This is a genomic window from Streptomyces sp. ISL-12, from assembly GCF_018614415.1.
GTDB lineage: Bacteria > Actinomycetota > Actinomycetes > Streptomycetales > Streptomycetaceae > Streptomyces.
In genome coordinates this window covers 1-56,084 of the sequence record NZ_JAGGOO010000097.1, presented here as the reverse complement: position 1 = coordinate 56,084, position 56,084 = coordinate 1, and the positions used below count along the sequence as shown (strand labels likewise).

53 protein-coding genes and 3 tRNA genes (1 of these 56 running past the window's edge) are annotated in these 56,084 nt (G+C 71.2%); 36 read left to right on the top strand and 20 right to left on the bottom strand.

Annotated features, from left to right (window positions below; genetic code table 11):
• From dnaA to J7I94_RS25485, 10 genes are all read left to right on the top strand, one after another.
• A protein-coding gene (gene dnaA, locus J7I94_RS25530) for a chromosomal replication initiator protein DnaA (protein ID WP_215170426.1) crosses the window boundary here: on the top strand, positions 1–1,493 show its 3' portion. Its footprint begins 472 nt before the window's first position; 1,493 of the gene's 1,965 nt are visible here — the last part of the coding sequence; its start codon lies beyond the left edge, outside the window; its stop codon occupies positions 1,491–1,493.
• Positions 1,494–2,429: 936 nt separating this feature from the next.
• Positions 2,430–3,560, top strand: a complete 1,131-nt coding sequence (gene dnaN, locus J7I94_RS25525; protein WP_215170424.1) for a DNA polymerase III subunit beta — start codon at positions 2,430–2,432, stop codon at positions 3,558–3,560.
• 178 nt (positions 3,561–3,738) lie between these two features.
• Positions 3,739–4,614: a phosphogluconate dehydrogenase (NAD(+)-dependent, decarboxylating) gene (gene gnd / locus J7I94_RS25520; RefSeq protein WP_215170422.1), complete on the top strand. Its 876-nt coding sequence runs from the start codon at positions 3,739–3,741 to the stop codon at positions 4,612–4,614.
• Between the two features lie 34 nt (positions 4,615–4,648).
• The gene (recF, locus tag J7I94_RS25515) at positions 4,649–5,770 is read left to right on the top strand and encodes a DNA replication/repair protein RecF (protein WP_215170420.1); all 1,122 of its coding nucleotides are present in this window, start codon (positions 4,649–4,651) and stop codon (positions 5,768–5,770) included.
• Positions 5,767–6,336 (top strand): DUF721 domain-containing protein, encoded by a 570-nt coding sequence (locus J7I94_RS25510; RefSeq protein ID WP_374198417.1) that lies wholly within the window; start codon positions 5,767–5,769, stop codon positions 6,334–6,336. Before recF ends, J7I94_RS25510 begins: the two co-directional genes overlap by 4 nt.
• 430 nt (positions 6,337–6,766) lie before the next feature.
• The gene (gene gyrB / locus J7I94_RS25505) at positions 6,767–8,818 is read left to right on the top strand and encodes a DNA topoisomerase (ATP-hydrolyzing) subunit B (protein ID WP_215170418.1); all 2,052 of its coding nucleotides are present in this window, start codon (positions 6,767–6,769) and stop codon (positions 8,816–8,818) included.
• A gap of 42 nt (positions 8,819–8,860) precedes the next feature.
• Positions 8,861–11,455, top strand: a complete 2,595-nt coding sequence (gene gyrA / locus J7I94_RS25500) for a DNA gyrase subunit A (protein WP_215170416.1) — start codon at positions 8,861–8,863, stop codon at positions 11,453–11,455.
• 18 nt (positions 11,456–11,473) lie between these two features.
• Complete coding sequence (locus J7I94_RS25495; RefSeq protein ID WP_215170414.1) at positions 11,474–12,238, top strand: DUF3566 domain-containing protein; 765 nt, start codon at positions 11,474–11,476, stop codon at positions 12,236–12,238.
• 88 nt (positions 12,239–12,326) lie between these two features.
• Positions 12,327–12,400 (top strand) — tRNA-Ile (locus tag J7I94_RS25490).
• A 285-nt stretch (positions 12,401–12,685) separates the two neighbouring features.
• Positions 12,686–12,868, top strand: a complete 183-nt coding sequence (locus J7I94_RS25485) for a GntR family transcriptional regulator (protein WP_215170412.1) — start codon at positions 12,686–12,688, stop codon at positions 12,866–12,868.
• Between the two features lie 114 nt (positions 12,869–12,982).
• Here J7I94_RS25485 and J7I94_RS25480 read toward each other — a convergent pair whose 3' ends face one another.
• Together J7I94_RS25480 and J7I94_RS25475 are read right to left on the bottom strand one after the other, a co-directional pair.
• A complete protein-coding gene (locus tag J7I94_RS25480; protein WP_215170410.1) occupies positions 12,983–13,330 on the bottom strand; it encodes a DUF1330 domain-containing protein in 348 nt (115 codons plus the stop codon).
• A 179-nt stretch (positions 13,331–13,509) separates the two neighbouring features.
• Complete coding sequence (locus J7I94_RS25475) at positions 13,510–17,607, bottom strand: WD40 repeat domain-containing protein (RefSeq protein ID WP_215170408.1); 4,098 nt, start codon at positions 17,605–17,607, stop codon at positions 13,510–13,512.
• Positions 17,608–17,931: 324 nt separating this feature from the next.
• Here J7I94_RS25475 and J7I94_RS25470 point away from each other — a divergent pair, with 324 nt between their 5' ends.
• The gene (locus tag J7I94_RS25470) at positions 17,932–18,879 is read left to right on the top strand and encodes an FkbM family methyltransferase (protein ID WP_215170406.1); all 948 of its coding nucleotides are present in this window, start codon (positions 17,932–17,934) and stop codon (positions 18,877–18,879) included.
• Positions 18,880–18,883: 4 nt separating this feature from the next.
• On the opposite strand, the gene J7I94_RS25465 is transcribed toward J7I94_RS25470, so the two are convergent.
• Positions 18,884–19,645: a glycosyltransferase family 2 protein gene (locus tag J7I94_RS25465; protein ID WP_215170404.1), complete on the bottom strand. Its 762-nt coding sequence runs from the start codon at positions 19,643–19,645 to the stop codon at positions 18,884–18,886.
• Positions 19,646–19,773: 128 nt separating this feature from the next.
• On the opposite strand from J7I94_RS25465, the gene J7I94_RS25460 reads away from it, so the two are divergent.
• Positions 19,774–19,968, top strand: coding sequence for a ferredoxin (locus tag J7I94_RS25460; protein WP_215170402.1), 195 nt, complete (start codon positions 19,774–19,776; stop codon positions 19,966–19,968).
• An 80-nt stretch (positions 19,969–20,048) separates the two neighbouring features.
• On the opposite strand, the gene J7I94_RS25455 is transcribed toward J7I94_RS25460, so the two are convergent.
• Positions 20,049–20,423, bottom strand: a complete 375-nt coding sequence (locus tag J7I94_RS25455) for a DUF6344 domain-containing protein (protein WP_215170400.1) — start codon at positions 20,421–20,423, stop codon at positions 20,049–20,051.
• A 337-nt stretch (positions 20,424–20,760) separates the two neighbouring features.
• Here J7I94_RS25455 and J7I94_RS25450 point away from each other — a divergent pair, with 337 nt between their 5' ends.
• Both J7I94_RS25450 and J7I94_RS25445 read left to right on the top strand, forming a co-directional pair.
• Entirely contained in the window at positions 20,761–20,889 is a 129-nt protein-coding gene (locus J7I94_RS25450) for a DLW-39 family protein (RefSeq protein WP_003999697.1), read from the top strand.
• A gap of 273 nt (positions 20,890–21,162) precedes the next feature.
• Entirely contained in the window at positions 21,163–22,563 is a 1,401-nt protein-coding gene (locus J7I94_RS25445; RefSeq protein WP_251075714.1) for a hypothetical protein, read from the top strand.
• Positions 22,564–22,593: 30 nt separating this feature from the next.
• Here J7I94_RS25445 and J7I94_RS25440 read toward each other — a convergent pair whose 3' ends face one another.
• Both J7I94_RS25440 and J7I94_RS25435 read right to left on the bottom strand, forming a co-directional pair.
• Positions 22,594–23,922, bottom strand: a complete 1,329-nt coding sequence (locus tag J7I94_RS25440) for a serine/threonine-protein kinase (RefSeq protein ID WP_215170396.1) — start codon at positions 23,920–23,922, stop codon at positions 22,594–22,596.
• A gap of 99 nt (positions 23,923–24,021) precedes the next feature.
• Positions 24,022–24,570: a DNA-binding protein gene (locus J7I94_RS25435; protein WP_215170393.1), complete on the bottom strand. Its 549-nt coding sequence runs from the start codon at positions 24,568–24,570 to the stop codon at positions 24,022–24,024.
• A 182-nt stretch (positions 24,571–24,752) separates the two neighbouring features.
• Between J7I94_RS25435 and J7I94_RS25430 the strand changes: the two genes are divergently transcribed.
• Positions 24,753–24,825: transfer RNA gene (locus J7I94_RS25430), tRNA-Ala, on the top strand.
• Between the two features lie 253 nt (positions 24,826–25,078).
• On the opposite strand, the gene J7I94_RS25425 is transcribed toward J7I94_RS25430, so the two are convergent.
• Both J7I94_RS25425 and J7I94_RS25420 read right to left on the bottom strand, forming a co-directional pair.
• Positions 25,079–25,255: a hypothetical protein gene (locus J7I94_RS25425; protein WP_215170470.1), complete on the bottom strand. Its 177-nt coding sequence runs from the start codon at positions 25,253–25,255 to the stop codon at positions 25,079–25,081.
• Entirely contained in the window at positions 25,252–25,425 is a 174-nt protein-coding gene (locus J7I94_RS25420) for a hypothetical protein (RefSeq protein ID WP_215170392.1), read from the bottom strand. The genes J7I94_RS25425 and J7I94_RS25420 overlap by 4 nt, the downstream gene beginning before the upstream one ends.
• A 225-nt stretch (positions 25,426–25,650) precedes the next feature.
• On the opposite strand from J7I94_RS25420, the gene J7I94_RS25415 reads away from it, so the two are divergent.
• Genes J7I94_RS25415 through J7I94_RS25405 form a run of 3 tightly spaced genes read left to right on the top strand, consistent with a single transcriptional unit; the run spans position 25,651 to position 27,291 of the window.
• On the top strand, positions 25,651–25,914 hold the full coding sequence (locus J7I94_RS25415) for a hypothetical protein (protein ID WP_215170391.1): 264 nt from the start codon (positions 25,651–25,653) through the stop codon (positions 25,912–25,914).
• Entirely contained in the window at positions 25,883–26,413 is a 531-nt protein-coding gene (locus J7I94_RS25410) for a DUF6879 family protein (RefSeq protein ID WP_215170390.1), read from the top strand. The genes J7I94_RS25415 and J7I94_RS25410 overlap by 32 nt, the downstream gene beginning before the upstream one ends.
• A gap of 23 nt (positions 26,414–26,436) precedes the next feature.
• Positions 26,437–27,291, top strand: coding sequence for a helix-turn-helix transcriptional regulator (locus tag J7I94_RS25405; RefSeq protein WP_215170389.1), 855 nt, complete (start codon positions 26,437–26,439; stop codon positions 27,289–27,291).
• A gap of 61 nt (positions 27,292–27,352) precedes the next feature.
• Here the strand turns inward: J7I94_RS25405 and J7I94_RS25400 are convergent, their stop codons facing one another.
• Both J7I94_RS25400 and J7I94_RS25395 read right to left on the bottom strand, forming a co-directional pair.
• The gene (locus J7I94_RS25400; RefSeq protein ID WP_251075713.1) at positions 27,353–27,742 is read right to left on the bottom strand and encodes a hypothetical protein; all 390 of its coding nucleotides are present in this window, start codon (positions 27,740–27,742) and stop codon (positions 27,353–27,355) included.
• Complete coding sequence (locus J7I94_RS25395) at positions 27,739–28,077, bottom strand: hypothetical protein (RefSeq protein ID WP_215170388.1); 339 nt, start codon at positions 28,075–28,077, stop codon at positions 27,739–27,741. The genes J7I94_RS25400 and J7I94_RS25395 overlap by 4 nt, the downstream gene beginning before the upstream one ends.
• Positions 28,078–28,236: 159 nt before the next feature.
• Here J7I94_RS25395 and J7I94_RS25390 point away from each other — a divergent pair, with 159 nt between their 5' ends.
• Together J7I94_RS25390 and J7I94_RS25385 are read left to right on the top strand one after the other, a co-directional pair.
• Complete coding sequence (locus J7I94_RS25390; RefSeq protein ID WP_251075712.1) at positions 28,237–28,533, top strand: GntR family transcriptional regulator; 297 nt, start codon at positions 28,237–28,239, stop codon at positions 28,531–28,533.
• Between the two features lie 228 nt (positions 28,534–28,761).
• On the top strand, positions 28,762–29,538 hold the full coding sequence (locus J7I94_RS25385) for an isoprenyl transferase (protein WP_215170387.1): 777 nt from the start codon (positions 28,762–28,764) through the stop codon (positions 29,536–29,538).
• Between the two features lie 99 nt (positions 29,539–29,637).
• Here the strand turns inward: J7I94_RS25385 and J7I94_RS25380 are convergent, their stop codons facing one another.
• Positions 29,638–30,336 (bottom strand): DUF5324 family protein, encoded by a 699-nt coding sequence (locus tag J7I94_RS25380; protein ID WP_215170386.1) that lies wholly within the window; start codon positions 30,334–30,336, stop codon positions 29,638–29,640.
• A 360-nt stretch (positions 30,337–30,696) separates the two neighbouring features.
• On the opposite strand from J7I94_RS25380, the gene J7I94_RS25375 reads away from it, so the two are divergent.
• Positions 30,697–31,230: a peptidylprolyl isomerase gene (locus tag J7I94_RS25375; RefSeq protein WP_215170384.1), complete on the top strand. Its 534-nt coding sequence runs from the start codon at positions 30,697–30,699 to the stop codon at positions 31,228–31,230.
• Between the two features lie 113 nt (positions 31,231–31,343).
• Positions 31,344–32,237: a rhomboid family intramembrane serine protease gene (locus J7I94_RS25370; RefSeq protein WP_215170382.1), complete on the top strand. Its 894-nt coding sequence runs from the start codon at positions 31,344–31,346 to the stop codon at positions 32,235–32,237.
• 256 nt (positions 32,238–32,493) lie between these two features.
• Here the strand turns inward: J7I94_RS25370 and crgA are convergent, their stop codons facing one another.
• Entirely contained in the window at positions 32,494–32,748 is a 255-nt protein-coding gene (gene crgA / locus J7I94_RS25365) for a cell division protein CrgA (RefSeq protein ID WP_215170380.1), read from the bottom strand.
• A 101-nt stretch (positions 32,749–32,849) separates the two neighbouring features.
• Between crgA and J7I94_RS25360 the strand changes: the two genes are divergently transcribed.
• The 5 genes from J7I94_RS25360 to J7I94_RS25340 all read left to right on the top strand — a co-directional run bounded on the left by J7I94_RS25360 (position 32,850) and on the right by J7I94_RS25340 (position 36,403).
• Complete coding sequence (locus tag J7I94_RS25360) at positions 32,850–33,629, top strand: DUF881 domain-containing protein (RefSeq protein ID WP_215170378.1); 780 nt, start codon at positions 32,850–32,852, stop codon at positions 33,627–33,629.
• A 96-nt stretch (positions 33,630–33,725) separates the two neighbouring features.
• Positions 33,726–33,887 carry a hypothetical protein gene (locus J7I94_RS25355; RefSeq protein ID WP_215170376.1) on the top strand — a complete coding sequence of 54 codons (162 nt, stop codon included), beginning with the start codon at positions 33,726–33,728 and terminating at the stop codon, positions 33,885–33,887.
• Positions 33,884–34,522: an aminodeoxychorismate/anthranilate synthase component II gene (locus tag J7I94_RS25350; protein ID WP_215170374.1), complete on the top strand. Its 639-nt coding sequence runs from the start codon at positions 33,884–33,886 to the stop codon at positions 34,520–34,522. The genes J7I94_RS25355 and J7I94_RS25350 overlap by 4 nt, the downstream gene beginning before the upstream one ends.
• Positions 34,519–35,634, top strand: coding sequence for a class E sortase (locus J7I94_RS25345; protein WP_374198416.1), 1,116 nt, complete (start codon positions 34,519–34,521; stop codon positions 35,632–35,634). The genes J7I94_RS25350 and J7I94_RS25345 overlap by 4 nt, the downstream gene beginning before the upstream one ends.
• 13 nt (positions 35,635–35,647) lie before the next feature.
• Positions 35,648–36,403 carry a class E sortase gene (locus J7I94_RS25340; RefSeq protein WP_215170370.1) on the top strand — a complete coding sequence of 252 codons (756 nt, stop codon included), beginning with the start codon at positions 35,648–35,650 and terminating at the stop codon, positions 36,401–36,403.
• Between the two features lie 78 nt (positions 36,404–36,481).
• On the opposite strand, the gene pknB is transcribed toward J7I94_RS25340, so the two are convergent.
• From pknB to J7I94_RS25310, 6 genes are all read right to left on the bottom strand, one after another.
• The gene (gene pknB / locus J7I94_RS25335; RefSeq protein ID WP_215170367.1) at positions 36,482–38,500 is read right to left on the bottom strand and encodes a Stk1 family PASTA domain-containing Ser/Thr kinase; all 2,019 of its coding nucleotides are present in this window, start codon (positions 38,498–38,500) and stop codon (positions 36,482–36,484) included.
• A 190-nt stretch (positions 38,501–38,690) separates the two neighbouring features.
• The gene (locus J7I94_RS25330) at positions 38,691–40,163 is read right to left on the bottom strand and encodes a penicillin-binding protein 2 (protein WP_215170366.1); all 1,473 of its coding nucleotides are present in this window, start codon (positions 40,161–40,163) and stop codon (positions 38,691–38,693) included.
• The gene (locus J7I94_RS25325; protein ID WP_215170364.1) at positions 40,160–41,593 is read right to left on the bottom strand and encodes an FtsW/RodA/SpoVE family cell cycle protein; all 1,434 of its coding nucleotides are present in this window, start codon (positions 41,591–41,593) and stop codon (positions 40,160–40,162) included. Before J7I94_RS25325 ends, J7I94_RS25330 begins: the two co-directional genes overlap by 4 nt.
• Positions 41,594–41,620: 27 nt before the next feature.
• Positions 41,621–43,159 (bottom strand): Stp1/IreP family PP2C-type Ser/Thr phosphatase, encoded by a 1,539-nt coding sequence (locus tag J7I94_RS25320; RefSeq protein ID WP_215170460.1) that lies wholly within the window; start codon positions 43,157–43,159, stop codon positions 41,621–41,623.
• A gap of 141 nt (positions 43,160–43,300) precedes the next feature.
• On the bottom strand, positions 43,301–43,813 hold the full coding sequence (locus J7I94_RS25315) for an FHA domain-containing protein (RefSeq protein ID WP_215170362.1): 513 nt from the start codon (positions 43,811–43,813) through the stop codon (positions 43,301–43,303).
• A gap of 10 nt (positions 43,814–43,823) precedes the next feature.
• The gene (locus J7I94_RS25310) at positions 43,824–44,699 is read right to left on the bottom strand and encodes a DUF3662 and FHA domain-containing protein (RefSeq protein ID WP_215170360.1); all 876 of its coding nucleotides are present in this window, start codon (positions 44,697–44,699) and stop codon (positions 43,824–43,826) included.
• A gap of 510 nt (positions 44,700–45,209) precedes the next feature.
• On the opposite strand from J7I94_RS25310, the gene J7I94_RS25305 reads away from it, so the two are divergent.
• The 7 genes from J7I94_RS25305 to J7I94_RS25275 all read left to right on the top strand — a co-directional run bounded on the left by J7I94_RS25305 (position 45,210) and on the right by J7I94_RS25275 (position 51,597).
• A tRNA-Leu gene (locus tag J7I94_RS25305) sits at positions 45,210–45,296 on the top strand.
• Between the two features lie 234 nt (positions 45,297–45,530).
• Positions 45,531–47,030, top strand: coding sequence for a DUF2252 domain-containing protein (locus J7I94_RS25300; protein WP_215170358.1), 1,500 nt, complete (start codon positions 45,531–45,533; stop codon positions 47,028–47,030).
• Between the two features lie 147 nt (positions 47,031–47,177).
• Complete coding sequence (locus tag J7I94_RS25295) at positions 47,178–48,020, top strand: hypothetical protein (RefSeq protein ID WP_215170356.1); 843 nt, start codon at positions 47,178–47,180, stop codon at positions 48,018–48,020.
• Between the two features lie 14 nt (positions 48,021–48,034).
• Complete coding sequence (locus tag J7I94_RS25290) at positions 48,035–48,364, top strand: rhodanese-like domain-containing protein (protein WP_215170458.1); 330 nt, start codon at positions 48,035–48,037, stop codon at positions 48,362–48,364.
• 216 nt (positions 48,365–48,580) lie between these two features.
• Positions 48,581–49,486: a DUF5819 family protein gene (locus J7I94_RS25285; protein ID WP_215170354.1), complete on the top strand. Its 906-nt coding sequence runs from the start codon at positions 48,581–48,583 to the stop codon at positions 49,484–49,486.
• Positions 49,483–50,715: an HTTM domain-containing protein gene (locus J7I94_RS25280; RefSeq protein ID WP_215170352.1), complete on the top strand. Its 1,233-nt coding sequence runs from the start codon at positions 49,483–49,485 to the stop codon at positions 50,713–50,715. Before J7I94_RS25285 ends, J7I94_RS25280 begins: the two co-directional genes overlap by 4 nt.
• A 72-nt stretch (positions 50,716–50,787) precedes the next feature.
• Positions 50,788–51,597 (top strand): RNA methyltransferase, encoded by an 810-nt coding sequence (locus tag J7I94_RS25275; protein WP_215170350.1) that lies wholly within the window; start codon positions 50,788–50,790, stop codon positions 51,595–51,597.
• On the opposite strand, the gene paaN is transcribed toward J7I94_RS25275, so the two are convergent.
• Positions 51,594–53,288 carry a phenylacetic acid degradation protein PaaN gene (paaN, locus tag J7I94_RS25270; protein WP_215170348.1) on the bottom strand — a complete coding sequence of 565 codons (1,695 nt, stop codon included), beginning with the start codon at positions 53,286–53,288 and terminating at the stop codon, positions 51,594–51,596. The genes J7I94_RS25275 and paaN overlap by 4 nt on opposite strands.
• 159 nt (positions 53,289–53,447) lie before the next feature.
• On the opposite strand from paaN, the gene J7I94_RS25265 reads away from it, so the two are divergent.
• Both J7I94_RS25265 and J7I94_RS25260 read left to right on the top strand, forming a co-directional pair.
• Positions 53,448–54,989, top strand: a complete 1,542-nt coding sequence (locus J7I94_RS25265; RefSeq protein WP_215170346.1) for a 3-hydroxyacyl-CoA dehydrogenase — start codon at positions 53,448–53,450, stop codon at positions 54,987–54,989.
• Complete coding sequence (locus J7I94_RS25260) at positions 54,986–55,576, top strand: TetR/AcrR family transcriptional regulator (RefSeq protein ID WP_215170344.1); 591 nt, start codon at positions 54,986–54,988, stop codon at positions 55,574–55,576. Before J7I94_RS25265 ends, J7I94_RS25260 begins: the two co-directional genes overlap by 4 nt.
• Before the next feature lie 15 nt (positions 55,577–55,591).
• Here J7I94_RS25260 and J7I94_RS25255 read toward each other — a convergent pair whose 3' ends face one another.
• The gene (locus J7I94_RS25255; RefSeq protein ID WP_215170456.1) at positions 55,592–56,029 is read right to left on the bottom strand and encodes an Lrp/AsnC family transcriptional regulator; all 438 of its coding nucleotides are present in this window, start codon (positions 56,027–56,029) and stop codon (positions 55,592–55,594) included.
• Between the last annotated feature and the right edge of the window lie 55 nt (positions 56,030–56,084).

The window sequence follows — 56,084 nt, the reverse complement described above, 5'->3', positions numbered from 1 at the left end:
CGCTCCCCACGGCCCGTCCCGCCTACCCGTCCGAGTACCAGCGTCCCGAACCCGGCTCCTGGCCGCGCCCGTCCCAGCAGGACGACTACGGCTGGCAGCAGCAACGCCTCGGCTTCCCCGACCGCGACCCGTACGCCTCGCCGCCGGAATCTCCGTACGGCTACTCCCAGGACTACCGCTCGCAGTCGCCGGACCGCCCGCCGTACGAATCCGAACGCCCGCCGTACGAGTCGCAGCGCCCGGACTACGACCAGTCCCGCCCGGACTACGACCAGTCCGGCCCGGACTACAAGCAGCCGCGCGGCGACTACGACCAGCGCGGCGGCCGGCGTGACGCGCCCGAGCCGCCCCACGGGGCCGGCCACGTCCACCGCGGCGGCCCCGTGGGCCCCGGACCCGCCACCGGCGCCCCCGGGCCCCTGGCCGCACAGCCCGCCCCGGCCACCGGCCCCGGCGAGCCGACCGCGCGCCTCAACCCGAAGTACCTCTTCGACACCTTCGTCATCGGCGCCTCCAACCGCTTCGCGCACGCCGCCGCGGTGGCCGTCGCCGAGGCGCCGGCGAAGGCGTACAACCCGCTCTTCATCTACGGCGAGTCGGGCCTCGGCAAGACCCACCTGCTGCACGCCATCGGGCACTACGCCCGCAGCCTCTACCCGGGCACGCGCGTGCGGTACGTGAGCTCCGAGGAGTTCACCAACGAGTTCATCAACTCCATCCGCGACGGCAAGGGCGACAGCTTCCGCAAGCGCTACCGCGAGATGGACATCCTGCTCGTCGACGACATCCAGTTCCTGGCGGACAAGGAGTCGACGCAGGAGGAGTTCTTCCACACCTTCAACACGCTGCACAACGCCAACAAGCAGATCGTGCTCTCCTCCGACCGGCCGCCCAAGCAGCTGGTGACGCTGGAGGACCGGCTGCGGAACCGTTTCGAGTGGGGCCTGATCACCGACGTCCAGCCGCCCGAGCTGGAGACGCGGATCGCGATCCTGCGCAAGAAGGCGGTGCAGGAGCAGCTCAACGCCCCGCCGGAGGTGCTGGAGTTCATCGCCTCCCGCATCTCGCGCAACATCCGTGAGCTGGAGGGGGCGCTGATCCGGGTGACGGCGTTCGCGTCGCTCAACCGGCAGCCGGTGGACCTGGGCCTGACGGAGATCGTCCTGAAGGACCTGATCCCCGGCGGCGAGGACTCGGCCCCCGAGATCACCTCCACGGCCATCATGAGCGCCACCGCCGACTACTTCGGCCTCACCGTCGAGGACCTGTGCGGCACCTCGCGCGGGCGCGCGCTGGTGACGGCCCGGCAGATCGCCATGTACCTCTGCCGCGAGCTGACGGACCTCTCCCTGCCGAAGATCGGCGCGCTGTTCGGCGGCCGGGACCACACCACCGTGATGCACGCCGACCGCAAGATCCGCAATCTGATGGCCGAGCGGCGCTCCATCTACAACCAGGTGACCGAGCTGACCAACCGCATCAAGAACGGCTGACAGCCCCCGCGCACCGGCTGACGGCCTCCGCACGAGGGCTGAACGGCTGACGGCTGACGGCACCCCTGTACGGCGTTATGGGCGCCCTCCGGAGAGATCCGGAGGGCGCCTTCGTCATGTCCGGGGCCGAGGGCCGCGGACGCGGGCGCACTTGCTGTTCGAATCCGCGCCGGGGTTACGGCCGCCGTCCACAGATTCGGGCACTTTTTTCCGTCCACACCTTGGGGACCGCCAAGTTGTCCCGATCCTGTCCACAGGCCAGGGTCTTGAGAGATCATCGAGCCAGGTCACTCGCCTGTGGATCGGTGGACGAACGATATCCACAGACTGTGGACAACGAATCGGTCCACACCCTGTGCACAAGGTTGTCCACCGTCGACCCACAGGTCAGACCCGGTTGTCCCCAGCGATCAGCGGCTTCTCCACACCGCTGTCCACTGTTCGGCAACCCGACGCGGCCTCTCACCGCTCGGAGTGAAAGGCGTCACACAAAGCTGCCGGGTTGGGCTGTGGGAAAGACGGGTAAACCTGGGGACGACGCTGGGGAGAAGTCGCCTCTCCCTGTGCACGGAGTGTGCAGAACTTTCCGTTCTCCACAGCGGGGCCCACTTGTCCACCGGTCCCGCCCACAGGCCCCGTGGACAAAATTCCTGGGCTGACCTGGGCAAACGTGGTTATCCACGGTATCCACAGGCCCTACTACTACCAACGACTAGAGAGAGCCCGGAACTCGTTTCGAAGCGGGACCTGTGCACAACTCGCCCTCTCGTGCCCGACCGCCCCTCGGCACGACTTGACCCCGATGGGCACCTACTGTCAGTGCGGTGCGTCAGACTGGTCCCGGTGTTCCTGCCCCGCTGCGGGGTGGGCGACACCGAGTCAGACGACTGAGGCGAAGCAGGGCGAGAGCGCCGGCAACAGCAGGAGGCGGCAACGGTGAAGATCCGGGTGGAACGCGACGTACTCGCGGAGGCAGTGGCCTGGGCGGCGCGCAGCCTCCCGGCCCGTCCGCCGGCGCCGGTCCTCGCGGGCCTGCTGCTGAGGGCCGAGGAAGGGCAGCTGAGCCTGTCCAGCTTCGACTACGAGGTCTCCGCGCGGGTGTCGGTCGACGCGGAGGTCGAGGAGGAGGGCACGGTGCTGGTCTCCGGCCGCCTGCTCGCCGACATCTCCCGCGCCCTGCCCAACCGGCCGGTGGAGATTTCCACAGACGGTGTACGGGCGACGGTGGTCTGCGGCTCCTCGCGGTTCACCCTCCACACCCTGCCGGTGGAGGAGTACCCGGCCCTGCCGCAGATGCCGAACGCCACGGGCACGGTCCCCGGCGAGGTCTTCGCCTCCGCCGTGCAGCAGGTCGCCATCGCGGCCGGCCGCGACGACACGCTGCCCGTCCTCACCGGTGTGCGCATCGAGATCGAGGGCGACACGGTGACGCTGGCCTCCACCGACCGCTACCGCTTCGCGGTCCGCGAGTTCCTGTGGAAGCCGGAGAACCCGGACGTCTCCGCGGTCGCCCTGGTGCCCGCCAAGACGCTCCAGGACACCGCCAAGGCGCTGACCAGCGGTGACCAGGTGATCCTGGCGCTGTCCGGCTCGGGTGCGGGCGAGGGCCTGATCGGTTTCGAGGGCGCCGGCCGCCGGACCACGACCCGGCTGCTGGAGGGTGACCTCCCGAAGTACAAGACGCTGTTCCCGACCGAGTTCAACAGCGTCGCCGTGATCGAGACCGCCCCCTTCGTGGAGGCCGTCAAGCGCGTCGCCCTGGTCGCCGAGCGGAACACCCCGGTGCGGCTCAGCTTCGAGCAGGGGGTGCTCATCCTGGAGGCGGGCTCCAGCGACGACGCACAGGCTGTGGAAAGGGTCGACGCCCAACTGGAGGGCGACGACATCTCGATCGCCTTCAACCCGACCTTCCTGCTGGAGGGTCTGAGCGCCATCGGTTCCCCGGTGGCCCAGCTGTCCTTCACGACCTCCACCAAGCCGGCCCTGCTCAGCGGCAGGCCGGCGCTGGACGCGGAGGCGGACGAGGCGTACAAGTACCTGATCATGCCGGTGCGGCTGAGCGGCTGAGCGGCTGAGCGGCCGACTTGTCCACAGCCGGTGGATGAAGCCGCAGGTGGGCGTACGGATGAGCGCGTATGCCCACAGCTGTGCGTGGGCGTCCGGGTTTAGGCTCGGCGCCGGTGCGCATGCGCCTCACACGGCGAAACGCGCCTGACACGCCACAGCGACCTAAGGAACGCAACTGATGGAGCTCGGTCTCGTCGGCCTCGGCAAGATGGGCGGCAACATGCGCGAGCGGATCCGCCGCGCGGGCCACACCGTCGTCGGATACGACCGCAACCCGGACCTCGCCGATGTCCACAGCCTGGAAGAGCTTGTGGGCAAGCTCAGCGGCCCGCGCGTGGTCTGGGTGATGGTCCCGGCCGGCGCGGCCACCCAGTCGACCGTCGACGAGCTGGCCCGGCTCCTGGCCCCCGGCGACGTGGTCGTGGACGGCGGCAACAGCCGCTGGACGGACGACGAGAAGCACGCCGAGGAACTGGCCGCCAAGGGCATCGGCTTCGTCGACTGCGGCGTCTCCGGCGGCGTCTGGGGCCTGGAGAACGGCTACGCGCTGATGTACGGCGGCGACGCGGAGAACGTCGCCAAGGTGCAGCCGATATTCGACGCCCTCAAGCCCGAGGGCGACTTCGGCTCGGTGCACGCCGGCAAGGTCGGCGCGGGCCACTTCGCGAAGATGGTCCACAACGGCATCGAGTACGCGATGATGCAGGCCTACGCCGAGGGCTGGGAGCTCCTGGAGAAGGTCGACTCCGTGACCGACGTCCGGGAGGTGTTCCGTTCCTGGCAGGAGGGCACGGTCATCCGGTCCTGGCTCCTCGACCTCGCCGTGAACGCCCTCGACCAGGACGAGCACCTGGACCGGCTCCGCGGTTTCGCCGCCGACTCCGGTGAGGGACGCTGGACGGTGGAGGCCGCGATCGACAACGCGGTGCCGCTGCCGGCGATCACCGCGTCGCTGTTCGCGCGCTTCTCCTCCCGTCAGGAGGACTCGCCGCAGATGAAGATGATCGCGGCGCTGCGCAACCAGTTCGGCGGCCACGCGGTCGAGAAGAAGTAAGCAGGACCCGAAGGGTGGAGGTCGGCGCACGACCATGCACGTCACGCATCTGTCGCTGGCCGACTTCCGCTCCTACGCCAGGGCCGAGGTCCCGCTGGACCCCGGCGTCACCGTCTTCGTCGGCCCCAACGGCCAGGGCAAGACCAACCTGGTCGAGGCCGTCGGCTACCTCGCCACCCTCGGCAGCCACCGCGTCTCCTCCGACGCCCCCCTGGTCCGCATGGGCGCCGACCGCGCGGTGATCCGCGCCCAGGTCCGGCAGGGCGAGCGCCAGCAGCTGATCGAACTGGAGCTGAACCCGGGCAAGGCCAACCGCGCCCGCGTCAACCGGTCCTCGCAGGTCAGGCCCCGCGACGTACTGGGCATCGTACGGACCGTGCTGTTCGCGCCCGAGGACCTCGCGCTGGTCAAGGGCGACCCCGGGGAGCGGCGCCGTTTCCTCGACGAGCTGATCACCGCCCGGTCGCCGCGCATGGCCGGCGTCCGCTCCGACTACGACCGGGTCCTCAAGCAGCGCAACACCCTGCTGAAGTCGGCGGCGCTGGCCCGCCGGCACGGCGGTCGCACCCTGGACCTGTCCACCCTGGACGTCTGGGACCAGCACCTCGCGCGCGCGGGCGCCGAGCTGCTGGCCCAGCGCCTGGACCTGATCGCCACGCTCCAGCCGCTGGCCGACAAGGCGTACGAGCAGCTCGCCCCCAGCGGCGGGCCGGTCGCCCTGGAGTACAAGTCGTCGGCGCCCGGTGCGGCGCACGCGCGCGAGGAGCTGTTCGAGCAGCTGATCGCCGCGCTCGCCGAGGCCCGCAAGCAGGAGATCGAGCGGGGCGTCACGCTGGTCGGTCCGCACCGGGACGACCTGCTGCTCAAGCTCGGGGAACTGCCCGCCAAGGGGTACGCCTCGCACGGCGAGTCCTGGTCCTACGCGCTGGCGCTGCGGCTGGCCTCCTACGACCTGCTGCGGGCCGAGGGCAACGAGCCGGTGCTGGTCCTGGACGACGTCTTCGCCGAGCTGGACGCGCGCCGCCGGGAGCGGCTGGCCGAGCTGGTGGCGCCCGGCGAGCAGGTGCTGGTGACCGCCGCCGTCGACGACGACGTACCGCGGGTGCTGGCGGGGGCGCGGTTCGCGGTGGCCGACGGGGCGGTGCAGCGCGTATGAGCGCCGACGAGCCGGGCCGGCCGCCCATGAGGGAGTCCGCGAAGCAGGAGCCCGCGCGCAAGGGACCCGAGCCTTCCGGCGTCGACCTCGCGCGCGTGGCGCTGCGCGCGGCGAAGGAGGCGGCACGCGCGCGTGGGGAGGCGGCGCAGCAGAAGAAGCAGGCGCGGCGGGTCGGCCTGCGCTCGGGCGCGCGGGCCGACGGGCGCGATCCGATGGCGCTCGGGTCGGCGATCAACCGGCTGATCACCGAGCGCGGCTGGGAGACGCCGGCCGCGGTGGGCGGGGTGATGGGCCGCTGGCCGCAGATCGTCGGCGAGGACGTGGCCAAGCACTGCGTCCCGGAGCGGTACGACGAGGACGAGCGGGTCCTGGTGGTGCGCTGCGACTCCACGGCGTGGGCGACGAACCTGCGGCTGCTGGCGCCGACCCTGGTGGCCCGGCTCAACGAGGACCTCGGCCACGGCTCGGTCCGTGTGATCAAGGTGCAGGGCCCCGGCGGCTCCCCGCGCCGCTACGGGCCGCTGCGCGCCCCCGGCAGCACGGGGCCCGGCGATACGTACGGGTGAGTACGTCCCGTTTCACGCCGCCCGTCTCAAGAGTGACTGACATCACATCAGGGCCGCTCAACCGCTGGTTCGAGGCGGCGGCGCCCCTCTTGTCGTACAACCGCACACGGTTGCGAATCGCGACCTGACTCCGAAGTAGCCAAGGGTTGACGGCCGGAAGCGCTGAGTGCCTCCGTGAGCCTCTTGGAGCCCCCTTCCGCATATCGGGAGTCGGGAGAGGACGTCTCAGGGCGGCACATGCGGACTCAGGTACCGGCAAACCCCCATCAGTGTCAGTGGTACCGGTAGACTGGAAGACAATCCCGCCCCGGTCGTGGGGAGCCCGGGAAAAGCTGAGCAACGCTGATCAAGGCTTACCAACGCAACATGCCGCAGCCGCTCCGGCAAACGCCGACGAGCCCGGCTCGTGCTGTGCCAGAAAGGGCGCTTCGTGGCCGATTCCGGCAACCCCAACGAGAACATCCCGTCCACCGACACCGAGGCGCCCCCGTCCTCCCCGGGCGAGGGCTCCCCGTCGTACGACGCCAGTGCCATCACCGTGCTCGAGGGCCTGGACGCGGTCCGCAAGCGGCCCGGTATGTACATCGGTTCGACCGGCGAGCGGGGACTGCACCACCTGGTGCAGGAGGTCGTCGACAACTCCGTCGACGAGGCGCTGGCCGGTCACGCGGACACCATCGACGTCACGATCCTGGCCGACGGCGGCGTGCGCGTCGTCGACAACGGCCGCGGCATCCCGGTCGGCATCGTCCCCTCCGAGGGCAAGCCCGCCCTGGAGGTCGTGCTGACCGTGCTGCACGCGGGCGGCAAGTTCGGCGGCGGCGGCTACGCGGTCTCCGGTGGTCTGCACGGCGTGGGCGTCTCCGTCGTCAACGCCCTGTCGACGAGGGTCGCCGTCGAGGTCAAGACCGACGGTCACCGCTGGACGCAGGAGTACAAGCTGGGCGTGCCGACGGCCCCGCTGGCCAAGCACGAGGCGACCGAGGAGACCGGTACGTCGGTCACCTTCTGGGCCGACGGCGACATCTTCGAGACCACCGACTACTCCTTCGAGACGCTGTCGCGGCGCTTCCAGGAGATGGCGTTCCTCAACAAGGGCCTGCGGATCAACCTCACCGACGAGCGCGAGTCGGCGAAGGCCACGGCCGGCGCGGACGAGGCGGGCGAGGACGAGAAGCAGGAGGTCAAGTCCGTCTCGTACCACTACGAGGGCGGCATCGTCGACTTCGTGAAGTACCTCAACTCCCGCAAGGGAGAGGTCGTCCACCCCACGGTGATCGACCTGGAGGCAGAGGACAAGGACAAGCTCCTGTCCCTGGAAGTCGCCATGCAGTGGAACGGCGGCTACACCGAGGGCGTGTACTCGTTCGCCAACATCATCCACACCCATGAGGGCGGTACGCACGAAGAGGGCTTCCGCGCCGCGCTGACCTCGCTGATCAACAAGTACGCGCGCGACAAGAAGCTGCTGCGCGAGAAGGACGACAACCTCACGGGCGACGACATCCGCGAGGGTCTGACGGCCATCATCTCGGTGAAGCTGAGCGAGCCGCAGTTCGAGGGCCAGACCAAGACCAAGCTGGGCAACACCGAGGTGAAGACCTTCGTCCAGAAGGTGGTGTACGAGCACCTCGCCGACTGGCTGGACCGCAACCCCAACGAGGCCGCGGACATCATCCGCAAGGGCATCCAGGCGGCCACCGCGCGCGTGGCGGCCCGCAAGGCGCGCGACCTGACCCGCCGCAAGGGCCTGCTGGAGTCGGCGTCGCTGCCGGGCAAGCTGTCCGACTGCCAGTCGAACGACCCGACCAAGTGCGAGATCTTCATCGTCGAGGGCGACTCCGCCGGCGGCTCCGCCAAGTCCGGCCGGAACCCGCAGTACCAGGCGATCCTCCCGATCCGCGGCAAGATCCTCAACGTCGAGAAGGCGCGCATCGACCGCATCCTGCAGAACCAGGAGATCCAGGCGATGATCTCCGCGTTCGGCACGGGTGTGCACGAGGACTTCGACATCGAGAAGCTCCGCTATCACAAGATCATCCTGATGGCGGACGCCGACGTCGACGGCCAGCACATCAACACCCTGCTGCTGACCTTCCTGTTCCGCTTCATGCGGCCGCTGGTCGAGGCCGGGCACGTCTTCCTGTCCCGTCCGCCGCTCTACAAGATCAAGTGGGGCCGGGACGACTTCGAGTACGCGTACTCCGACCGCGAGCGCGACGCGCTGATCGAGCTGGGCCGCCAGGCCGGCAAGCGCATCCGCGAGGACTCGGTGCAGCGCTTCAAGGGTCTGGGCGAGATGAACGCCGAGGAACTGCGCATCACCACCATGGACCAGGAGCACCGCGTCCTCGGCCAGGTCACCCTCGACGACGCCGCCCAGGCCGACGACCTCTTCTCGGTGCTGATGGGCGAGGACGTCGAGGCGCGGCGCCAGTTCATCCAGCGCAACGCCAAGGACGTCCGCTTCCTCGACATCTGAGTCGGTCGCCGCTGACCGCACCAGGAAGGATCTTCACCAGCAATGACCGACGAGAACACTCCCGTCACCTCCGAAGAGGGCGGCGTCATCGCCCAGCGCGTCGAGCCCGTCGGGCTCGAGACGGAGATGCAGCGCTCGTACCTGGACTACGCGATGTCCGTCATCGTGTCCCGCGCGCTGCCGGACGTCCGCGACGGCCTCAAGCCCGTCCACCGCCGCGTGCTCTACGCCATGTACGACGGCGGCTACCGCCCCGAGCGCGGCTTCTACAAGTGCGCCCGCGTCGTCGGCGACGTCATGGGCAACTACCACCCGCACGGCGACTCCTCCATCTACGACGCGCTGGTCCGCCTCGCCCAGCCGTGGTCGATGCGCATGCCGCTCGTCGACTCCAATGGCAACTTCGGCTCGCCGGGCAACGACCCGGCGGCGGCCATGCGCTACACCGAGTGCAAGATGGCGCCGCTGTCGATGGAGATGGTCCGCGACATCGACGAGGAGACCGTCGACTTCACGGACAACTACGACGGCCGCTCCCAGGAGCCGACCGTCCTGCCCGCCCGCTTCCCGAACCTGCTGATCAACGGCTCGGCCGGTATCGCGGTCGGCATGGCGACCAACATCCCGCCGCACAACCTGCGCGAGGTCGCGGCCGGCGCCCAGTGGTACCTGGAGAACTACGAGGCGTCGCACGAGGAGCTGCTGGACGCCCTCATCGAGCGCATCAAGGGCCCCGACTTCCCGACCGGCGCGCTCGTCGTCGGCCGCCGGGGCATCGAGGAGGCGTACCGCACCGGGCGCGGCTCGATCACCATGCGCGCGGTGGTCGAGGTCGAGGAGATCCAGAACCGCCAGTGCCTGGTGGTCACGGAGCTGCCGTACCAGACCAACCCCGACAACCTCGCGCAGAAGATCGCCGACCTGGTGAAGGACGGCAAGATCGGCGGCATCGCCGACGTGCGCGACGAGACGTCGTCCCGCACCGGCCAGCGCCTGGTCATCGTCCTGAAGCGGGACGCGGTCGCCAAGGTCGTCCTCAACAACCTCTACAAGCACACCGACCTCCAGACCAACTTCGGCGCCAACATGCTGGCCCTGGTCGACGGCGTGCCGCGCACCCTCTCCCTGGACGCGTTCATCCGCCACTGGGTGAACCACCAGATCGAGGTCATCGTCCGCCGGACGAAGTTCCGGCTGCGCAAGGCCGAGGAGCGCGCCCACATCCTGCGCGGTCTGCTCAAGGCCCTGGACGCGATCGACGAGGTCATCGCGCTGATCCGGGGCAGCCAGACGGTCGAGATCGCGCGCGGCGGCCTGATGGACCTCCTGGAGATCGACGAGATCCAGGCCAACGCCATCCTGGAGATGCAGCTGCGCCGGCTGGCCGCCCTGGAGCGCCAGAAGATCGTCCAGGAGCACGACGAACTCCAGGCGAAGATCAACGAGTACAACGCGATCCTCGCCTCCCCCGCCCGCCAGCGGCGGATCGTCAGCGAGGAGCTGACCGCGATCGTCGACAAGTTCGGCGACGACCGCAAGACGAAGCTGATCCCCTACGAGGGCGACATGTCCATCGAGGACCTGATCGCCGAGGAGGACATCGTCGTCACGGTCACCCGGGGCGGCTACATCAAGCGCACCAAGACCGACGACTACCGGGCGCAGAAGCGCGGCGGCAAGGGCGTACGGGGCACGAAGCTCAAGGAAGACGACATCGTCGACCACTTCTTCGTCTCCACCACCCACCACTGGCTGCTGTTCTTCACCAACAAGGGCCGCGTCTACCGCGTCAAGGGCTACGAACTGCCCGACGCCGGCCGCGACGCGCGCGGGCAGCACGTCGCCAACCTGCTGGCCTTCCAGCCGGACGAGGCGATCGCCGAGATCTTCGCGATCCGCGACTACGACGCGGCGCCGTACCTGGTGCTGGCCACCAAGGGCGGCCTGGTCAAGAAGACCTCCCTGAAGGACTACGACTCCCCGCGCTCGGGCGGCGTCATCGCCATCAACCTGCGCGAGCGGGAAGACGGATCGGACGACGAACTGATCGGCGCCGAGCTGGTCTCGGCCGACGACGATCTTCTGCTGATCAGCAAGAAGGCGCAGTCGATCAGGTTCACCGCCTCGGACGACACGCTGCGTCCCATGGGCCGTGCCACCTCGGGCGTCAAGGGCATGAGTTTCCGTGACGGCGACGAACTGCTGTCGATGAATGTTGTTCGAACGGGTACGTTCGTGTTCACTGCCACCGACGGCGGGTACGCGAAGCGGACCTCCGTCGACGAGTACCGCGTCCAGGGTCGTGGCGGCCTCGGCATCAAGGCCGCCAAGATCGTCGAGGACCGTGGAGAGCTCGTCGGAGCCCTGGTGGTCGAGGAGACCGACGAAATCCTCGCCATCACCCTCTCCGGCGGTGTGATTCGCACGCGAGTCAACGAGGTCAGGGAGACGGGCCGTGACACCATGGGCGTCCAACTGATCAATCTTGGCAAGCGCGATGCCGTGGTCGGTATCGCACGCAACGCCGAGGCGGGGCGCGAGGCGGAGGAAGTCGACGGCGACGTGGTCGTCGACGAGACCGCCGAGGATGCCGCGACCGCCGGCACGGACGAGGGCGAGGCGCCCTCGGCCGAGTAGCACGAGGAGAGAGTCATCGTGAGCGGAGCCACGGGCGCCGGATCGGCCGGTACCTCGACGGGTACGGAAACGGACGGCGGCGCCCGTGGCTCCGCCGCGCAGGGAACGGACCGGCGCGAAGACGCGTCCTCATCCTCGTACGAGACTCATGGATCCCAGGGGGGAACTGTGACGGACACCCGAGGTCCGCAGACCCAGCAGTACGCCGCTGGCGCGGGCCCGGCCGCATCCGGCGCCCAGCCCGCTTCCCAGCCGAAGGGCGGCCAGCCGTCGGCCTCCCCGCTGCCGGGCGAACGGCAGCAGCAACAGTCCGGCGGGCCCTACCACCCGCCGCAGGCGTACCAGACCCCGGCGGGCTCCCCGTCGGGCGCGGTACGCCGCCCGCGCACCGGCGCGGGCCACACCGAGCCCCGCGTCCGCAAGGCGCGGCTGCGGGTGGCGAAGGCCGACCCGTGGTCGGTGATGAAGGTGAGCTTCCTGCTCTCCATCGCACTGGGCGTGTGCACGATCGTCGCGGCGACCGTGCTGTGGATGGTCATGGACGCGATGGGCGTCTTCTCGACGGTCGGCGGCACGATCTCGGAGGCGACCGGCTCGAACGAGTCGAACGGCTTCGACCTCCAGTCGTTCCTGTCGCTGCCCAACGTCCTCCTCTTCACGACCATCATCGCGGTCATCGACGTCGTCCTGGCGACGGCCCTGGCCACGCTCGGCGCGTTCATCTACAACCTCTCCGCCGGCTTCGTCGGCGGCGTGGAGCTGACCCTCGCCGAGGACGAGTGAGGTCACGCGGGTAACCGATTTTGGGCCTGCCCCCGTCGTGCGCTAATCTTCAGGAGTCAGCGCGCGGGACACACACCGCAAGCGCGGCGGGGCTATAGCTCAGTTGGTTAGAGCGCATCCCTGATAAGGATGAGGCCACAGGTTCAAATCCTGTTAGCCCCACAGTGAAAAGACCCCCGGTCCGACAGGGCCGGGGGTTTTCGCCTGTCTACGGCCGGCAGCGGTGGTGGCGGTTACGGCTGGTCGGCGTACGGGACCAAGTCGTGTTCCTCGCGGCAGGGGCCGCACGCCGATTGCATGGCTCCGGGCCTGGAAGGCCATGAGCAGTAGCTGTAGGTCGCGCGATCGCGGGGCCCTGCACGTGCAGAGCCGCTGCGGGACAGGTGGTATAGGTCGTCTGGATGTCTCATCTAGCGTGTCCGGGTGAGTCCGCCTAACTTCAGGATCATGAAGTGGGAGCCGGATGTGCCGAGGTGGCGGCAGGTCTTCGCCGTGATGTCGGAGCGGATCATGGACGGCACCTATCCGCCCGAGGGCAGGCTTCCGTCCGCGATGGACATCTGTGACGAGTTCGGAATCAGCCAGGTGACGGCGAAGCGCGTGTTGACGGAGCTGCGCAAGGCGGGGTAGGCGTACATGCAGCCGGGCATCGGGACGTTCGTCACCGAGCTGCCCGAACCGTGACGCAGGCGCAGACAGAAGGGCCCCGGCGGGAACCGGGGCCCGTGGAGCCGGCGTGGGGGATCAGTCGGTGGGGAGGGTCGCGCGCATCGCCTTTGCCGTGGCGGTGGGGTCGTAGTCGTCGGGGACGCCTTCGACCATGATGATGTCGCCCTTGATGTGCCGGGAGCGCAGCGGGGCGATCTCCTGGTAGGCGGGGGAGTCCCACCAGGCCCGTGCCTCGGTGATGCCGGGGAAGCCGATCACCACGACGGCGCCGGGCCAGCTGCCCTCCTTCACCTCGTGCGGTGTGACGTGCACGAGGAAGCGTCCGCCGTAGGGCTCGAAGGTGGTGGGGATGCGCTCGATGTACTCGGCGATGTCCGGGTGCGGGGCGGCGTCCTGCAGGTGAGCTATGACGTAGGCGGGCATGGCGTCCTTCCGGTCGGGCGAACTCCGTACGGCGGGGGCATGGCAACGCAAACGCCCGATCGCTGGCGACGGGGGATGCACCAGCGATCGGGCTGTGGCCAGAGTAACAACACCCCGCGTCCCGTGCGGCCAACTCCCCGTTCCTCGCGGGTCACTGTGACCGGCGTCATGCCGAGGGGTCAGGTGCCGCAGGGCGGGTCGTAGGAGAGGCGGGGCAGGTACTCGTGCCAGCGGGCCGGGGTGAGGACGTCGCGGGTGGCGGAGCAGATGCGGCGTACCGCCTCGTCGACGTCCAGGCTCCACAGCCGCACGGTGTCCACGCCGCTCGACACCCCGAGCATCCTGCTGCGGGGGTTGAAGGAGAGGAAGTTGCCCGTCTTCGCGTTGGGGGACAGGGACTGGCCGATGGGCGTGGCGTCGGACGGGGTGGTGACGTCCCAGAGGCGGACCGTGTTGTCGTTGCCCCCGCTGGCCAGGGTGTGGCTGTCCGGGCTGAAGGTCAGGGACACCACCGCCTCGGTGTGGCCGGTGAGCGCGGCGACCGGCTGCTCCGTGCCGTCGCCGGCGAGTGTCCAGAGGCGGACGGTGCTGTCGTCGCTGCCGCTGGCCAGGGTGTGGCCGTCCGGGCTGAAGGCGAGGGTGTTCACCGGGCCGATGTGCTCGCCGAGGACGCGTCCGGTCCGGCCGCCGGCCGAGACGTTCCAGAGGCGGATGGTGCCGTCGGCGGACCCGCCGGCGAGGGTGTGGCCGTCCGGGCTGAAGACCAGGGAGTTGACGTAACCGGTGGGGCCGGTGAGCGGCGTGCCCAGCGGGCGCAGGCGGGACGGGTCGCGCGCGTCCCACAGCTGGACGGTGCGGTCGTCCCGGGCGGTGGCCAGGGTGTGGCCGTCCGGGCTGAAGGCGAGCGCGCCGGGGCCGGCGAAGCGGGTGCGCAGCCGGACGGGCGGGGCGTGGGCGGCGGGGTGCGCGGTGTCGGCGACGTCCCACAGCTGGACGGCGCGGCTGCCCGTGAGGACGGCGAGGGTGCGGCCGTCCGGGGAGAAGACCACGGAGCGCACGTCGCCCTCCGCGGGCCTGAACGGCTCGCCCAGCGGCCGGGGGCGGTCGGGGTCCGTGACGTCCCACAGCCGTACCTTCCCGTCGCGGGCCGCGGTGGCGAGCACCCGTCCGTCCGGGCGGAAGGCTCCTGTCCGGCCGACCATGTCCGAGGTCGGGATCGACCACAGCCGTACGGTGTTGTCGCCGCTCCCGGTGGCCAGGGTGTGTCCGTCGGGGCTGAAGCCGACGGCGTACATCTCCCCGCTGCTGCCCGCGAGCGGTTCGCCGACCTGCGACGGGTACGCCGGGTTGCGCACGTTCCACAGGGTCGCCGTGGAGTCGGCGCTGCCCGCGGCGAGCATGGTCCCGGCGGAGTTGAAGGCCACGGACCAGACGGGGCCGGTGTGGCCGGTGAGGGGGGTGCCGAGGGCGGTGGGGCGGTGGGGGTCGGTGACGTTCCAGAGGCGGATGGTGTCGTCGGCGCTGCCGCTGGCGAGGGTGCGGCCGTCGGGGCTGAAGGCGACCGAGTGCACGGTGCCCGTGTGGCCCGTCAGCGTCTTGCCGGTACGGTGCGGGCGGCGCGGGTCGGCCGTGTCCCAGAGCATGATCGTGTCGTCGTCGCCGCCCGCGGCGAGGGTACGGCCGTCGGGGCTGAACGCCACCGACCGTACGGCGTCGGTGTGGCCGGTCAGGGTGGCCAGCGGGCGGGCGCGGCCGGGGTCGGTGACGTTCCACAGCCGTACGGTGCGGTCGTTGCCGACGGAGGCGAGGGTGTGGCCGTCCGGGCGGAAGGCGAGCAGGTAGACGGTGCCGGTGTGGCCGGTCAGGGGCGCGCCGAGGGGGCGCGGGCGGGCGGGGTCCCGTACGTCCCACAGGCGGATCGTGCCGTCGTCCGAGGCGCTGGCGAGGGTCGTGCCGTCGGGACTGAAGACCGCGGTGCTCACCCAGCTGGTGTGGCCGGTGAGCGGCTTGCCCAGGGCCTCGGGACGGGCGGGGTCCGCCACGTCCCACAGGCGGACCGTGCGGTCGTAGGCGGCGGTGGCCAGGAGCCGGCCGTCCGGGCTGAACGAGGTGAGGTAGACGGCCCCGGTGTGGCCGGTGAGGGGGGTCGCCAAGGGGGCGTTGACGATGGATATGAGGCGGTTGCGGGTGCTCTCGTCGCCGGGCCGCAGGTCGTGCGCCACCAGGTCGAGCTGGGCGGAGAGGGAGGGGTCGGAGTACTGGAAGCGGTCGGCCTCGGCGGACACCTGCGCGAACACCGCGTCGTCCCGCTGCTGGAAGGCGGTCACCGCCGACGCCGCGGCCACGACCGCCAGCACGATCAGCGCCGCCACCGCGCCGCGGCTGAGCCGGACGGTGCGGCGGCGCAGCCGTACCGACGCGGCCAGGAACTCCGCGGCGCCGCGCGTCAGGAAGACGGCGTCGGCGGACTTCGCCCAGGTGTGGGCCTGTTCCAGCCGCGAGCCCCGGTAGAGCAGGGACGTGTCGCGGCCGGAGTCCTCCCAGGCCCGGCCGTCCTCCTCCAGCCGCTGGCGCAGCAGGTGGCCGCCGCGGTCCTCGTCGATCCAGCCGCGCAGCCGGGGCCAGGCGTGCAGCAGCGCCTCGTGGGTGATCTCCACGGACTCCGCGTCGAGCGTCACCAGCCGGGCGCGGACCAGCGCTTCGAGGGACTCCTCGGTCTTGCCGGGGTCCTTCGACTCCTCGGCCAGTCCGCGGCGCGTCCCCCGTCTGCGGGTGGTCTGGGTGTCCTCGCTCAGCCGGACCAGCCTGAGCAGCAACTGCCGTGCCGCGGTGCGGGCGGCCGGGTCGAGGCCGGCCCAGGCGTGCTCCGCCGTCGTCGCCACGGCCTGCTGGATGCCGCCGGCGGCGCGGTAGCCGGCCAGGGTCAGCCGGCCCGACTTGCGGCGCTGCCAGGTGGCGAGCAGGGCATGGGACAGCAGGGGCAGGACGCCGGCGTGGTGCACGCCGTGCGGGCCGTCGGCGCTGACCTCCCGGACGATCAGCTCCACCAGGCCCGGTTCGATCTCCAGGCCCACGGCCCTGGCCGGGCCGGCCACCGCCTCGCGCAGCTCCGCCGTGGTCAGCGGGCCGAGCACCATGTGGCGGTGCTGGAGGGCGTCGGCGAGCTGGGGGTGGCCGAGGCACTGCTCGTAGAAGTCCGCGCGGACGCCGATGAGGACGCAGGCGGGGGGCGGCTCGCCGGAGTCGGGGCGGGAGCACATCGCGTGCAGGGTCTGGATGAACGCGCGCCGCTCCGCCTCGTCGGGGCAGAGGGCGAAGGTCTCCTCGAACTGGTCGACGATGATCAGCGGGCGGGCGGCGGGTGCGGAGGCTTCGTTTCCGTCGGCCGTCGCCCGGGCGGCGGATACGGAGGCTTCGCTTCCGTCGGCCGCCGCCCACGCGGTGACGGCCTGCCGTACGGCGTGGGCGAAGGCGGGGGTTCCGGTTCCTGGGTCCGCCGTACTCGTGGCCTGTTCCGCCGCGTCCGAGGGCGCCGCGGGCTCCGCCGGGCCGGTGGCGTCCGCCGGGGGCGCCGGTGCCGGGACGACCTCGGCGAGCTGGGGAATCCGGCGGGTCAGCTCCTTGAGGGGCGCACCCCCGGGCACCAGGTACAGCACCCTCCTGGCATCGGCTCCCCCGGTCTGGAAGGCGGGCACCAGGCCCGCGTTCAGCAGGGAGGACTTGCCCGCTCCCGACGCGCCGACGAGCGCGACCATGCCGCCCGTCCGCTCCGCCGCGCGGACCTGGGCGACGAGGTCGTCCCTGCTCCGCTCCCGGCCGAAGAACCACCGGGCGTCCTGCTGCCGGTACGCGGCCAGCCCCCGGTAAGGGCACACACCGCCGATGTCCGCGGTCTCGGCGGGACGGCCGTCCGCCGCCTCGCCCGGGGCCTCGGGGCGGTCGCCGGCCGGATCGGCCAGCGCGTGCTCCCACAGGCGCTGCCACTGGGCCAGGTCGTACAGGCCCTTGGACACCGGGGTGGGCCGTGCGCGCCGGGCCGCGGGGATCAGGACGTGCAGCACGGCCGCGAGCGCGGTGAACTGCGCGGGTACGTTCTTCGCCCGTCGCCAGTCACTGATCCGCTGCGCCGACACGCGCACGGGCCGGCCGCGTTCGTCGACCCGGTGCAACCGGTCGACCGCCTCGGCCACCCGCTTGAGGGGCGGATTGCCGGCTTCCCTGTACAGCAGCGCGAGGCGCTCGGCGAAGGCCGTACGTGTCCCCGAGTCGGAGTTCAAGGTCCCACCCCTTTACCTCCCCCGCCGTCTGGACGTCCGGACCGGAAAACCCACTCTATACGTCTGACCTGCGACGAAGGGGGTAATCCGGATCCGGACCCTCCCCGGCGGAAGCGATCGCTGGCAGGATCGCAGGACCGCGGCGCCGCCCCCCCCCACGGGGATCGCGGCAGCGGCATCTCGCGAACTCGGCCAGACCTCGGCCCATGCCCGTACGGGACGGGCCGATCCCGTTCGCACCGTTCGGTACCGGTCCGCACGAGGGGAGGGACCGGTACCGGACGGCGCGACGCCGATCGCCCCGATGCGCGCGAAGGGGAGCGGATGAGCAGTGAGCGGACGAGCGGTGGCAGCACGGAGGCCCTGGAGACCGCGGTGACCCTCGGACGCCGGTACGTGCGGGACGCCCCGGGTTTCCTCGGCAAGGCGGCGCTGGCCGGCCGCTTCCTCGACCCGTACCTGCGCGAGCACCCCCGGCGGCGCGTCGTCGAGGACCGCTTCGGAGGCCGGTTCGCGGTGGACACCACCGACCTGATCCAGCGGTACCTCTATCTCTTCGGTGTCTGGGAGCCGCACCTGACCGGGTGGCTCCGGCGCCGGCTCGGGCCGGGCGACACGTTCGTCGACGTCGGGGCCAACATCGGCGTCTTCACCGTCCTCGCCTCCCGGCTCGTCGGCGGTACGGGCCGGGTGGTGGCCGTGGAAGCCTCGCCCGCGTTCCACGGGCACCTGCTGCGCAATCTCCGGCTGAACGGCTGCGCCAACGTCCGGGCGGTGAACTCGGCGGTCGCCGACCGGCGCGAGCGGCTCACCTTCGTACTGGCCAGTTCCCACAACATGGGGGCCAACAGCATCGTTCCGTACGACGGTCCGGCCGAGTCGGTCTTCGAGACGGAGGCGGTGCCGCTGACGGAACTGCTGACCGACCGGGAGGTCGCCGGTGCGCGGGTCGTCAAGATCGACGTGGAGGGCGCGGAGGGGAGCGTCGTACGCGGCCTGGCGCCGCTGCTCGGCGCGCTGCGGCCGGATGCCGAGGTCTGTGTCGAGGTGACGCCGGAGCGGATGGCGCGGCTCGGCGACTGTGCCGAGGAACTGATGGGCACGTTCGCCGCGGCGGGTTTCCACGCCTACCGGATGACCAACGGCTACGCGCCCGCCGACTCCCTCAGGGCGCTCCGGGAGGGGCCCGCCGCCCCGGTGCGGTGGCGGGGGCCGCTCGTGGGGGAGACGGAGCTGGTCTTCTCGCGGGTGGACGCCGAGACGCTGCCGTAGCCGATCAGGTGGTGTCTCCCCACCCCAGGCCGGCCAGTGCCCGGGCGCGTGCCTCGATCACCCGCATGCGCGCGTCCCGCTCCGCCGGGTCCACGTGCGCCGCCTGCCCGGTCACCTGCCCCTCCCACTTGCGGTAGAGCAGGCCCGCCTCTTCGGTGAACCACCCGCGGCTGACGGCGTTCAGGGCGAGCAGGAGGCCCGTGTCCTCCGAGGCGGGCAGGGCCATCCAGCCGCCGAGGGCGAGGAGCAGGTCGCGGCGGACGCAGAGGGTCGCCGGGTGGACCGGGGCGCGGAAGCCGTCGGCCTGCCAGGCGGTGAGGAGGGAGTTCCGCTCGATGGGGCCGGGGTCCGGGTCGCCCGGGAAGCCGGCCGTCGAACCGTCGGGCATGAGGTCCAGGACGCGGGAGGTCACCCACCCGATCGTGGCGTCGGCCTCCAGAACCGCCAGGTCACGGGCGAGCGCCCCGGCGGTGAGCCGGTCGTCGGCGTCGAGGATCCTCACGTACTCGCCCTCCGCGCGGGCCAGCGCGATGGTCCGGGCCACACCGGGACCGCCCGCCCGGTCCGCCCGGCCCTGCCGGAACGTCACCCGGGGATCGGCCGGGACACAGCGGCGTACGTCGTCCGTCCGGCCGTCCTCCTGGACGAGCCACTGCCATTCCCAGCCGTCGGGCAACTCCTGGGCGCGCAGGGAGGCGTACGCGTCCTGGAGGAAGGGGGCGGACGGGGCGTGGACGGCCGTGACGACGGTGACGCGGCGGCTCATCCGGCTCACCACCTCTCGTTCAGGTTCGTCGTGCCCGCTCAAGATACGGCTCCCGCGGCTTGTTCCGTCGGCCGTGGGGCCCTACTAGCCTGGTGCGAGGGGTCGTTGACGGGGAGGGAGTCGCGCGTATGAAGGTCACCGTCGATCAGGATCTCTGTTACGGCTCCGCCGACTGTGTGTACCGGGTGGGCTCCGTCTTCACCACGGTGGACGGGTTCGGCGCCGTCATCCCGGGGCGCGAGGACACCGGGGACGACCCGCGCGTGCGGGAGGCGGCCGAACAGTGCCCGTCGCAGGCGATCAGCATCACGGACGGTCAGTAGCGGCAGCACGACGCGAAAAGGCCCGGCGCTCCACGAGCGCCGGGCCTTTTCGCTGTGGGATGCGAGGGTTCGTGGGCCCCTCAGCGTTGTAGCGGCGGGTCGGTCGGAGCCAGAGGTTCCGCTTCCGTCGGTCCGGCCGTGTCGCACAGGGCGGCGGAGTGGGCCGCGGCGACCGCGTCGGTGGCGGGACGGTGGCGGCAGCTGGGGGACGTGCCGTGGGCCTCGGCCCGGATGCGCTGCTTCATCGTGGGCGGCAGGGCGCCGGCCCGTGGCCAGGAACGCGGGGACATCGCCGGGGCCGTCGCCGCGGGGACGTCGCGCTCGCTGTTGCGTGCGGTCTCGCTCTGCGGTACCGCCGCCGCGGCGGTCGTCGTGACGAGTCCGAGCGCCGTGCACAGCGCCAGGAAGGCGGTGACGAAGGCGGTCCATACGCTGAGGACCTTGTTCCGGGCCATGGCCCCTCACTTTCGGGTCGGGCGATTTGCGTACTTTCCTCATGATGTGTATGAGCGCCGCGAAGTGGTGGAGCGACGCCCGTGGCGCGTCGATCTTCAGATCAACATCACACGGATGGGTGCAAGACGGGCGAAAAGTACGTAAGAGGTAAAAGGGGGAGCAAAATTCACCGTCCGTGGGGGTGTGATCACCCTCCGGCCGGAACGGTCCGGCCCTCCTCTACTGGGCTCCGGCGGTGGTGAGTTGACGCCGGGCGCAGGTCACCGATCGATATCGGCCGGTGTGTATAGTCGGGCGGCAGAGGTCCCCTACGTCAAGGAAAGACGAGGTCGCGCGGTGAAGAAGCTTCTCCTGGTCGCACTGGCCGCCATCGGCGGGCTCCTCGTGTACCGCCAGATCCAGGCGGATCGCGCCGAGCAGGATCTGTGGACGGAGGCGACTGACTCCGTGCCCACGGGTTCGTGAGGACGACCGGCAACCGGTCCTGAGAACAGACCCCGGCCGTATCACGGTCGGGGTTTTGTGTTGCCCGGGACCCGGGAACGGCCCGGGAACGACCTGGGAACGACCTGGGAACGGCCCGGGACCGACCCGGGACCGACCCGGGACGACCGGGGACCGTACGGGGACCGACCCGATCCGCGGAACCGGCGGATGGCGGGCGGGGCGGCGGGGCAGGATGGGCCACGGTCGGGTCGGTCCGGGTCCGGGTCCGGTGAGCGGGAGGGGTGGCGGGCGATGAGGTGGCGGCGGCGTACGTCGGGGCCCAGGGGCAGGGGTGGGCGCATACGGGCGTTCCGGCGCCTGGTCACTGTGACCGCTGTGACCGCCGTGGGCTCCGTGACCGCCGTGACTGCCGCGCTCTGTGGGACGGCTGCCGCAGCGGGCGGCGCGGACCTGGCCCTGACGGCCGGTCCGGCGAGCGGCCACGCCTCGGCGGGGTCGGCCGGCGGCTACGCCTTCGCCGAGGGCGCCCGGCGCGTCGACGGAGCCGGCGGCACGGCCGACGCCGCGCGCCTGGCGGCGGGCGTCACCTACCGAAGCTCCCTGGACCGCGACGCCAGGGCCTACTACGCCCTCGAACTCGACGCCGCCTCGGACGCCTACGTCTCCGTCACCGCCGTACCCCGCCCCGGCGAGGAGGTCGTCGCCGTCGACGGCGTCCGGGTCTCCGTGCAGGACGCCGACGGCGGCTCCTGCTCCCTGGACAGCGCCACCTTCGGCGCCGCCCGCAGCCCGCGCCCCGTCACCGCCTGGGGAGCACGCGAGATCACCCGCACCGGGACCCGGTGCCAGGACCCCGGCCGCTACTACGTGGTCGTCGAACGCGTCCGGCCGCAGGACTCGCCGCCGGACGCCTGGGACCTGGAGCTGACCACCGTCTCCGAGCCGGCGGTGAAGGGCACGGCGGCCACGGACGCCCCGCAGACCTGGGACTCGGCCTCGCCCGCCCCTCTCACCGGCGAACCGGAGAACCGCCCGGCCGGCGCGGGTTTCACCGACGCCGCGTCCATCGGCCAGGGCGCCTGGCGTGCCGACGCCGAGCCCGGTCAGACCCTCTATTACAAGGTGCCCCTCGACTGGGGCCGGCAGCTGTACGCCAGCGCCGAGCTCGGCAGCGCCGACGGCCGCTCCGGCTACGCGACCGGGGCCCTGTCGCTGTCCCTCCTCAACCCCGTCCGCGGCCAGGTCGACAGCGCCGGCACCGGCTACACCGGACGTCGGGCCACGGTCGACCTGGGGCCCGTGCCGCCGGTGGCGTACGGCAACCGGTACGCCGTCGCCGAGGAACAGAGCGCGATGCGGTTCGCCGGGTCGTACTACCTGGTCGTGCATCTCGCGGAACAGGTCGCCGACCGCTTCGGCGACGGGCCGTTCGAGGTCGTCCTGCGCCTCCGGCTGACGGGGACGGAGCGGACCGGACCCGACTACGCGGGGGAGCCGGTGCCGCGCCGCGTCTTCGAGGCGACGGAGCCGTTCCGGGCGGCGGCGTCCGACGACGCGGCCGGGAGCCAGGCCGGGGACGGTGCCGGGGACCCGGCGATGAGGGCGGTCGCGGTCGGCGGGATCGGCACGGGGAGTGTGCTGCTGGCCGGGCTCGGGGTGTGGACGCTCGTGGCGCGGCGCAGGGGGGCGTAGCGGAGCGGGGGCGGCTGTGGGGGTCCAGGCTCAGATACGGGTCAGGGCCCAGAACCCCACCGCGTAGCAGACCAGCGCGAGGAACAGCAACGGGAGCGCCACCGCCGCCGGGGGCCCGGGGCGACGGCGCCGGGGGGCGCGGTGCTGTGCGACGGGCGGGGCCGGAGGTTGCCTGGTGTGGGCGCCCTGCGCGGTGTAGGCGGCGGTGGGGGGAGGCGTGTGCGGGTTCTGAAGTTGCGGGGGTTGGGGCTGGGGCGTGTGCTGCGGGTACGGGACGGCCGGGGGTGTGTGAGGCGGCTGTGGCTGCGGTTGCGGCTGGGGCTGACCCAGCAGGGCGACCGTGGAGTGCGGAGGCGGCAGATGGAAGCTGCCGGTGTCCGACATACCGGGCAGCGGGGGCGGGGCGGGCGGGTCCTCCGTACCGGTGGGCGCACCGGTGGGCGCGGCGGAGCGGGGAGACGCGTCGCGGTTCGCGACCGTGACCGGACCGTCGGGGCCGAACCCGGTCGGCAGCGGTCCCACCTGCTCGAATATCTCGATCAGCTCGTCGTCGGGCCCCGGCTCCGGCAGCAGCTCCACCGCTGCGGCCAGTGCCTTGCGCGCCCCCGTGGCCGTACGGAACCGGGCCTGCGGATCCGGTTGCAGCAGCGTCGACACGACCTGCCACAACGGCTCCGGAATGTTCGCCGGCGCCGGCGGCGTCCCGTGCTCGGCGAAGTACTGCACCAGCGCCTTGGTGTCCGGCTTGGCGCCCTCCAGCAGATACAGCGCGACCAGCCCTACGGCGAACAGGTCGGCGGCGAAGTCCGGTTCCGCGCCCATCATCGACTCGGGCGCAAGGTAACCGGGCGTCCCGACCACCAGGTCGGCCTCCGTCAGCCGGGGTTCGCCCAGGCGCATCGCGATCCCGAAGTCCCCCAGCCGCAGCCGGGGACGGGCGGTGCCGGTGGCTTCCAGCAGGATGTTGGCGGGTTTGATGTCCCGGTGGACGACGTCCTCGGCGTGCACCGCGGCCAGCCCGGACAGCAGCTGGTCGAGCAGGGTGCAGACATAGCCGGGCGGCAGCGGACCGTAGTCCCCGACCACATGGACCAGTGAGCCGCCGGTGACCAGGTCCATGGTGAACAGGACCTTGTCGTCGTCGGCCGCCCAGCTGGCCGGGGCCAGCACATGGGGATGGTCGATCCGCAGCGCCTGCTCCCGCACGAACCGCAGCAGGGAGTGGGCGTCGCGCTGCTGGAGCACCTTGGCGGCCACGTACCGTCTGCGGCGGTGGTCCCAGGCGCGCCACACCGCGCCGACTCCTCCGCGCCCGATCGGGTCGACCAGTTCGTACCGTCCGGCGAAGACCTCACCCATCGCCCTGCGCGCCCCTCCCCCTGTCCTTCCCGCCCCGCGTCCACGGCACCTGCGCGGGCCCGGCTGCCGTACCCCCTCGGCGATCGGGCCCGGGCGGGGTCAGCTCTGGTGGGACTGGTAGTGCGCGACCGCGTCCGAGGTGCGGCCGGCGCCGTAGACCCGAAGGAACTCTGCCAGCTCCGGGTGGGTCGGGGCGAGGGTGTCGGCGGCTTCTATGATGTCGCCGGCGGCGGCCACCGAACGCAGCAGGGACTGGATCTCACGGACCACCCGCTTCACCGTGGGCGCACCGGAACTGCTCGTGGTCTGCGTCGTGTTGCTCAGCACCGAACCCCCCTGGGACTTCTTGATCTCGTCCATCCGCTCGGTGGCCTCGGCCGCGCTGACACTGCCGTCCGCGACCTGCCCCGCCAGGTCCTGCAGCAGCTGCACCCGCTGTACCACCGCCGGATTGCCGATCTTCGCCCGCTGACCGCTCATCAGCTGCGACAGCATCGGCGCGGACAGCCCCAGGACCCCCGCGAGACGCGCCTGGTTGAGCCCGAGATCGTCGATCAGCCTGCGGAAGAGCGCCCCCAGTGGCTCCCCGTACCAGTTCCGCTGCAGTTCCCGCGCTCTTGCGGTGGCTTCCTGCTGTGCGGCGTCCATTGCGTCTCCCCATCGCTTCCCCAAAAACCGCAGTTCGCTCCAGCGAACCACGCCGAGCATCTTACGGAGAGTGGTTGTTCACCGGGACCCCCAATCTGTTTGGGAGATAAGGGGGACCACCCGGTACTCTTGTCTGCGGCGCCCGCCGGGACGGAGTTCCCGCCGGCCGGACGCCACGGTCCGGGGCCTTAGCTCAGTTGGTAGAGCGCTGTCTTTGCATGGCAGATGTCAGGGGTTCGACTCCCCTAGGCTCCACAGCGAGTCAGACGCCCTCTGAGAGCAATCTCAGAGGGCGTCTCCATGATCGGAGTCCGCATAGCGTCCACAACCCCACGGACGCCCCCTGCGTATTGCCCTGTCAGGCGCGGGCGGGAGGAGCGGGCGCGCATGCCGGCTGCGCCGGACTGCTGGTAGCGGTCGGCTCAGCGCTGCGCCGTGGTCGGCGAGGACTTCACGATCGATCAGCCGTGAGCCCTGTCACCGTCCGCAACCTCCCGAGACAGAACAGCTAGTCGGCGCCCTCGCGGTGCCGTGGGCAGCGGCACGGCGGCCACGCCGACGTGATCTCGTAGGGGTCCGGCTTGGTGCTGGACGTGATCTCGACCTCTGGCCGTTCCTCGATCACGTGGCCGTCGCGGATAACGGTCACGCGCATCGTCATCAGCCGCATCGGCTCCGCGGTCACCAGGTGCCGCCGTGCGCGTCGCGCTGATGCCGGGCGAGCAGGACGCGCTCGTCGGTCGCGTGGGAGTAGTCGCGCCGTTCCGTGGCCCGCTCGACGGCCACCTGGTGGCGTTCACAGGTGGCGCACTGGGGGGCTGCCGGGGTGGGTGCGGGGGTTCTGCGCTCGTACACGTCGACTCCAGTTCAGTCGGCCGCGCCCCGGGAGGAGACCGCCTCGCAGGGGTGACTCGTGGGTTGTCGACGCTAGGACTGTGATGTGCAGTACCCCAAGCGATGTGCAGTTCTGTGCAACCAAGGCTGCACGCTCGGGTGAAGCAGGAGACATACTCTTGACCGTTCCTCTCCGTTGAGTGACTGTTACGCACAGTCCTGCACATCTGGCTGACGGAGGTTGCCGTGTCGCTACGGTTCATCGGGATCGACCCATCCACCGGAGACCATGAAAGTCCCACGGTCTGGGTCGACGAGCAGAAGCAGGAGCTTGTGTTCCAGGGGTGGAAGCCGGACCCGGAGCTCGAAGCGGAGTGCGCATCGTTCGAGGTATCTGGGCATGCGGTAGGCATCCCCGACACGGAGGCCGTGATCCGTATCCCCGCGAGGATGATCCACATGATCAGGGAGGCGTGCGATGCCCTCGAACGTGCCGCAGTCGTTCGCTGACCTGCTGGCCAGCACTACCCGAACCGCCGTGCACCTGGAAATGCGCGACAGCTACGCCGTCGACTACGAGATCGGCCCGTTCGCCGAGTGGCGCCGCGGCTTCCGGCATGACCCGGACGACCGCCCGTCGTGGTGGCGGCCATGGCTCGACCTCGTGCAGGAGACCGTAGCGCGGGGGGTTGTCGTACGGCGGGCCCGTATCGTCTCCGAACCGGTCAGCGAGTACACCCGCTTCCTCCACGACGGAACTTTCACCAACGTCGCCGCAGGTGAACTGGTGCGTTGGCTGCCCCGGCGGCTGGCGTCCATGATCCCACTGCCCGGTAACGACTTCTGGCTGTTCGATGACCGTGTCGTCCGGTGGAACCATTTCACCGGTGACGGCCAGTCCGCCGGCGGCGAGGTCACCGACGACCCAGCAGCAGCGAAGCTGTGCGCCCAAGCGTTCGAGGAGGTCTGGGACCGGGCCATCCCGCACGACCAGTACACGATCACCTGACCCCGATCCCGACAGGCCAGCTCATGCCCACGTCCCCGTCCTCCTCTGCCCAGGAAGCACGCAGGGTCGTCGCCCGACGACTGCGAGATCTGCGCAAGAGTGCCGGACTCACCGTCAGCGAGCTGGCCTGTCGGTGCGGCTGGCACCACGCCAAGACATCCCGGATCGAGAACGCCCGCACCGCGCCCAACGCCACCGACATCCGGCTCTGGTGTCGCGCGACCGGCACCGAGGACCAGGCCGCTGACCTCATCGCGCAGTCTCTGCACGCCGAGTCCATGTACACGGAGTGGCGCACCCAGGTACGCGCCGGCCTCACAGCCCTCCAGGGCAGCGAACCCCGGCTGTTCGAGGACACCCAGGTCTTCCGTGTCTACTCCTCAACGCTGGTGCCGGGCCTCCTTCAAACTGAGGGATATGCCACCGGTGTTCTCCGCATCAGCGCCAGCTTCCGGGAACTCCCCGTAGACGACAGCGCAGACGCCGCGCGCGCCCGCGTCGGCCGGTCCGCCATCATCCATCGGCCAGGGCATACGTTCGTGCTCGTAGTTGAGGAGGCGGCGCTGCGGCACCATGTCTGTGACTCCAACGGCATGGCGGCCCAGCTCGGTTACCTCCTCACCGCAGGCGCGCTGCCCCAGGTGTCACTGGGCATCATCCCTATGAGCACGCGGCGGCGCACGCAGTGGCCGCGCGAGACCTTCCACATCTACGACGACCGCCTGGTCTCGGTTGAGCTGGTGTCGGCGCGCGTGCGGATCACTCAGCCCTCTGAGATCGCGCTCTACTTCAAGGCGTTTGAGCAGCTGCGAGGCATGGCCGTGTACGGCGCTGACGCGCGGGCCCTGGTCCTCCGGGCGATCGAGGCCCTGCACTGATCCCGGACGCAAGAAGACGGCCCCGCCCTCCTGGAATTCGCAGAGGAGAGCGGGGCCGCGGTCATGAGCTGGTGTTGTGCGGGGACGGGCGGGATGTTTCCGTGGTCCGGGAGTGAGGCGCCGGTGGCGTGGAGTCCGCGTCTCCGGCCGGTCCCGGCAGGCGCAGCCCACGGGACTCGGCCACGCGCAGGGCGTCGGTCAGGCACTCTGCGAGGCGGAGTCCGGCGTAGCGGACCTCGGTGTACGGGGAGGCCGGGTCGTCCAGGACCGGGCGGGTGAGGCTGAGGATGTCCTCGGCGGTGGCGAGCTGCATGGCCTCCATGTCGTCGGCGAGACGGGAGAGGTAGCCGCCGTTCTCGTCCGTGGAGAGGTAGCAGGGCTTGCCGTCCGGGGAGCGCCAGGGCAGCAGACGCAGGGTGCCCGGGGACGTGGGGGCGCGGTGCTCCGTCATGCCGCGGACACCTCCGGAGCGCCGACGAGGTGCCGGTCGAGGTCGATGCCGAAGTCGGCGGCGAGGACGAGGGCGAGGCGACGGCGCTGTTTGAGGGCGGCGTCCTGTTCATGGGCGAGGAGGTAGGGGCGCACGAGGCGGGACACGGTTCCGTCGAGGGGGGTGGGCAGACCGTAGGGGGAGCGGTGGAGGGGGAGGCGCGCGGGCGGTGCCGGGGGCGGGACGAGCGGTACGGCGGTGAGGTGCGGCCGGTGACGGGGACGGCGGTGTCTGCCGGTGCCGGGGGTGAGGAAGAGGCGCAGCCAGAGGGCGAGGCGGCGGATAAGGTCGGGCATGTCGACGCTCCTTGTCAGCGTTGGCCGTGCCCCGGGAGGTCTTGTCCACCTCGCCGGGGCGTCTCGTCTCCTGACCGTATACCGCCATACATCCCTCTGTATACAAGTGCAGACAGATCCATCCGATCGTGCAGGGACCTGTATCTCTACGTTGGACATATGAGCGACAGGGAAGAAGCCGAGTCCACACTGGACCCCATGAGCGCGAGGCCGCTGTACGTACAGTTGGCTGACGTCATCGCCCGCAGGATCAAGTCGGGGGAACTGGCTCCGGACCGCCCTATCCCTTCGGAGCACCGTCTTGCCGACGAATACGGTGTTGCGCGCTTGACCGCCCGGCGAGCCGCGCAGGAGCTGCGCGAACGCGGGCTGATCGTCACTGTGCGGGGCAAAGGGTCTTTCGTGGTCGAACAGCCGCCCGTCGGCGACCCTGAAGTCGGTGAACCGGACCACTGAGGACGCTGCGCCACCCGAACCCACCCGGCGTCAACTTCCCCGGACCCAGCGGGACTTGACGATCATGGGGGTGTCGGAGGACGTACGGTTCAGGCGGAAGACGCCATGTCGGCTCTTGATATCGTCACTCCACAAGGCACCGGCATCCCCACCCCTGCGGGGCGGTGCCACGTGACTCATCGCCGCCGTGGGCCGTCGGCCGCGTCGGCGAGGTGGAAGGGGTAGACCATGCGGGCGAAGGTACGGGCCGCTCTCGACGCGCTCTACATGAAGCGACTCGTCAGGGAGCTGGAGGGACGCCCACGCCCTCAGCACATCGGCATCATGCTCGACGGCAACCGCCGGTGGGCCAAGATGTCGGGCATCAACGACCCGCGTGAGGGCTACCGCGCGGGCGGCGCGAAGGTGCTGGACTTCCTGCGCTGGTGCGACTCGGCCGAGATCGAGCACGTCACCCTCTACATGCTCTCCGACGACAACCTGCACCGGCCCGAGGAAGAGCTGACCCCGCTCATCGACATCATCGCCGAGGTGGTGGAGCGGCTGGCCGCCCCCGGCAACCCCTGGCCCGTCGAGGTCGTCGGGGCCCTGGACCTGCTGCCGGCCGAATCCGCCGGCCGCCTCAAGACCGCCACCGCCGCCACCCAGGGCCGCCAGGGCGGCACCAAGGTCGACGTCGCCGTGGGCTACGGCGGCCGGCGCGAGATCGTCGACGCCGTCCGGTCCGCCCTCACCGAGCACAGCGCCCAGGGCGGGGACATCGACGAGTTCATCGAGTCCTTCACCATGGAGCACATCTCCAAGCACCTGTACTCCAAGGCGCGCTCCGAGTCCGACCTCATCATCCGCACCTCCGGCGAACAGCGGCTCTCCGGATTCCTGCTCTGGCAGTCCGCGTACGCCGAGATGTACTTCTGCGAGACGTACTGGCCGGACTTCCGCGAGATCGACTTCCTGCGCGCCCTGCGCTCGTACTCCTTGCGGGAGCGACGCTACGGACGGTGAGCGCGAGGAAGCGCACGGTTTCACGTGAAACAACGCCGTGGGGCGGGAGAGTCCGGCTCTCCTGCCCCACGGCGCTGTGTCCGGCCCCGGTGCGGGGCGTCAGCGCTGGTCGTCGCCCTTGGCGGCCTCGTCCTCGGCCTGCTTGGCCTCCACCTCGGGGTCGAGCGTCGCCCCGCTGCCGTCCACCGACGACAGCCGGCCCGGCTCCGGGACCTCCGTCGCCTCCGGCGGCTCGACCAGCCAGTCCGGGTTGGCCTGCTTGTCCCACCACTTCCACGCGGCGAAGGCGCCGCCCGCCACGAGACCCAGGACCGCCAGCACCCTGACGGCATGGCCGGCCTTCGCCCGCCGCTCGTGCTTGCGGACCAGCTTCTGGATCTCCTTGGCCGAGACCTGACCGCGCAGCGCCGCCAGCGCCGCGGCACCGCGCAGCGCCGCCTCGTCCCGGACGGGACCGGCCGCCGCCACCGCCTGCTCCAGCTTGGGCCGGGAGTACTCGGCCGCCTGCCGGGCGGCGATACGGGCACGCAGAGCGGCCTCATGGGCGGCCAGGTCCACCTTCGGCGGCATGTGCGAGAGAGCCTGCTCCAGACGCGGCGCGACATACGCGCCGTACTGCAGCCGGGCCTGGTCGGCGGCAAGGGACACCTTGGGCGCCAGCCGTACGCGCGCCTCGTGTGCGTAGTGCGCGGCCCTGTCCTTGGCCGTGTCGGCGTAGGGCGCCACCACTTCCGCGGCGTGCAGCACGCTGTCCTTCGCCGAACCGGTCGCGGCGCGCACGCTGTCGATGCGGGTCACGGGTTCCTCCTCCTCGGTGGCGTACGGTAATTCGACTTTCCACCCTTTTACGGATCATGCCTGCCGGCACACCGTCAGGCATGCGAGGGCGGGCATCCGGGTCATGACGAGCCGTACCGAATGATGATCAATAGGTGATCTACGGGTGATCCACTGGGATAGCGGGTGAATACGGGGCAACGGGAGCTTGGCGTCGACAATGCCACGGATCGACGCGCAGCGCCCCCGGCTCGGGAGTACTCGGCCGGATTTCCGCAAGCGACACGCGCTGAAGAGGGACAACGATCGGCCGCTGGGCGACGTGCGCGGCGGTCCGTGCGAGGATCGGGGAGTCACAAGGAAGACAACGGAAGGCAGATCGTGGCTGAGCAGCTTTACGCCACCCTGAAGACCAACCACGGGGACATCAACGTCCGGCTCCTGCCGAACCACGCCCCCAAGACGGTGAAGAACTTCGTCGAGCTGGCCAAGGGCGAGCGCGAGTGGACCAATCCGGCCACCGGCCAGAAGTCCACGGACAAGCTCTACGACGGGACGGTCTTCCACCGGGTGATCAGCGGGTTCATGCTCCAGGGCGGCGACCCGCTGGGCAACGGCACCGGCGGTCCCGGTTACCAGTTCGAGGACGAGTTCCACCCGGACCTCGCCTTCGACAAGCCCTACCTGCTGGCCATGGCCAACGCCGGTCCGGGCACCAACGGCTCGCAGTTCTTCATCACCGTCGCCCCGACGACGTGGCTGAACCGCAAGCACACCATCTTCGGTGAGGTCGCCGACGAGGCCAGCCAGAAGGTCGTGGACGCCATCGCCACCACGCAGACCAACCCGCGCACCGACCGTCCGGTCCAGGACGTCGTCATCGAGACGGTCGTCGTGGAGACCCGCGAGGGCTGATCCACCCCTGCCGGCACCGGCCGCGGCCGGCCGCCACGGGAACCGAACGCCCCGCTCATCCGTAGGGATGGGCGGGGCGGGTGCATTGCACACGACGATCGAGGGGACACCTCATGGACCAGGCAGCGGGAGGCACGCCACAGGACGCCGGGACCCCGCCGACCTGCTACCGCCATCCGGACCGCGCCACCGGTGTCCGCTGCACCCGCTGCGAACGCCCGGTCTGCCCGGAGTGCATGATCGACGCCTCCGTCGGATTCCAGTGCCCCGAATGCGTCCGCGGCGGTTCCGGCACCGGCCACACCCCCGCCGCGAGCCGGCCCCGCACCCTGGCGGGCGGCACCGTGGTGACCGACCCCCGGCTGCTCACCAAGATCCTGGTCGGCCTCAACGTCGCGTGCTACCTGGTCCAGCTCGCCGTCGGCGACCGCTTCACCGCGCGGTTCGAACTCATCGGCCAGGCCTACGTACCGCTGCTCGGCTCCGTGGAGGGCGTCGCCGACGGCCAGTGGTACCGCCTGCTCACCGCGATGTTCCTGCACGGCAGCCCCATCCACATCATCTTCAACATGCTCAGCCTCTGGTGGATCGGCGGCCCCCTGGAACAGGCGCTCGGCCGGGCCCGCTACCTCGCGCTCTACGTCCTGTCCGGACTGGCCGGCAGCGCCCTCACCTACCTGATCGCCGCGCCCAACCAGCCCTCGCTCGGCGCCTCCGGTGCCGTCTTCGGCCTCTTCGGTGCCACCGCCGTGCTGATGCGCAGGCTGCGGTACGACATGCGGCCGGTCGTCGCCCTGCTGGCGATCAACCTGATCTTCACCTTCAGCCCGGGCTTCAACATCGCCTGGCAGGCCCACGTCGGCGGTCTCGTCGCCGGTGTCGTGATCGGCTACGGCATGGTCCACGCCCCGCGGGAGCGGCGGGCGCTCGTCCAGTACGGGACCTGTGCGCTGGTGTTCGTGATCACTCTCGCGCTGGCCCTGGTGAGGACCGGCCAGCTCACCTGAGCGCCGGTTGTCCACATCGGTGCCGCATCTTGTGCACAGGGCGTGGGAACGCGTGCGCCCCCTGTCACCGACCCGCGTTTCCGCAGGTCAGCCGGGGGCGAACGTATTTTCGGTTACCGGTATGTCTGTCGTACCGGCGTCAACGTCCGGTGAGTTATCCACAGATCGTCGTTTCTTTTCCCCAGCGTGTGGACAAGGGCTGTGGATAACTCAGTGGATAGCCGTGGGCAGAGCTGCGTTCACCAGCGGGTGGGCGCTACTTCCACTGCGTGGAGACGCCGAACCCGGCGGCGATGAAGCCGAAGCCCACCACGATGTTCCAGTTGCCCAGGCTCTCGACCGGCAGCGAGCCGTCGGTCACGTAGAACACCACGATCCACGCGAGGCCGATGAGGAACATGGCCAGCATGACGGGGGCGACCCAGGCACGGCTGTTCAGCTTGATGCTCGTCGACTGCTTCGCCGGCGGCGGCGTGAAATCTGCCTTCTTGCGGATACGTGACTTCGGCACGAGGGTCTCTCCTGTCGATGCGCTGCGTGGCCGCGCAGGGAACTGGGTCCGGGCGTCCGTTAGCGTAGTGCTTCCGTGGCGCCGAAGGAGATAAGGGTACGTTGAGCAATTCTGCCGACTCCCCCCAGGCCGGTTCCAGTGCTGCCCGCCGACGCCGTTTCCGGCCCGTACGGGCCCTGACCGCGGCCGTCTTCGCGCTCGCCGGGCTGATCTTCTTCACCAGCTTCGACACGGCCAGGGGCACCGACATCCGCACCGACGACTCCCTGCTGAAGCTGTCCGACCTCATCCAGGAGCGCAGCCGGGACAACGGCGCGCTGGACGAGACCAACGCCGCCCTGCGCGACGACATCGAGGCCCTCGCCGAACGCGACGACGGCAGCACCGAGGCGGAGGACGACAAGCTCGCCGCCCTGGAGCGGCGCGCTGGCACGCAGGAGCTGAAGGGCGAGGCGCTCACGGTCACCCTGGACGACGCCCCGCCGGACGCCACCGCCAAGCTGCCGGGCTACCCCGAGCCGGAGCCCGACTACCTGGTGATCCACCAGCAGGACCTGCAGGCCGTGGTGAACGCGCTGTGGCAGGGCGGCGCCGAGGGCATCAAGGTCATGGACCAGCGGCTGATATCCACCAGCGCCGTGCGCTGCGTGGGCAACACGCTGATCCTCCAGGGCCGCGTCTACTCACCGCCGTACAAGGTCACGGCGGTCGGCGACCCGGAGAAGCTGAAGGAGGCGCTGTCGGCGTCCCCGGCGATCCAGAACTACATGGTGTACGTCAACGTCTACGGACTCGGCTGGAAGGTCGAGGAGGACGGCGCGGTCACGCTCCCCGGCTACTCGGGCACGGTGGACCTGCACTACGCCGAGCCCGTGGAGTGACCGGCCCCGCGGAGGCCGGGAAACCGGAGGCGTCGCGCCGTTAGTCTGGTGGCGTACGGCGTGATTCTGGTGCCGTGGTGCGACGGAAGGGACGGCATGTACGGCTGGATCTGGCGGCATCTGCCGGGAAACGTATGGGTGAAGGCGCTCCTTTCGCTCGTGCTCGTCGTGGCCGTGGTCTACGTCCTGTTCCAGTACGTCTTCCCGTGGGCCGAGCCGCTGCTTCCCTTCAACGATGTGACGGTGGACAACCAGTGAGTGCGCGGATTCTCGTCGTCGACAACTACGACAGCTTCGTCTTCAACCTGGTCCAGTACCTGTACCAGCTGGGCGCCGAGTGCGAGGTGCTGCGCAACGACGAGGTGTCCACGGCGCACGCCCAGGACGGCTTCGACGGAGTGCTCCTGTCCCCGGGGCCGGGCGCGCCCGAGCAGGCGGGCGTCTGCGTGGACATGGTCCGGCACTGCGCGGCCACCGGCGTCCCCGTCTTCGGCGTCTGCCTCGGCATGCAGTCGATGCAGGTGGCGTACGGCGGCGTCGTGGACCGGGCGCCGGAGCTGCTGCACGGCAAGACCTCGCCGGTCGAGCACGGGGGCAAGGGCGTCTTCGCCGGCCTCCCCTCGCCCTTCACGGCGACCCGCTACCACTCCCTGGCCGCCGAGCCGGGCACGGTGCCGGCGGAGCTGGAGGTGACCGCCCGCACGCCCGACGGGATCGTGATGGGGCTGCGGCACCGGGAACTGCCCGTCGAGGGCGTGCAGTTCCACCCCGAGTCGGTGCTGACCGAGCACGGACACCTGATGCTGGCCAACTGGCTGGCGGAGTGCGGCGACGAAGGCGCGGTGGCGAGGTCCGCGGGGCTCGCCCCGGTGGTGGGCAGGGCCACGGCGTGACCGCGCTGCGCCCCGAGCGGGAGCCCGGCGCCGAGGCGGCCGGGCTGTCCGGGGGGGCGTTCGCGGACGCCCCGGCGCACGGTGACGCCCCGGCGCACGGTGACGCCGGCCCGGCGGGGACCTCGTACGGGCAGGAGCCGTACGGGGACCAGGGCGCGCTCGGGGGCGGCGGCCGGTACGACGACGAGACGGTGGCGCTGCGGGTCGTGGACCCGGCGGCGCGGACGAGCGCCGGACGAAGCGCCTCCGCGCCCGTCCCGGGCGGCCGTGCGGCCCGCAGGAAGGCCGCCAAACGGCGTCAGGGCGGCCGTGGGGCCGCCCGCCGGGCGTCGGGCGCCGCCAAGGCGCCCGCGGGCCCGACGGCGCCGCAGGGGGGCGACGAGGGTCCGAGAGCGCCCCTCACACGGGTCGAGGCGCGGCGGCTGGCCCGGGCGAGCAAGCCGAGCGCGGCGACGGTCGCCAGCCGGGCGATCGGCGAACTGTTCATCACCACCGGTGTGTTGATGCTGCTGTTCGTCACCTACCAGCTGTGGTGGACGAACGTGCGGGCGCAGGCGCAGGCGGACAAGGCGGCGAGCAGCCTCCAGGACGACTGGGCCGACGGCAAGCGCAACCCGGGGACCTTCGAGCCCGGTCAGGGCTTCGCGCTGCTGCACATCCCGAAGCTGGACGTCGTGGTGCCGATCGCCGAGGGCATCAGCAACGAGAAGGTGCTCGACCGGGGCATGGTCGGGCACTACGCCGAGGGAGCGCTGAAGACGGCGATGCCGGACGCCAAGACCGGCAACTTCGGGCTCGCGGGGCATCGCAACACGCACGGCGAGCCGTTCCGGTACATCAACAAGCTCCAGCCGGGCGATCCGATCGTCGTGGAGACGCAGGACGAGTACTTCGTCTACAAGATGGCGTCGATCCTGCCGGTGACGTCGCCGAGCAACACCAGTGTGCTGGACCCGGTCCCGCAGCAGTCGGGGTTCACGGGGCCCGGCCGCTACATCACACTCACCACGTGCACGCCGGAGTTCACCAGCAAGTACCGGATGATCGTGTGGGGCAAGATGGTCGAGGAACGGCCGCGCAGCAAGGGCAAGCCGGACGCACTCGTCGATTAAGGGCAGATGACCAGTGGCAGCGACCACCGACACCGATCACGAAGAGCACACCGGGGCGCCCCGTGCGGAGCCCGCGCCGCGCCCGCGCGGCCGGATCGCGCTGGCCGTCAGTGTCTTCGGTGAACTCCTCATCACGGCGGGCTTGGTGATGGGCCTGTTCGTCGTCTACTCCCTGTGGTGGACGAACGTCATGGCGGACCGCGAGGCCGACAAGCAGGGCGACCAGGTCCGGGACACCTGGGCGCAGGACGGCGGCGGTCCGGACGGCCCCGGGGCGCTGGACACCAAGGCCGGCATCGGCTTCCTGCACGTCCCGACGATGAGCAAGGGCGAGATCCTCGTCGAGAAGGGCACCTCGATGAAGATCCTGAACGACGGGGTCGCCGGCTACTACACCGACCCGGTCAAGGCGGAGCTGCCGACGACCGGCAAGAAGGGCAACTTCTCGCTGGCCGCGCACCGGGACGGGCACGGCGCCAAGTTCCACAACATCGACAAGGTCGAGAAGGGTGACCCGATCGTCTTCGAGACGAAGGACACCTGGTACGTCTACAAGGTCTACGGCATCCTCCCGGAGACCTCGAAGTACAACGTCGACGTCCTCGGGAAGATCCCGAAGGAGTCCGGCAAGAAGAAGGCCGGGCACTACATCACGCTGACGACGTGCACGCCGGTCTACACGAGCCGCTACCGGTACATCGTGTGGGGCGAGCTGGTGCGCACGGAGAAGGTGGACAGCGAGCGGACGGTGCCGAAGGAACTGCGCTGAGCGGCAGCCACGGCAAGAGCCCCGGTCCTCGTCGGAGGACCGGGGCTCTTGCCGTGGTGGGGGTGGGGACGGCGGGCGTCAGTCGCCGAAGCTGTCCCACCAGTTGCTGTTGTTGCCGTTCCCCTTGCCGTTCCCGTTGCCGTTCCCGTTGTTGCCGTCGGTCGCCGGAGTGGCGACCAGGCTGACGCTGTCGCCCTTCTTGACCTGGGTGTTCTCGGTCGGGTTGCTCGCGACGACGGTGGCGTCGTCCTCCTGCGAGCCGGCGATGCCGGAGAGCTGGAGACCGGCCTGGGACAGGACGCTCTTGGCCTCGGCGACCGTCATGCCGGTCACCTTCGGCATCGCGAACGACGTCTCCTCGGCCGGGGCCTTGGCGATCTTCACGGTGACGGTGCTGCCGCGGTCGACGTCGGTGCCCGGGGCGAGGCTCTGCTCGAAGATCTTGCCCTCTTCCTGGGCGCTGGACTCCTCGGTGGTCTGGCTGCCGAGGACCAGGCCCTTGGCCTCCAGGACGGACTTCGCCTCGTCCGGCGTCTTGCCCGTGATGTCGGGCACGGTCACCTGGGCCGTCTCCTTGGCCACGGTCAGGGTGACGGTGGAGCCCTTCGCCTTCGAGGTGCCGCCCGCGGGGTCCTGGGAGATGACCGTGTCCGGCGTCTCGGTGGACTCCTCGGTCTTCTGCTCGACCTCGAAGCCCGCCTCCTCCAGCGCCGCCTCCGCGTCGGAGTAGCTCTGGCCCTCGACGTCGGGGACCTCGACCTTGGGGGCGCCGGTGGAGACCACCAGGTTGATGGTCGTGTCCTTGTCGACGTCGGTGCCGCTCTTGGGGTCCTGGGAGCAGATCTTGCCCTTGGCCTCCTTCTCGCAGGAGTCCTCGGTGAAGGCCACCTTCAGGTCGGCGTTGACGGCCTGCTGCTCGGCGTCCGCCTTGGTCTGGCCGACGAAGTTCGGTGTGCTGATCGTGCCGTCGTCGGAGCCGCCGCTGCTGAAGACCTCCCGGCCGATCAGGATGGCGCCGATCAGGACCAGGATGCCCGCGACGACCAGCACGATCGTGGAGGTGTTGGACTTGCGCTTCTGCTGGCGGCGCCGGTCGGGGCGCTGCTCGTCGTAGCCGTAGCCGCCGTCGTCCGGGTTCATCGGCGGCAGCATCGAGGTGGCGCCGGCGCCGGAGTCGGCGCGCAGGGCCGTGGTCGGCTGGTCGTCGGGGTAGCCGCCGTACCCGACGGCGCCCATCGCGGCGGTGGCGGCGACCGGCTGGCCGTCGAGGCAGGCCTCGATGTCCATGCGCATCTCGTCGGCCGACTGGTACCGGTAGTTCGGGTCCTTGGTCAGCGCCTTCAGCACGATCGCGTCCATCTCGGGCGTGATCTCGGGGTCGAAGACGCTGGGCGGCTGCGGCTCCTCCCGTACGTGCTGGTAGGCGACCGCGACCGGGGAGTCGCCGACGAACGGCGGACGGACGGTCAGCAGCTCGTAGAGGAGGCAGCCGGTGGAGTACAGGTCGGAACGGGCGTCGACCTGCTCACCCTTGGCCTGCTCCGGGGAGAGGTACTGGGCGGTGCCGATGACGGCGGCGGTCTGCGTCATGGTCATGCCGGCGTCGCCCATGGCCCGGGCGATGCCGAAGTCCATGACCTTGACCTGGCCGTTGCGCGTGAGCATGACGTTGGCCGGCTTGATGTCGCGGTGGACGATGCCGGCGCGGTGCGAGTACTCCAGGGCCTGGAGGATGCCGATGGTCATCTCCAGCGTCCGCTCCGGCAGCAGCTTGCGGCCGCTGTGGAGCAGTTCGCGCAGGGTGGAGCCGTCGACGTACTCCATGACGATGTACGGGATGGAGACCCCGTCGATGTAGTCCTCGCCCGTGTCGTAGACCGCCACGATCGCGGGATGGTTGAGCGAGGCGGCCGACTGGGCCTCCCGGCGGAACCGGGCCTGGAAGGACGGGTCGCGTGCCATGTCGGCGCGGAGCGTCTTCACCGCCACCTGGCGACCGAGCCGGGTGTCATGCGCGTGGTAAACCTCCGCCATGCCACCACGGCCGAGCACCGGGCCCAGCTCGTACCGGCCGCCTAGGCGACGCGGCTCTTCCATAGCTACCTACCAGCCCTCTCCGTCGGTCCCGACCGGCATGCTTGTACGGTCGGAGGCTGCCGTCCGGCCTACCGTACCCGGCTCGCTCTGTGCGACCTGGCCAAGCCCGGTAGCCGATACACGACCGGTATCGCAACGTGCACCGATGTGAAGGGGACGTGACAGGAGTCACGTCCCGTTCAGCCGGTGGTCACTTCTTGCTGTCGATGACGGCCTTCATGACGTTCTTCGCGATCGGCGCCGCGAGGCCGCCGCCGGAGATGTCGTCACGGTTGGCGTTCTCGTCCTCGACCACCACGGCGACGGCCACCGGCGAGCTGCCGTCGCTCTGCTTGGCGTAGGAGATGAACCACGCGTACGGATTCTCGCTGTTGTCGACACCGTGCTGGGCGGTACCGGTCTTGCCACCGACGGTGACGCCGTCGATCTGCGCGTTGGTTCCCGTACCGTCCTTGACGACCGTCTCCATGATCGACTGGAGGATCTGGGCGTTGTCCGCGGACAGCGGCTTGCTCATCTCCTTCGGGTCGGTCTTCTCGATGGTGTCGAGGTTGGGGGCCTGCAGCTCGTCGACCATGTACGGCTGCATCAGCGTGCCGTTGTTGGCGATCGCCGAGGTCACCATGGCCATCTGCAGCGGGGTCGCGGCGGTGTTGAACTGGCCGATGGAGGAGAGCGCCACCTGCGAGGGCTCCATGTCGTCGGAGAAGACCGAGGCGCTGGAGCGGACCGGGACGAACTGCTCCTCGGTGAAGCCGAACTTCTTGGCCATCTCCAGCATCTTCTCGTTGCCGAGATCGGAGCCGATCTTGCCGAAGACGGTGTTGCAGGAGACCTTCAGCGCGTTGCGCAGGCTGGCGTTCTTGCAGGGGAGGTCGCCCTCGTTGGGCAGCGGCGTGGTGGTGCCCGGCATGGTCCAGGGCAGTGGCGAGTCGGTCTCTTCGTCGGCGCTCTTGTAGAGGCCGTTCTCCAGGGCCGCCGCGGCGGTGAGCACCTTGAAGGTGGAGCCGGGCGGGTAGACCTCGCGCAGGGCCCGGTTCAGCGTCGGGTCGTCCTCGTTGTTCTCCTTCAGCAGCGACTTCCACGCCTTGGCGTCGGCGTCGCTGCCGCCGGCGAACGACGAGGGGTCGTACGACGGGTAGGAGGCCATCGCCAGGATCTTGCCGGTGGACGGCTCGATGGCGACGACTGCGCCCTTGCCGCCCTGCGCCTTCAGACCGTCGTACGCGGCCTTCTGCGCGGCGGAGCTGAGGGTGGTGACGACGTTGCCGCCCTCCTTCTTCTTCCCCGTGATCATGTCCAGGGTGTTGCGGAAGAAGAGGCGGTCGTCGTTGCCGGTGAGGATGCCGTCGTTGATCGCTTCGAGCTGGGTGGCGCCGTACGCCTGGGAGACGAAGCCGGTGACCGGCGCCCACATGGCGCCGTTCTTGTACGTGCGCTTGTACTCGAAGTCGCCCTCGGTGGTGGCGTGCCCGGTGATGGCCTTGCCGTCGACGATGATGTCGCCGCGCGGGGAGGCGTACCGCTCGATGAGGACGCGGCGGTTCTTGTCGTCGGTCTTGAGCTCGTCGGCCTTGACGTACTGGAGCCAGTTGTCGCGGAGCAGGAGGGTGAGGACCAGGAGGCCGCAGAAGAGCGCGATGCGGCGCAGGGGCTTGTTCACGGTCGGACCACCTGGGTCATCTCGGCGTCGGGGTTGGCGGGGGCGGGGGCCGGACGGCGCGCGGTGTCGCTGATGCGCAGCAGTACGCCGATCAGGGCCCAGTTGGCGATGACGGAGGAGCCGCCGTACGCCAGGAACGGCATCGTCATACCGGTGAGCGGGATGAGGCCCATGACGCCGCCGGCGACGATGAAGACCTGGAGCGCGAAGGCGCCGGAGAGGCCGATGGCCAGCAGCTTGCCGAAGGGGTCGCGGGCGGCGAGGGCGGTGCGCACGCCGCGCTCCACGATGAGCGCGTACAGCAGGAGCAGGGCCATCAGGCCGGCCAGGCCAAGTTCCTCGCCGAAGGTGGCGAGGATGAAGTCGGAGTTGGCGGCGAACCGGATCAGCTCGGAGTGGCCCTGGCCCCAGCCGGTGCCCAGGGTGCCGCCGGAGCCGAACGCCCACAGCGCCTGCATCGCCTGCTCGGAGTGGCCGACGACGCCCTGCTGGGAGAGCGTGTACTCGCGCATCGGGTCGAGCCAGGCGTCCACGCGCTGCTGGATGTGGGGCTCGAAGCTGGCCACGCCGACGGCGCCGACCGCGGACATCAGCAGACCGAAGACGATCCAGCTGGTCCGCTCGGTGGCGACGTACAGCATGATCACGAACATGCCGAAGAACAGCAGCGACGTACCGAGGTCGGTCTCGAAGACCAGGATGAGGATCGAGACGATCCAGACGACCAGGATCGGGCCGAGGTCGCGGCCGCGGGGCAGGTAGATGCCCATGAAGCGGCGGCTGGCCAGGGCGAGGGCGTCGCGCTTCACCATCAGGTAGCCGGCGAAGAAGATCGCCAGGACGATCTTGGCGAACTCACCGGGCTGGATGGAGAAGCTGCCGACCTTGATCCAGATCTTGGCGCCGTAGATGTTCTGGCCGAGGCCCGGCACCAGCGGCAGCAGCAGCAGGATCAGCGCGCCGACCATGGAGATGTAGGTGTAGCGCTGCAGGACGCGGTGGTCCTTGAGGAAGATCAGGACCGCGAGGAAGAGGGCGATGCCCATCGCGGTGTACATCAGCTGCCGGGGCGCGGCGGTGCCGGCCTGCTCGATGGACTGCAGCAGGTCGGACTGGTCCAGGCGCCAGATGGCGACGAGTCCCAGGCCGTTGAGGAGCGTGGCCAGGGGCAGCAGCAGGGGGTCCGCGTACGGGGCGAACTTGCGCACCACCAGGTGGCCCACGGCGGCCAGCAGGCCGAGGCCCAGGCCGTAGCTCAGCAGCCCGGCGGGGACCTCGTCGTTGATGGCGAGGCCCACGTTGGCGTAGGCGAAGACCGGGATGACCACGGCGAAGACCAGCAGCGCCAGCTCGGTGTTGCGCCGGCTCGGCGCTCCGATGGCGCCGATCGTGGACGTGTGGTGCGTCGGCGAGTTGGAAGTACTGCTCATCGTGTGACAGGGCCTCTCACGGCTTGCCTACTGCTCACCGCACCGCGAGACGACCTTCTGCTCTTCCTCCGAGAGGGTGGGGCCGGCATCGGGGGTGGGTGCGGTGGTGGACGGGGACGGATCGGGCGTCTCGGCGGTCCCGGACGAGGCCGACGCGGTGGGCGTCGGGCTCGCCTTGGACGTGAGGGAGACAGGGTCGGTTCCGGTGCCCCCGGCCTCGCCCTCGCCCGTCTTCGCGTTGCTCTCGTTCTGCGTGGTGCGCCGTTCGGCCTGCTTCTGGCAGGCGGAGGCCTGTACGGCCAGTTCGTCGATCTTCCGCCGGGCGTCGCTGAGGTCGCCCTCGGCGATGGTCTCCTCGACCGACTTCAGCTGGTACGGCGGCAGGTACTTGAGTTCGATCTCGGGGTGGTCCTTCTCCACCTTCGACAGCGACACCCAGGCCAGGTCCTGGCTGATGCCCCGGTAGAGGGCGACGTGGTCGTCGTTGGTGCCCACGTAGTACTGGGTCTGGGTCCAGCGGTAGCCGCCGTAGAGTCCGCCGCCGATGACGGCGAGGGCGAGGACGGAGTAGAAGGATCTCTTCAGCCAGCGGCGGTTCTTGCGCGGCTTGGTGAAGTCGTCGTCGCCGTAGTCGAGGCCGTCGGCGGGGATGTAGCCGGTGGTGTCGCCGCTGCCGGGCGGGCCGAACTCGCCGCCGCCCCCGGCTCCTCGGCGGCCGAGCCCGGAGGCCCGTCCCGCCGGGGTCTGCATGATGCCGTTGTCGCCGAACTGCGCCTGGTTCTCGGCGACGGCGCCGACCACGACCGGGGTGTCGGAGAGCTGCCCGGAGAGGGTGTCGCCGGTGTCCAGGTCGAGGACGTCGGCGATGATCACGGTGATGTTGTCGGGGCCGCCGCCGCGCAGGGCGAGCTGGATCAGCTCCTGCACGGTCTCCTGGGGGCCCTGGTAGCTGGCGAGGGTGTCCTCCATCGTCTGGTGGGAGACGACGCCGGAGAGTCCGTCGGAGCAGATCAGGTAGCGGTCGCCGGCCCGCACCTCGCGGATGGACAGGTCGGGTTCGACGTGGTCGCCGCTGCCCAGCGCGCGCATCAGCAGGGAGCGCTGGGGGTGCGTCCCGGCCTCCTCCTCGGTGATGCGGCCCTCGTCGACGAGGCGCTGCACCCAGGTGTGGTCCTGGGTGATCTGGGTCAGGACGCCGTCCCGCAGGAGGTAGGCGCGGGAGTCGCCGACGTGCACCATGCCGAGCCGCTGGCCCGTCCACAGCAGGGCGGTCAGCGTGGTGCCCATGCCTTCGAGGCTGGGGTCCTCCTCGACCATCTGCCGCAGCTGGTCGTTGGCGCGCTGCACGGCGGTGCCGAGCGAGGTGAGGATGTCGGAGCCGGGCACGTCGTCGTCGAGGGCGACGATGGTGGAGATCACCTCGGAGGAGGCGACCTCGCCGGCGGCCTGGCCGCCCATGCCGTCGGCGATGGCGAGCAGGCGCGGCCCGGCGTAACCGGAGTCCTCGTTGCCCTCCCGGATCATGCCCTTGTGCGATCCGGCGGCGAAGCGCAGTGACAGACTCATGCGCACCTCGCCCGTCGGCTCCGGGTACAGCCGGTCGTGTCGAGCCACACTGCCCACCCTCCGGTCGGGAGCGCGCCGGGGCCCGGGGTGCCGGCCGCCGCCGCGTGCTCGCTCCGCTCGCGCTCATTCATTGGTGTAGCACTACTTCCGCAGCTCGATGACGGTCTTGCCGATGCGGATCGGCGCGCCCGGTGCGATGGGCGTGGGCGTCGTCAGCCGGGATCTGTCCAGGTACGTGCCGTTGGTGGAGCCGAGGTCCTCGACGATCCACTGGCCGTCGCGGTCCGGGTAGATCCTGGCATGGCGGCTGGAGGCGTAGTCGTCGTCCAGCACGATCGTCGAGTCGTGTGCCCGGCCGAGCGTGATGGTCTGGCCCTGGAGGGCCACGGTGGTGCCCGCGAGGGTGCCCTCGGTCACCACCAGTTTGGTGGGAGCGTTGCGGCGGCCGCGGCCGCCGCTCGGCTGCTGGCGCTGCGGTGCGGGCGCCTGTCGTGCGGCCTGCTGCCGGTCCCGCCCGGCGTCCCGGCGCGACCCGCGCTGGGTGACGCGCGTACCGAACAGGTCGCTGCGGATGACCTGCACGGCCACGATCACGAACAGCCACAGTACGGCGAGAAAACCCAGCCGCATGACCGTGAGGGTCAGCTCTGACATTGCCCCCGGATCACCCTTCGGCTTGCCTGTAGATAACGGTGGTACTGCCCACGACGATCCGCGAGCCGTCGCGGAGCGTAGCGCGGGTGGTGTGCTGCCCGTCCACCACGATGCCGTTGGTGGAGCCGAGATCCTGGATCACCGAGGGCGTTCCGGTCCGGATCTCGCAGTGCCGCCGGCTCACGCCGGGGTCGTCGATCCGCACGTCGGCCTCGGTGCTGCGGCCCAGCACGAGCGTCGCGCGGGAGATCTGGTGGCGGGCACCGTTGATCTCGATCCAGTGGCGGGTGCGTCCGCCGGGTGCGGGGGCGGGCGCCGGTGCGGCCGGTGGCCGCGGGGCGCTCGCGGGCGGCGGGTAGCCGTAGCCCCCGCCCGCGCCGCGGGCGCCGGGCGGCGGCGCGGCCGGCATCGGCGGGGCCGGTGCCGCGGCGGGCGGGTAGCCGTAGCCGCCGGGGCGGCCGGCCGGGGGTGCGGGGGGTGCGGCGGGGGCGGCGCCCGGTGCCTGCGAGGTGGAGGAGGCGAGGGTGCGGCTGCGGACCCGGTACAGGCCGGTGTCGAGGTCGTCCGCCTTCTCCAGGTTGACCTTGATCGGTCCCATGAAGGTGTAGCGCTGCTGCTTGGCGTAGTCGCGCACCATTCCGGCCAGTTCGTCGCCGAGCTGGCCGGAGTAGGGGCTGAGGCGCTCGAAGTCGGGCGTGCTCAGCTCCACGATGAAGTCATTGGGGACGACCGTGCGGTCGCGGTTCCAGATGGTCGCGTTGTTGTCGCACTCGCGCTGCAGCGCGCCCGCGATCTCCACGGGCTGTACCTCGGACTTGAAGACCTTCGCGAAGGTGCCGTTGACCAGACCTTCGAGACGCTGCTCGAACTTCTTCAGGACTCCCATGGGGCACCTCCTCCGTCGCTGCCGTCCTGTTCACTGCCCTGCGTGCTGCTGCCTTGCGTACTGCTGCCCTGCGTACTGCCTGCTCGCGTACCGCTTACCTGCGTACTGCCTACCTGGTACTGCTTACTGATCGTATCCACGCGCGGGTCGATCGGCTGGTTCCCCCTTGCGGCCCGGTCGAAGGGTGTCGACTGCCTCTCGGAGTTCCCGCTGGAGCTCCTCTTCGAACGCCGCGGGACGCGCTGTCGCGCGTACTCCTGCCCAGGATCGTAGAGCCGCTCGACGACCAGTGTCCCGCACCGGGCTGTGGACCCGGCCCGCGCACGGGGGGACGGGCCGGACCGGTACGAGGTTGATACGTGAACGGCTTCCCACCGGGACGTGCCCCGGGGGTGGCGCCGGGGGCGGGAAAGGGATGTGAATCCACCCCGGCCAGCGTGCTAATGTTCTGCATGTCGGAAGGCGCCGGGCCGCGGGAAACGGGGCAAGGAGCCGGAGGACACACCCAATGCGCGGGTGGCGGAATAGGCAGACGCGCTGGATTCAGGTTCCAGTGCCCGCAAGGGCGTGGGGGTTCAACTCCCCCCTCGCGCACCAGACGGAAGCCCCGTAGGTCTCGGACCTACGGGGCTTCCGCGTTGTGCGTTCCCGTGTGTTTCCCGGGCGTTCCGCTCCTGCTGTGAGGAAGGTCTCAGTGCTCCGGCGCCGGCCGGGCGGGGCGGGGCGGGGGGTAGCTTCGAGGCGCGTCGCCGGCGGTGTGCGGGCGGTGCGCCGGCGTGCGCTGGAGCAGGGTGTACGGGCCGTGACGTACGGGCAAGGGGAGGCGACCGGATGACCGGGCTGTCGGCCGGGACGGGTGGGGAACGGATACCGGTCGTGCCGGTCGTGCCCGGGGAACGGATACCGGTCGTGCCCGGGTTCGCCCGGTGGTCCGGGGGCGGTTCCTGGGCCGGGAGCGGGGCCGGGGCCGGTTCCTGGGGCGGTGCCGCGAAGGCCGAGGGGAAGGCGCTGCGGCGGATCGTGCCGCGGTCCGCGCACGCGACGCTCGACCTGGACGCCGGGCGTCCCGGCGCGGTGCGGGCCGTCGAGGAGTCCAGCCGGGGCCGGATACCGGAACTGACCCCGATACGGGTGGGGCGCATGGCGGCCACCCCCTTCGCGTTCCTGCGCGGCGCGGCCGGTCTGATGGCCCACGACCTGGCGCGGACGCCGATGACCCGGATCCTGGCGCAGATCTGCGGAGACGCGCACGCGGCCAACTTCGGCCTGTACGGCGATGCCCGGGGCGGGCTGGTCATCGACCTGAACGACTTCGACGAGACGGTCCACGGTCCCTGGGAGTGGGACCTGAAGCGGCTGGCGGCGTCGCTGGTGCTGGCGGGCCGGGAGACCGGGGCCGACGAGGACACCTGTCGGCGGGCCGCGTGGGACGCGGCGGGCGCCTACCGGCGCACGATGCGGCTGCTGGCCCGGCTGCCGGTGCTGGACGCCTGGAACGCCATCGCCGACGAGGCGCTGGTCTCCCACACCGACGCCCACGATCTGCTGGGCACGCTGGAGCGGGTCGCGGAGAAGGCGCGGAACAACACCAGCGGGCGGTTCGCGGCCCGGTCGACCGAGTCGACGGAGGACGGCGGGCGGCGGTTCGTGGACGCCCCGCCGGTGCTGCGGCGGGTGCCGGACGCGGAGGCGGCGATGGTGGCGGCGGCGCTGGAGGAGTACCTGACGACGCTGCCGGAGGACCGGCTTCCGCTGCTGGCCCGGTACGCGGTGCACGACGTGGCGTTCCGGGTGGTCGGCACGGGCAGTGTCGGAACCCGGTCGTACGTGGTGCTGCTCCTCGACCACCGGGGCGAGCCGCTGGTGCTCCAGGTGAAGGAGGCCCGGCCGTCGGCGCTGGTGCCGCATCTGGCGGCGGCCGGCTTCGAGGTGCCCGGGGCGGGGCAGCCGGGGCTTCACGAGGGGCGGCGGGTGGTGCTGGGGCAGAAGCGGATGCAGGTCGTCAGCGACATCCTGCTGGGCTGGACCACGGTGGACGGACGGCCGTTCCAGGTACGGCAGTTCCGCAACCGCAAGGGCAGCGTGGACGCGACCGCGCTCGCCGCCGACCAGGTCGACGACTACGCGCGGATGACCGGCGCGCTGCTGGCCCGCGCCCACGCGCACAGCGCCGACCCGCGCCGGGTGGCCGGGTACTGCGGCAAGAACGAGGAGCTGGACGAGGCGGTGGCCGCGTTCGCCGTCGCCTACGCCGACCGCACGGAGGCGGACCACGCGGAGCTGGTGGCGGCGGTGCGGGCGGGACGGGTCGCGGCCGAGCTGGGGGTGTGAGAGCCGTGGCGGGACGGCCGCGTACAGGGGCGGGCCCCGGTCGGCCGGGGCTGGGGGTGTGCGGGTGCGGCCCCCCCTGGCCGGTCGGAGCAGGGGGTGTGTGGGTGCGGCCCCCGGCCGGTCGGAGGCAGGGCCTAGGGTGGGCGTGTGACGACCCCGGAAGCTGAGCAAAGCGGTGCCGCGCGGCCCGAGGAACGGCTGGAGAAGGCCGTACGGGCCGCCGAGCAGGCGCTCATCGAGTACGAGATCGCGGTGGAGACCTTCCGGGTGGAGGTCGACAACTTCTCCCGGCTGCACCACCAGCGGCTCGGCCCGGTCTACGCCCGCCTGGACGAGCTGGAGGCGCGGATCCTGGAGGCGAAGGCCGCGCGCAGCGGTGACGCGGAGGACCAGCGGCTCGCCGACGAGGCGCGGGCCCGGCTGATGCCGCTGCCGGGGGTCGAGGAGCTGCTGCACGGCTGGATGGACGGGGACGGGCTGTTCCCGGAGGCCACGGCGATGCTCACCGGGCAGGAGGTACGGCCCCCGCAGCGGGTGCGGCCCAGCGAGGAGGCCCGCAAGCTCTACCGCGAGCTGGCCCGCCGGGCCCACCCCGACCTGGCGCAGGAGGAGGGCGAGCGGGCGCGGCGCGAGGAGTTCATCACCCGGGTCAACGCCGCCTACGCCCGCGGCGACGCCGCCGAGCTGCGGCGGCTGGCCGAGGAGTGGGACGCCGGGCCGCAGCAGGAGCGGGGGCCGAGCCTCGCCGAGGAGCTGTACGCCCGGCTGGAGTGGCTGGCCGAGCGCAAGGAACTGCTCACGCGGGTCGCGAACGAGCTGGAGCAGAGTGCGATCGGCGGGATGCTGCGGCTGGCCCCGGACGATCCCGACAAGCTGCTGGAGGAGATCGCCGAGCAGCTGACGGCGCAGGTGGCCGAGCGGGAGGCGGAGCTGGCCGCGCTGCTGGGGCAGGCCGCGCCGGACACGGGTTCCGGTAGCGTCGGAGCATGAGTTTCGGAGCTGGTGTGCCCACGGTCGAGGTCACGGACCTGAAGGACGACGACTTCCTGCTGGACGTCCGCGAGGACGACGAGTGGCGGGCGGGTCACGCCGAAGGGGCGCTGCACATCCCGATCAGCGAGTTCGTCGCCCGGTACGGGGAGCTGGCCGAGGCAGCGCCCGAGGGCGGGCGGGTCCATGTGATCTGCCGGTCCGGCGGGCGGTCGGCGCAGGTCACCATGTATCTGGCGCAGCAGGGCATCGACGCGGTGAACGTCGACGGCGGCATGCAGGTGTGGGCCGCGGCGGGCCGTCCGGTGGTGACGGACTCGGGCGAGCCGGGGCACGTGATCTGAGGGCGGCCCTCCTGCTCCGGGTCGGGTGCGGGGTGGCTTCCGGGTTCGTTCCGGGTCGGGTGCGGGGTGGCTTCCGGGTTCGTTCCGGGTCGGCCGCGGGTCGGCTTGCGGGTCCGTACGGCTGCGGGGTGCGCGTCCCGCTGAGTACCGTTCGCGTGCGCGTCCCGCCGAGCGGGGCGCGCGACGACGGACGCCGGATGCGGGAGCGGGGGCTGGATGGACGCGTACGACACGGGGCCCGACGCCCGGCACGGGCCGGCCGGCGGCGACGGTGCCCGGACCGGCGACGGTGCCAGGACCGGCGACGGCGTCCGTACTGGGGACGGCGTCCGTACTGGGGACGGCGTCCGTACTGGGGACGGCGTCCGTACTGGGGACGGCGTCCGTACTGGGGACGGCGTCCGGACCGGGGACGGCGTCCGGACCGGGGACGGCGTCCGGACCGGGGACGCTGTCCGGACCGGGGACGCTGTCCGGACCGGGGTCGCCGCGCTCTCGCCGCGCTACCAGGTCGGCGCGGCCCTCGCGCTGGCGGTCGTCGCCGCCGTGGTCTCGGTCCACCTCGGCATGACGTTCCTGCACGTGGCCCCGTCCAACACGGTCACCAAGCAGCACGGCGAGGCGATCGAGGAGTGGATCTACCCGGAGTTCGAGCAGAACTGGAAGCTGTTCGCGCCCAACCCGCTCCAGCAGAACATCTCCGTCCAGGTCCGCGCCGAGCTGAGCACGGCGGACGGCGGGGTCCGCAGCACCGGCTGGTACGACCTGTCCGCGGCGGACGGCCGGGCCATCGACGGCAACCCGCTGCCGAGCCACACCCAGCAGAACGAGCTGCGCCGCGCCTGGGACTTCTACGTCGCCACCCATGACTCCGACGACCGCCCGGTGGGGCTGCGCGGGGCGCTGTCCGAGACGTATCTGCGGCGCATCGCCGTGCTGCGCCTGGACCGGGCGGGCGCGGCCCGGCCGGGCGATGTCCTGGACCTGGTCCAGTACCGCTCCCTGACCCGCGCGGTGCCGCCGCCGGACTGGAGCGGCGAGCAGGTCTCCGACCGGGCCGAGCGGCGTGAACTGCCCTGGTGGCGGGTGCCCCGCAGCGAGTCGGAAGGGGGCGTGGCGTGAACCGCGTCGCCCTGTCGGTCTCCCGGGGTATCGCCCGGGTCACGGAGGCCGCCCTCGGCCCGTACCAGACGGCGGTGATCCGGATCGGGTTCGGCGCCACCTGGCTGCTGTTCCTGCTGCGGGAGGTCCCGCACCGCCATGAGCTGTACGGGCCCGACGGGCCGTGGAGCTGGGACCTCGCCCGGCAGCTGACCGCGGACAACGGCGCGTTCACGGCGCTGATGTGGTCCGACGGCCGGCTGTGGTTCGAGGTGGTCTACGGGCTGTCGGTGCTGGCGAGCGTCCTGTTGGTGCTGGGGTGGCGGACCCGGACCGTGTCGGTGCTGTTCATGGCCGGGGTGCTGTCGCTGCAGAACCGCAGCGTCTTCGTCGGTGACGGCGGCGACAACGTGCTGCACCTGATGAGCGTCTACCTCGTCTTCACGCGCTGCGGGCAGGTGTGGTCGCTGGACGCGCGCCGGGCGCGGCGGGCGGCGGAGGCGCGGGCGCGCGGTGAGCGGGCCGCGGACCGGACCGGGGTGGTGCTGTGGGGCGGGCTCGGGCTGGTGCTGGCCGTGGTGACGCCGGCGGGCCGGTTCGGCGGTGCCGAGTGGCTGGTGCCGGCGCTGCTGTGGGGCGTGTGGCTGGGCCAGGCGCTGTGGTGGGCCGTGGGGCGGTGGGCGACCGGCGGTGAGCCGCGCATCCTGCTCGACGTGATCGCCAACATCGTGCACAACGGGGCGCTTCTGGTGATCATGGCGGAGGCGTGTCTGATCTACGCGACCGCCGGCTGGTACAAGGTGCAGGGCTCGCGCTGGCAGGACGGCACCGCCGTCTACTACCCCCTGCAACTGGAGTACTTCTCGCCCTGGCCGCAGCTCGCCGGCCCGCTGGCGGCCAGCGGCACCCTGGTGATGCTCATCACCTACGGAACGGTCATCGTGCAGGTCGCGTTCCCGTTCACGCTGTTCAACCGGCGGGTCAAGAACGTGCTGCTGGCCGCCATGATGGTTGAGCACGCGGTGATCGCCGTGGTGCTCGGGCTGCCGTTCTTCTCCCTGGCGATGATCGTGACCGACGCGGTGTTCCTGCCGACGGCGTTCCTGCGGCGGCTGGGCGGGGTGGCGGCGCGGACGCGGGTGCGGGCGCGGGGGCGGCTCGGGCGGCTGGTGCGGCGCCGGGGCGGGACGGCCGTGGTGCCGGCCCAGCGCGTCCCGGAGGACGCCGGACCGACGCGCGTGGGCACGTAGGCCGCGGTGGCGCAGGTGCGTGGGCGTGTAGGCCGCGGTGGCGCAGGCGCGTGGGCACATAGGCTTCGGCGCATGTCCGACCCGACCGACCCGACCGACCCGACCGACCCGACCGACCCGACAGCCCCGACGACCGGCCCGACCGACCCCCTGCGTGCCTGGCGCCGTCTCGCCGGCGGCTGTGTCCTGCTCGACGGCTTCCACGCCCTCAAGCACGCGCTGCGCTTCGGAGCGGACGTCCCGATGGCGGTCACCGCCGACCGGGAAGCGGCGCTCGCGCTCGCCGACGAGCTGGCCCCGGACGTACGGGAGCGGCTGGCCGGCCTGCTCGCCGAGGTCACGCCGGCGGCGTACGCCTCGCTCGTGCCGCGTCCGCACCCCACCGCCGTGGCCGCCCTGGCGGTACGTCCCGCGCGGGAGGCGGCCCTGCGGCGGCTGGCGCACACCCCGCGCACGGCGCCCGTCGTGGTCCTCGACAACCCCCGCAACCTCGGCAACGCGGGGGCGGTGATCCGGCTGGCCGCCGGGTTCGGCGCGACCGGCGTGGTCACCACGGGCACCCTCGACCCCTGGCACCCCACCGTGGTGCGCGGCGGGGCGGGGCTGCACTTCGCGACCGTCGTGGAGCGGCTGGCCGTACCCGACCTGCCACCGGGCCCGGTGTTCGCGCTGGACCCGGAGGGCGAGGACATCCGCGGGCTGAAGCTCCCCGACGACGCGCTGCTCGCCTTCGGGTCCGAACGCAGCGGTCTCTCCGGCGAGTTGCGGGCACGGGCCGATCACCTGGTGGCGCTGCCGATGCGCCCCCAGGTCTCCAGCTACAACCTCGCGACCAGCGTGGCGATGACGCTGTACCACTGGAGCGCGGGGCAGGTGTCCTAGGACGGCCGGCGCACCTCGATGACCCGGAAGCGGTTCGCGACGAACGCGCCGTCCGTGAGGGCCGCGTTGGCCGCCGGGTTGCCGCCCGAGCCGTGGAAGTCGGAGAAGGCGGCCGTCTGGTTGACGTACACCCCGCCGGTGAGGTTGAGGGAGAGCTGCGCGGCCTCCTCCAGGCAGACCTCCTCGACGGTCCGTTCGACCTCGGGGTCGGTGGTGTAGGCGCCGACGGTCATGGCGCCCTTCTCCCGGATGCCCCGGCGCAGCAGTTCGGTGGCCTCGGCCGCCGAGTCGACGGCTACCGCGAAGGAGACCGGGCCGAAGCACTCGCTCAGGTACGCCGCTTCGTCCCAGTGCTTGCGCGCGCCGTCCAGCTTGACGATCACCGGGGTGCGGACGACCGCGTCGGGGAAGTCGGGGTGGGGCACCGCGCGGGAGACGAGGGCGACTTCGCCGAGCCCGGCGGCGGCCTCCAGGCGGGCCTTGACGTCCGGGTTGACGATCGCGCCGAGCAGCGCGTTCGCCCGCGCGTCGTCGCCGAGGAGGCCGTCGACGGCGGCGGCGAGGTCGGCGGTCACCTCGTCGTAGGACTTGGGGCCCTGGTCGGTGCGGATGCCGTCGCGGGGGATCAGCAGGTTCTGCGGGGTGGTGCACATCTGCCCGCTGTAGAGGGAGAGGGAGAAGGCGAGGTTGGCGAGCATGCCCCGGTAGTCGTCGGTGGACTCGACGACGACCGTGTTGACGCCGGCCTTCTCGGTGAAGACCTGGGCCTGGCGGGCGTGGGTCTCCAGCCAGTCGCCGAAGGCGGTGGAGCCGGTGTAGTCGATGATCCGGATCTCGGGGCGGGTGGCGAGGGTCTTGGCCAGGCCCTCGCCGGGGGCCTCGGCGGCCAGCGCGACCAGGTTCGCGTCGAAGCCCGCCCCGGTGAGCACCTCGCGGGCGGCGGCCACGGTGAGGGCGAGCGGCAGCACCGCGCGCGGATGCGGTTTGACGAGGACCGCGTTGCCGGTGGCGAGGGAGGCGAACAGGCCCGGATAGCCGTTCCACGTAGGGAAGGTGTTGCAGCCGATGACCAGGCCGATGCCGCGCGGGACGGCGGTGAAGCTCTTGGTGAGCGTCAGCGGGTCGCGCTTGCCCTGGGGCTTGGTCCACTCCGCGGCGGCGGGCACGCGGGTCTGCTCCGCGTAGGCGTACGCCACCGCCTCCAGGCCGCGGTCCTGCGCGTGCGGGCCGCCCGCCTGGAACGCCATCAGGTACGCCTGGCCGGAGGTGTGCATCACCGCGTGCGCGAACTCGTGGGACCGGTCGCTGATCCGCTTGAGGATCTCCAGGCAGACCGCGGCGCGCGCTCCGGCGCCGGCGTCCCGCCAGGCCGCCTGTCCGGCCGTCATGGCGGGCAGCAGTACGTCGATGTCGGCGTGCGGGTAGGTGACGCCCAGCTCGATGCCGTACGGGGAGACCTCGCCGCCCACCCAGGCGTCGGTGCCGGGCTGGCCGAGGTCGAGGCGGGTGCCGAGCAGGGCGTCGAAGGCGGCCTTGCCCGCCGCCGGGTCGAGGCTGCCGTTCTCCCCGTACGCCTTGGGGTGCTCGGGGTGCGGGGACCAGTACGCGCGCGTGCGGATCGCTTCCAGGGCCTGGTCGAGGGTGGGCCGGTGCCTGGCGATCAGGGTCTGAGCGTCGAGTTCGGCGGGCATGCGGGACCAACTCCTCGTTCTGCGGGCTCCTCGTCGAGTCCGCGGCCTGGGCGAAACCTGGGCGGGAACAGCCGGACAGGGCTAGAGTAACCGAACGATCGGTCGGGACAAGGGGGTCCGCCGCATCTGTGGACAACCGCGTGCGGGAGGATCGCGCCCATGACAGCACTCGACCTCGACAGCCCCGTGGCCGTCGTCGGCGCCGGCACCATGGGCCAGGGCATCGCCCAGGTCGCACTGGTGGCGGGCCATCCCGTACGGCTGTACGACACCGTTTCCGGGCGGGCCCGGGAGGCGGCCGGCGCGATCGGCGCCCGGCTCGACCGGCTGGTGGAGAAAGAGCGGCTCACGGTGGGTGAGCGGGACGCGGCCCGCAGCCGGCTGGAGGCCGTCGAGGACCTGGCCGGGCTGGCCGGCTGCGCGCTGGTGGCGGAAGCGGTGGTGGAGCGGCTGGAGGTCAAGCAGGAGCTGCTGCGCGCCCTGGAGGACGTCGTCGGCGACGACTGCCTGCTCGCCACCAACACCTCCTCCCTGTCCGTCACCGCCATCGGCGGCGCCCTGCGGGTGCCGGGCCGTCTCGTCGGCCTGCACTTCTTCAACCCGGCGCCGCTGCTGCCGCTGGTGGAGGTGGTCTCCGGGTCCGCCACCGACGTCCTGTCCGCCACGCGCGCGTACGACACCGCCCGCGCCTGGGGCAAGACGCCGGTCGCCTGTGCCGACACCCCGGGCTTCCTCGTCAACCGGATCGCCCGGCCCTTCTACGCCGAGGCGTTCGCCGTGTACGAGTCGCGGGGCGCCGATCCGGCCACCGTCGACGCGGTGCTGCGCGAGTGCGGCGGCTTCCGGATGGGCGCCTTCGAGCTGACCGACCTGATCGGGCAGGACGTCAACGAGTCCGTCACGCACTCCGTGTGGCGGTCCTTCTTCCAGGACGCGCGCTTCGCCCCGTCGCTCGCCCAGCGCCGCCTGGTCGAGTCCGGCCGCCTGGGCCGCAAGAGCGGACAGGGCTGGTACGACTACCGGGACGGCGCCGAGCGGTCCGAGCCGCACACCGCCGCACCGGCCGGCCCGCCCCCGTACCTCGTCGTGCACGGTGACCTGGGCGGTCCGGCCGCCGAGCTGGTCGCGATGATCCGCGAGGCGGGCATCGAGGTGCGGGAGGCGGGCACCGAGGTGCGGGAGGGCGGGGAGTCGGGCGGCGCGCGGTTGGTCCTGCCCGGCGGCGGTGACCTGTGCCTCGCCGACGGACGGACCTGCGCGGAGTCCGGCGACGCCGTCCGCTTCGATCTCGCCCTCGACTACCGCCGGGCCACCCGGGTCGCCCTCTCCGTCGGCCAGGGCACCCGGCCCGGAACCCTTCGGGAGGCCACCGGCCTCTTCCAGGCCCTCGGCAAGAAGGTCAGCGTCATCGGGGACGTCCCCGGCATGATCGTCGCGCGGACCGTGGCACGGATCATCGACCTCGCCCACGAGGCGGTCGCGCAGGGCGTGGCCACCGCGGAGGACGTCGACACGGCCATGCGGCTGGGCGTCAACTACCCCGCCGGGCCCTTCGCGTGGGAGCGCTCGCTCGGCCCGCGCTGGGCGTACGACCTGCTCTCCGCCCTGCACCGGCGCGACCCCTCCGGCCGCTGCGCGCCGTCCCTGGCGCTGTACCTGCACGCCCACGCCTCCGACCAGCGGGAGGACCGCCCCTCATGACCACCGCCAAGCGCGACACGTACACCCCGGAAAGCCTGCTCTCCGTCGCGGTGCGGGTCTTCAACGACCGCGGTTACGACGGCACCTCCATGGAGCACCTGTCCAAGGCGGCCGGCATCTCCAAGTCGTCGATCTACCACCACGTCTCCGGCAAGGAGGAGCTGCTGCGCCGGGCGGTCAGCCGGGCCCTGGACGGTCTCTTCGGCATCCTCGACGAGGAGCACGCGCGCGTGGGGCCCGCCGCCGGGCGGCTGGAGCACGTCGTACGGCGCATGGTCGAGGTGCTCATAGCCGAGCTGCCCTACGTGACGCTGCTGCTGCGGGTGCGCGGCAACACCGCCACCGAGCGGTGGGCGCTGGAGCGGCGGCGCGACTTCGACCACCGGGTCGCCGAGCTGCTGAAGGCGGCGGCGGCCGAGGGGGACATACGGGACGACCTGGACGGACGGCTGGCGACCCGGCTGGTCTTCGGGATGATCAACTCGATCGTCGAGTGGTACCGGCCCGACGGGCGGGGCGCGGGCGAGCGCGAGGTCGCCGACGCGGTGGTGCGGCTGGTGTTCGGGGGGCTGCGGGAGGTGCGGTGACCGCCGGGCGCCGGGTCAGGGGCGGGGCTCCAGGTCCTGTTCCTCGAAGACCAGCAGGGTGCGGGTGCTGAGCACCTGGGGGATCGCCTGGATACGGGTCAGGACCAGCTCGCGCAGGGCCCTGTTGTCGGGTGTGTGCACCAGCAGCAGGACGTCGAAGTCGCCGCCCACCAGGGCGATGTGGGCGGCCCCGGGCAGCTCGCGGAGCTGTTCGCGCACCGTGCGCCAGGTGTTCTGCACGATCTTCAGGGTGATGTACGCCGATGTGCCCTGACCGGCGCGTTCGTGGTCGACGCGGGCGCTGAAGCCGCGGATGACGCCGTCCTCGACGAGCCGGTTGATCCGCGCGTAGGCGTTGGCCCGCGAGACGTGGACCCGCTCGGCGACCGACCGTATCGAGGCGCGGCCGTCGGCCTGGAGGATGCGCAGGATGTCCTGGTCGATGGCGTCCAGGGGGCGTGGGGGCGGCGGGGCGGGGTCGCGGGTGGGGGTGGCTGTGGTGCTGGTG

What these genes read in the sequence shown, in the direction of transcription:
- J7I94_RS25440 (WP_215170396.1), bottom strand. Translation starts at nt 23,922, where the DNA reads ATGGGTGAGGTCTTCGCCGGACGGTACGAACTGGTCGACCCGATCGGG.
- J7I94_RS25410 (WP_215170390.1), top strand. Translation starts at nt 25,883, where the DNA reads ATGCCCTCGAACGTGCCGCAGTCGTTCGCTGACCTGCTGGCCAGCACT.
- J7I94_RS25385 (WP_215170387.1), top strand. Translation starts at nt 28,762, where the DNA reads ATGCGGGCGAAGGTACGGGCCGCTCTCGACGCGCTCTACATGAAGCGA.
- J7I94_RS25265 (WP_215170346.1), top strand. Translation starts at nt 53,448, where the DNA reads ATGACAGCACTCGACCTCGACAGCCCCGTGGCCGTCGTCGGCGCCGGC.
- J7I94_RS25445 (WP_251075714.1), top strand. Translation starts at nt 21,163, where the DNA reads ATGAGGTGGCGGCGGCGTACGTCGGGGCCCAGGGGCAGGGGTGGGCGC.
- J7I94_RS25465 (WP_215170404.1), bottom strand. Translation starts at nt 19,645, where the DNA reads ATGAGCCGCCGCGTCACCGTCGTCACGGCCGTCCACGCCCCGTCCGCC.
- J7I94_RS25480 (WP_215170410.1), bottom strand. Translation starts at nt 13,330, where the DNA reads ATGCCCGCCTACGTCATAGCTCACCTGCAGGACGCCGCCCCGCACCCG.
- J7I94_RS25355 (WP_215170376.1), top strand. Translation starts at nt 33,726, where the DNA reads ATGTACGGCTGGATCTGGCGGCATCTGCCGGGAAACGTATGGGTGAAG.
- J7I94_RS25320 (WP_215170460.1), bottom strand. Translation starts at nt 43,159, where the DNA reads ATGAGTCTGTCACTGCGCTTCGCCGCCGGATCGCACAAGGGCATGATC.
- J7I94_RS25260 (WP_215170344.1), top strand. Translation starts at nt 54,986, where the DNA reads ATGACCACCGCCAAGCGCGACACGTACACCCCGGAAAGCCTGCTCTCC.
- J7I94_RS25405 (WP_215170389.1), top strand. Translation starts at nt 26,437, where the DNA reads ATGCCCACGTCCCCGTCCTCCTCTGCCCAGGAAGCACGCAGGGTCGTC.
- J7I94_RS25300 (WP_215170358.1), top strand. Translation starts at nt 45,531, where the DNA reads ATGACCGGGCTGTCGGCCGGGACGGGTGGGGAACGGATACCGGTCGTG.
- J7I94_RS25390 (WP_251075712.1), top strand. Translation starts at nt 28,237, where the DNA reads ATGAGCGACAGGGAAGAAGCCGAGTCCACACTGGACCCCATGAGCGCG.
- pknB (WP_215170367.1), bottom strand. Translation starts at nt 38,500, where the DNA reads ATGGAAGAGCCGCGTCGCCTAGGCGGCCGGTACGAGCTGGGCCCGGTG.
- J7I94_RS25370 (WP_215170382.1), top strand. Translation starts at nt 31,344, where the DNA reads ATGGACCAGGCAGCGGGAGGCACGCCACAGGACGCCGGGACCCCGCCG.
- J7I94_RS25455 (WP_215170400.1), bottom strand. Translation starts at nt 20,423, where the DNA reads ATGGCCCGGAACAAGGTCCTCAGCGTATGGACCGCCTTCGTCACCGCC.
- J7I94_RS25325 (WP_215170364.1), bottom strand. Translation starts at nt 41,593, where the DNA reads ATGAGCAGTACTTCCAACTCGCCGACGCACCACACGTCCACGATCGGC.
- paaN (WP_215170348.1), bottom strand. Translation starts at nt 53,288, where the DNA reads ATGCCCGCCGAACTCGACGCTCAGACCCTGATCGCCAGGCACCGGCCC.
- gyrA (WP_215170416.1), top strand. Translation starts at nt 8,861, where the DNA reads ATGACCGACGAGAACACTCCCGTCACCTCCGAAGAGGGCGGCGTCATC.
- J7I94_RS25315 (WP_215170362.1), bottom strand. Translation starts at nt 43,813, where the DNA reads ATGTCAGAGCTGACCCTCACGGTCATGCGGCTGGGTTTTCTCGCCGTA.
- J7I94_RS25510 (WP_374198417.1), top strand. Translation starts at nt 5,767, where the DNA reads ATGAGCGCCGACGAGCCGGGCCGGCCGCCCATGAGGGAGTCCGCGAAG.
- J7I94_RS25395 (WP_215170388.1), bottom strand. Translation starts at nt 28,077, where the DNA reads ATGCCCGACCTTATCCGCCGCCTCGCCCTCTGGCTGCGCCTCTTCCTC.
- J7I94_RS25435 (WP_215170393.1), bottom strand. Translation starts at nt 24,570, where the DNA reads ATGGACGCCGCACAGCAGGAAGCCACCGCAAGAGCGCGGGAACTGCAG.
- J7I94_RS25285 (WP_215170354.1), top strand. Translation starts at nt 48,581, where the DNA reads ATGGACGCGTACGACACGGGGCCCGACGCCCGGCACGGGCCGGCCGGC.
- gnd (WP_215170422.1), top strand. Translation starts at nt 3,739, where the DNA reads ATGGAGCTCGGTCTCGTCGGCCTCGGCAAGATGGGCGGCAACATGCGC.
- J7I94_RS25310 (WP_215170360.1), bottom strand. Translation starts at nt 44,699, where the DNA reads ATGGGAGTCCTGAAGAAGTTCGAGCAGCGTCTCGAAGGTCTGGTCAAC.
- J7I94_RS25275 (WP_215170350.1), top strand. Translation starts at nt 50,788, where the DNA reads ATGTCCGACCCGACCGACCCGACCGACCCGACCGACCCGACCGACCCG.
- J7I94_RS25460 (WP_215170402.1), top strand. Translation starts at nt 19,774, where the DNA reads ATGAAGGTCACCGTCGATCAGGATCTCTGTTACGGCTCCGCCGACTGT.
- J7I94_RS25485 (WP_215170412.1), top strand. Translation starts at nt 12,686, where the DNA reads ATGAAGTGGGAGCCGGATGTGCCGAGGTGGCGGCAGGTCTTCGCCGTG.
- recF (WP_215170420.1), top strand. Translation starts at nt 4,649, where the DNA reads ATGCACGTCACGCATCTGTCGCTGGCCGACTTCCGCTCCTACGCCAGG.
- J7I94_RS25470 (WP_215170406.1), top strand. Translation starts at nt 17,932, where the DNA reads ATGAGCAGTGAGCGGACGAGCGGTGGCAGCACGGAGGCCCTGGAGACC.
- J7I94_RS25400 (WP_251075713.1), bottom strand. Translation starts at nt 27,742, where the DNA reads ATGACGGAGCACCGCGCCCCCACGTCCCCGGGCACCCTGCGTCTGCTG.